The sequence below is a fragment of the Stenotrophomonas sp. FR010 genome, from assembly GCF_047520755.2.
Taxonomy (GTDB): Bacteria; Pseudomonadota; Gammaproteobacteria; order Xanthomonadales; family Xanthomonadaceae; genus Stenotrophomonas; species Stenotrophomonas sepilia.
Genome location: NZ_JAXBQT020000012.1, coordinates 91,303 through 146,872 on the forward strand (window position 1 = coordinate 91,303; position 55,570 = coordinate 146,872).

The 55,570-nt window shown below is 66.2% G+C and carries 55 protein-coding genes and 3 pseudogenes (2 of these 58 running past the window's edge); 37 read left to right on the forward strand and 21 right to left on the reverse strand.

Annotated elements, in window-relative coordinates:
• The 3 genes from ACM0PK_RS12555 to ACM0PK_RS12565 all read right to left on the reverse strand — a co-directional run.
• A protein-coding gene (locus ACM0PK_RS12555; protein ID WP_414607236.1) for a DUF6622 family protein crosses the window boundary here: on the reverse strand, positions 1-238 show its 5' portion. Its footprint begins 290 nt before the window's first position; only the first 238 of its 528 coding nucleotides appear in the window; the start codon lies at positions 236-238; the stop codon falls past the left edge of the window.
• 88 nt (positions 239-326) lie between these two features.
• Complete coding sequence (locus ACM0PK_RS12560) at positions 327-1,211, reverse strand: methylenetetrahydrofolate reductase (protein ID WP_414607235.1); 885 nt, start codon at positions 1,209-1,211, stop codon at positions 327-329.
• Entirely contained in the window at positions 1,211-2,125 is a 915-nt protein-coding gene (locus ACM0PK_RS12565; protein WP_072167094.1) for a LysR family transcriptional regulator, read from the reverse strand. Before ACM0PK_RS12565 ends, ACM0PK_RS12560 begins: the two co-directional genes overlap by 1 nt.
• A gap of 75 nt (positions 2,126-2,200) precedes the next feature.
• Here ACM0PK_RS12565 and msuE point away from each other — a divergent pair, with 75 nt between their 5' ends.
• The 3 genes from msuE to ACM0PK_RS12580 are packed head-to-tail and all read left to right on the forward strand — an operon-like array spanning position 2,201 to position 4,902.
• Entirely contained in the window at positions 2,201-2,794 is a 594-nt protein-coding gene (msuE, locus tag ACM0PK_RS12570) for an FMN reductase (protein ID WP_414607234.1), read from the forward strand.
• A gap of 56 nt (positions 2,795-2,850) precedes the next feature.
• Positions 2,851-3,828: a DUF1852 domain-containing protein gene (locus tag ACM0PK_RS12575; RefSeq protein ID WP_414607233.1), complete on the forward strand. Its 978-nt coding sequence runs from the start codon at positions 2,851-2,853 to the stop codon at positions 3,826-3,828.
• 39 nt (positions 3,829-3,867) lie between these two features.
• The gene (locus ACM0PK_RS12580; RefSeq protein WP_072167097.1) at positions 3,868-4,902 is read left to right on the forward strand and encodes a methionine synthase; all 1,035 of its coding nucleotides are present in this window, start codon (positions 3,868-3,870) and stop codon (positions 4,900-4,902) included.
• Here ACM0PK_RS12580 and ACM0PK_RS12585 read toward each other — a convergent pair.
• A complete protein-coding gene (locus ACM0PK_RS12585) occupies positions 4,859-5,416 on the reverse strand; it encodes a hypothetical protein (RefSeq protein WP_414607232.1) in 558 nt (185 codons plus the stop codon). The two genes, ACM0PK_RS12580 and ACM0PK_RS12585, sit on opposite strands and share 44 nt — an antisense overlap.
• A gap of 106 nt (positions 5,417-5,522) precedes the next feature.
• On the reverse strand, positions 5,523-5,678 hold the full coding sequence (locus ACM0PK_RS12590; RefSeq protein ID WP_414607231.1) for a hypothetical protein: 156 nt from the start codon (positions 5,676-5,678) through the stop codon (positions 5,523-5,525).
• A gap of 122 nt (positions 5,679-5,800) precedes the next feature.
• On the opposite strand from ACM0PK_RS12590, the pseudogene ACM0PK_RS12595 reads away from it, so the two are divergent.
• Positions 5,801-6,127 (forward strand): annotated as a pseudogene (locus ACM0PK_RS12595) (arsenic transporter); the annotation flags it as partial.
• Positions 6,066-6,400 (forward strand): annotated as a pseudogene (locus tag ACM0PK_RS12600) (LysR substrate-binding domain-containing protein); the annotation flags it as partial. The pseudogenes ACM0PK_RS12595 and ACM0PK_RS12600, both read left to right, overlap by 62 nt.
• 65 nt (positions 6,401-6,465) lie before the next feature.
• On the opposite strand, the gene ACM0PK_RS12605 reads toward ACM0PK_RS12600, so the two are convergent.
• The gene (locus ACM0PK_RS12605; RefSeq protein WP_070489134.1) at positions 6,466-7,680 is read right to left on the reverse strand and encodes a chymotrypsin family serine protease; all 1,215 of its coding nucleotides are present in this window, start codon (positions 7,678-7,680) and stop codon (positions 6,466-6,468) included.
• Between the two features lie 185 nt (positions 7,681-7,865).
• Between ACM0PK_RS12605 and ACM0PK_RS12610 the strand changes: the two are divergent.
• Both ACM0PK_RS12610 and ACM0PK_RS12615 read left to right on the forward strand, forming a co-directional pair.
• Positions 7,866-8,162 (forward strand): annotated as a pseudogene (locus tag ACM0PK_RS12610) (PfkB family carbohydrate kinase); the annotation flags it as partial.
• Between the two features lie 60 nt (positions 8,163-8,222).
• The gene (locus ACM0PK_RS12615; RefSeq protein WP_414607230.1) at positions 8,223-9,152 is read left to right on the forward strand and encodes a DUF6708 domain-containing protein; all 930 of its coding nucleotides are present in this window, start codon (positions 8,223-8,225) and stop codon (positions 9,150-9,152) included.
• A gap of 4 nt (positions 9,153-9,156) precedes the next feature.
• Here the strand turns inward: ACM0PK_RS12615 and ACM0PK_RS12620 are convergent, their stop codons facing one another.
• Positions 9,157-10,731 carry a S15 peptidase family protein gene (locus tag ACM0PK_RS12620; RefSeq protein WP_414607229.1) on the reverse strand — a complete coding sequence of 525 codons (1,575 nt, stop codon included), beginning with the start codon at positions 10,729-10,731 and terminating at the stop codon, positions 9,157-9,159.
• Positions 10,732-10,755: 24 nt separating this feature from the next.
• On the opposite strand from ACM0PK_RS12620, the gene ACM0PK_RS12625 reads away from it, so the two are divergent.
• From ACM0PK_RS12625 to ACM0PK_RS12635, 3 genes are all read left to right on the forward strand, one after another.
• The gene (locus tag ACM0PK_RS12625) at positions 10,756-11,904 is read left to right on the forward strand and encodes a hypothetical protein (protein ID WP_414607228.1); all 1,149 of its coding nucleotides are present in this window, start codon (positions 10,756-10,758) and stop codon (positions 11,902-11,904) included.
• A gap of 311 nt (positions 11,905-12,215) precedes the next feature.
• Positions 12,216-12,956 (forward strand): DNA/RNA non-specific endonuclease, encoded by a 741-nt coding sequence (locus tag ACM0PK_RS12630; RefSeq protein WP_414607227.1) that lies wholly within the window; start codon positions 12,216-12,218, stop codon positions 12,954-12,956.
• A gap of 338 nt (positions 12,957-13,294) precedes the next feature.
• Positions 13,295-13,990, forward strand: coding sequence for an HAD family hydrolase (locus ACM0PK_RS12635; protein ID WP_414607226.1), 696 nt, complete (start codon positions 13,295-13,297; stop codon positions 13,988-13,990).
• 7 nt (positions 13,991-13,997) lie between these two features.
• On the opposite strand, the gene ACM0PK_RS12640 is transcribed toward ACM0PK_RS12635, so the two are convergent.
• The 4 genes from ACM0PK_RS12640 to ACM0PK_RS12655 are packed head-to-tail and all read right to left on the reverse strand — an operon-like array spanning position 13,998 to position 16,045.
• Positions 13,998-14,228 carry a hypothetical protein gene (locus ACM0PK_RS12640; RefSeq protein WP_065186427.1) on the reverse strand — a complete coding sequence of 77 codons (231 nt, stop codon included), beginning with the start codon at positions 14,226-14,228 and terminating at the stop codon, positions 13,998-14,000.
• Positions 14,225-14,650, reverse strand: a complete 426-nt coding sequence (locus tag ACM0PK_RS12645; protein WP_005416636.1) for a VOC family protein — start codon at positions 14,648-14,650, stop codon at positions 14,225-14,227. Before ACM0PK_RS12645 ends, ACM0PK_RS12640 begins: the two co-directional genes overlap by 4 nt.
• A 10-nt stretch (positions 14,651-14,660) precedes the next feature.
• On the reverse strand, positions 14,661-15,122 hold the full coding sequence (locus ACM0PK_RS12650) for a helix-turn-helix domain-containing protein (RefSeq protein ID WP_414607225.1): 462 nt from the start codon (positions 15,120-15,122) through the stop codon (positions 14,661-14,663).
• Complete coding sequence (locus ACM0PK_RS12655; protein WP_414607224.1) at positions 15,119-16,045, reverse strand: LysR substrate-binding domain-containing protein; 927 nt, start codon at positions 16,043-16,045, stop codon at positions 15,119-15,121. Before ACM0PK_RS12655 ends, ACM0PK_RS12650 begins: the two co-directional genes overlap by 4 nt.
• Before the next feature lie 91 nt (positions 16,046-16,136).
• On the opposite strand from ACM0PK_RS12655, the gene ACM0PK_RS12660 reads away from it, so the two are divergent.
• Positions 16,137-17,177, forward strand: coding sequence for a hypothetical protein (locus ACM0PK_RS12660; RefSeq protein WP_414607223.1), 1,041 nt, complete (start codon positions 16,137-16,139; stop codon positions 17,175-17,177).
• Complete coding sequence (locus tag ACM0PK_RS12665; protein ID WP_414607222.1) at positions 17,174-18,055, forward strand: TolB family protein; 882 nt, start codon at positions 17,174-17,176, stop codon at positions 18,053-18,055. The genes ACM0PK_RS12660 and ACM0PK_RS12665 overlap by 4 nt, the downstream gene beginning before the upstream one ends.
• A gap of 7 nt (positions 18,056-18,062) precedes the next feature.
• On the opposite strand, the gene ACM0PK_RS12670 is transcribed toward ACM0PK_RS12665, so the two are convergent.
• Positions 18,063-19,418: a sigma-54 interaction domain-containing protein gene (locus tag ACM0PK_RS12670; RefSeq protein WP_414607221.1), complete on the reverse strand. Its 1,356-nt coding sequence runs from the start codon at positions 19,416-19,418 to the stop codon at positions 18,063-18,065.
• Between the two features lie 397 nt (positions 19,419-19,815).
• Between ACM0PK_RS12670 and ACM0PK_RS12675 the strand changes: the two genes are divergently transcribed.
• The 15 genes from ACM0PK_RS12675 (at position 19,816) to ACM0PK_RS12745 (ending at position 32,711) form a co-directional block, all read left to right on the forward strand.
• Entirely contained in the window at positions 19,816-20,346 is a 531-nt protein-coding gene (locus tag ACM0PK_RS12675) for a FapA family amyloid fibril periplasmic chaperone (RefSeq protein WP_414607220.1), read from the forward strand.
• A complete protein-coding gene (locus tag ACM0PK_RS12680) occupies positions 20,343-20,960 on the forward strand; it encodes a FapB/FapC family functional amyloid domain-containing protein (RefSeq protein ID WP_414607219.1) in 618 nt (205 codons plus the stop codon). Before ACM0PK_RS12675 ends, ACM0PK_RS12680 begins: the two co-directional genes overlap by 4 nt.
• A 43-nt stretch (positions 20,961-21,003) precedes the next feature.
• On the forward strand, positions 21,004-22,320 hold the full coding sequence (locus ACM0PK_RS12685; RefSeq protein WP_414607218.1) for a FapB/FapC family functional amyloid domain-containing protein: 1,317 nt from the start codon (positions 21,004-21,006) through the stop codon (positions 22,318-22,320).
• Positions 22,321-22,419: 99 nt separating this feature from the next.
• Entirely contained in the window at positions 22,420-23,124 is a 705-nt protein-coding gene (locus ACM0PK_RS12690) for a C39 family peptidase (protein WP_134970826.1), read from the forward strand.
• A gap of 13 nt (positions 23,125-23,137) precedes the next feature.
• Positions 23,138-23,887, forward strand: a complete 750-nt coding sequence (locus ACM0PK_RS12695) for a hypothetical protein (protein WP_414607217.1) — start codon at positions 23,138-23,140, stop codon at positions 23,885-23,887.
• Between the two features lie 49 nt (positions 23,888-23,936).
• A complete protein-coding gene (locus tag ACM0PK_RS12700; protein ID WP_329845318.1) occupies positions 23,937-25,241 on the forward strand; it encodes a transporter in 1,305 nt (434 codons plus the stop codon).
• 138 nt (positions 25,242-25,379) lie between these two features.
• The gene (locus tag ACM0PK_RS12705; RefSeq protein ID WP_061478323.1) at positions 25,380-26,519 is read left to right on the forward strand and encodes an SPFH domain-containing protein; all 1,140 of its coding nucleotides are present in this window, start codon (positions 25,380-25,382) and stop codon (positions 26,517-26,519) included.
• A gap of 20 nt (positions 26,520-26,539) precedes the next feature.
• The gene (locus ACM0PK_RS12710; RefSeq protein ID WP_414607866.1) at positions 26,540-27,892 is read left to right on the forward strand and encodes a TFIIB-type zinc ribbon-containing protein; all 1,353 of its coding nucleotides are present in this window, start codon (positions 26,540-26,542) and stop codon (positions 27,890-27,892) included.
• Positions 27,889-28,146, forward strand: coding sequence for a hypothetical protein (locus tag ACM0PK_RS12715; protein WP_005416661.1), 258 nt, complete (start codon positions 27,889-27,891; stop codon positions 28,144-28,146). Before ACM0PK_RS12710 ends, ACM0PK_RS12715 begins: the two co-directional genes overlap by 4 nt.
• A 210-nt stretch (positions 28,147-28,356) precedes the next feature.
• Positions 28,357-28,548 carry a hypothetical protein gene (locus ACM0PK_RS12720; protein WP_227836744.1) on the forward strand — a complete coding sequence of 64 codons (192 nt, stop codon included), beginning with the start codon at positions 28,357-28,359 and terminating at the stop codon, positions 28,546-28,548.
• A gap of 33 nt (positions 28,549-28,581) precedes the next feature.
• Positions 28,582-28,941 carry an AprI/Inh family metalloprotease inhibitor gene (locus ACM0PK_RS12725; protein ID WP_414607865.1) on the forward strand — a complete coding sequence of 120 codons (360 nt, stop codon included), beginning with the start codon at positions 28,582-28,584 and terminating at the stop codon, positions 28,939-28,941.
• 69 nt (positions 28,942-29,010) lie between these two features.
• Positions 29,011-29,970, forward strand: a complete 960-nt coding sequence (locus tag ACM0PK_RS12730; RefSeq protein ID WP_072167118.1) for a cation diffusion facilitator family transporter — start codon at positions 29,011-29,013, stop codon at positions 29,968-29,970.
• A gap of 72 nt (positions 29,971-30,042) precedes the next feature.
• Entirely contained in the window at positions 30,043-30,678 is a 636-nt protein-coding gene (locus tag ACM0PK_RS12735; RefSeq protein ID WP_414607864.1) for a DNA-3-methyladenine glycosylase, read from the forward strand.
• Positions 30,678-30,872, forward strand: coding sequence for a hypothetical protein (locus ACM0PK_RS12740; protein ID WP_111200977.1), 195 nt, complete (start codon positions 30,678-30,680; stop codon positions 30,870-30,872). Before ACM0PK_RS12735 ends, ACM0PK_RS12740 begins: the two co-directional genes overlap by 1 nt.
• A 120-nt stretch (positions 30,873-30,992) precedes the next feature.
• Entirely contained in the window at positions 30,993-32,711 is a 1,719-nt protein-coding gene (locus tag ACM0PK_RS12745) for a sensor domain-containing diguanylate cyclase (RefSeq protein WP_414607863.1), read from the forward strand.
• On the opposite strand, the gene xth is transcribed toward ACM0PK_RS12745, so the two are convergent.
• Positions 32,712-33,503, reverse strand: a complete 792-nt coding sequence (xth, locus tag ACM0PK_RS12750) for an exodeoxyribonuclease III (protein WP_414607862.1) — start codon at positions 33,501-33,503, stop codon at positions 32,712-32,714. It lies immediately after the preceding gene.
• A gap of 160 nt (positions 33,504-33,663) precedes the next feature.
• On the opposite strand from xth, the gene ACM0PK_RS12755 reads away from it, so the two are divergent.
• A complete protein-coding gene (locus ACM0PK_RS12755; protein ID WP_414607861.1) occupies positions 33,664-35,250 on the forward strand; it encodes an alpha-amylase family glycosyl hydrolase in 1,587 nt (528 codons plus the stop codon).
• Here ACM0PK_RS12755 and ACM0PK_RS12760 read toward each other — a convergent pair.
• Positions 35,220-36,233 carry a TIGR03885 family FMN-dependent LLM class oxidoreductase gene (locus tag ACM0PK_RS12760; RefSeq protein WP_414607860.1) on the reverse strand — a complete coding sequence of 338 codons (1,014 nt, stop codon included), beginning with the start codon at positions 36,231-36,233 and terminating at the stop codon, positions 35,220-35,222. The two genes, ACM0PK_RS12755 and ACM0PK_RS12760, sit on opposite strands and share 31 nt — an antisense overlap.
• Before the next feature lie 32 nt (positions 36,234-36,265).
• Here ACM0PK_RS12760 and ACM0PK_RS12765 point away from each other — a divergent pair, with 32 nt between their 5' ends.
• From ACM0PK_RS12765 to ACM0PK_RS12775, 3 genes are all read left to right on the forward strand, one after another.
• Complete coding sequence (locus ACM0PK_RS12765) at positions 36,266-36,625, forward strand: sensory rhodopsin transducer (RefSeq protein ID WP_414607859.1); 360 nt, start codon at positions 36,266-36,268, stop codon at positions 36,623-36,625.
• A gap of 123 nt (positions 36,626-36,748) precedes the next feature.
• Entirely contained in the window at positions 36,749-37,615 is an 867-nt protein-coding gene (locus tag ACM0PK_RS12770; RefSeq protein ID WP_111200973.1) for a glucose 1-dehydrogenase, read from the forward strand.
• 6 nt (positions 37,616-37,621) lie between these two features.
• Positions 37,622-38,215, forward strand: a complete 594-nt coding sequence (locus ACM0PK_RS12775; protein ID WP_111200972.1) for a mechanosensitive ion channel family protein — start codon at positions 37,622-37,624, stop codon at positions 38,213-38,215.
• 116 nt (positions 38,216-38,331) lie between these two features.
• Here the strand turns inward: ACM0PK_RS12775 and ACM0PK_RS12780 are convergent, their stop codons facing one another.
• Genes ACM0PK_RS12780 through ACM0PK_RS12790 form a run of 3 tightly spaced genes read right to left on the reverse strand, consistent with a single transcriptional unit; the run spans position 38,332 to position 40,195 of the window.
• Positions 38,332-38,454: a hypothetical protein gene (locus ACM0PK_RS12780; RefSeq protein WP_258392205.1), complete on the reverse strand. Its 123-nt coding sequence runs from the start codon at positions 38,452-38,454 to the stop codon at positions 38,332-38,334.
• Positions 38,455-38,467: 13 nt separating this feature from the next.
• Entirely contained in the window at positions 38,468-39,556 is a 1,089-nt protein-coding gene (locus ACM0PK_RS12785) for a DNA glycosylase AlkZ-like family protein (protein ID WP_111201049.1), read from the reverse strand.
• A 36-nt stretch (positions 39,557-39,592) separates the two neighbouring features.
• On the reverse strand, positions 39,593-40,195 hold the full coding sequence (locus tag ACM0PK_RS12790; protein WP_414607858.1) for a TetR/AcrR family transcriptional regulator: 603 nt from the start codon (positions 40,193-40,195) through the stop codon (positions 39,593-39,595).
• A 238-nt stretch (positions 40,196-40,433) separates the two neighbouring features.
• On the opposite strand from ACM0PK_RS12790, the gene ACM0PK_RS12795 reads away from it, so the two are divergent.
• Positions 40,434-42,629 (forward strand): TonB-dependent receptor, encoded by a 2,196-nt coding sequence (locus ACM0PK_RS12795; protein ID WP_414607857.1) that lies wholly within the window; start codon positions 40,434-40,436, stop codon positions 42,627-42,629.
• A gap of 121 nt (positions 42,630-42,750) precedes the next feature.
• Here ACM0PK_RS12795 and ACM0PK_RS12800 read toward each other — a convergent pair whose 3' ends face one another.
• Both ACM0PK_RS12800 and ACM0PK_RS12805 read right to left on the reverse strand, forming a co-directional pair.
• Positions 42,751-46,254 carry an autotransporter outer membrane beta-barrel domain-containing protein gene (locus tag ACM0PK_RS12800; protein ID WP_414607856.1) on the reverse strand — a complete coding sequence of 1,168 codons (3,504 nt, stop codon included), beginning with the start codon at positions 46,252-46,254 and terminating at the stop codon, positions 42,751-42,753.
• Positions 46,255-46,444: 190 nt separating this feature from the next.
• Positions 46,445-49,105 carry an autotransporter family protein gene (locus tag ACM0PK_RS12805; protein ID WP_414607855.1) on the reverse strand — a complete coding sequence of 887 codons (2,661 nt, stop codon included), beginning with the start codon at positions 49,103-49,105 and terminating at the stop codon, positions 46,445-46,447.
• Positions 49,106-49,478: 373 nt separating this feature from the next.
• On the opposite strand from ACM0PK_RS12805, the gene ACM0PK_RS12810 reads away from it, so the two are divergent.
• A complete protein-coding gene (locus tag ACM0PK_RS12810; protein WP_414607854.1) occupies positions 49,479-50,867 on the forward strand; it encodes a phosphatase PAP2 family protein in 1,389 nt (462 codons plus the stop codon).
• A gap of 79 nt (positions 50,868-50,946) precedes the next feature.
• Here the strand turns inward: ACM0PK_RS12810 and ACM0PK_RS12815 are convergent, their stop codons facing one another.
• On the reverse strand, positions 50,947-51,318 hold the full coding sequence (locus ACM0PK_RS12815; RefSeq protein ID WP_069138447.1) for a hypothetical protein: 372 nt from the start codon (positions 51,316-51,318) through the stop codon (positions 50,947-50,949).
• A gap of 460 nt (positions 51,319-51,778) precedes the next feature.
• A complete protein-coding gene (locus ACM0PK_RS12820) occupies positions 51,779-52,444 on the reverse strand; it encodes a TraX family protein (RefSeq protein ID WP_139727156.1) in 666 nt (221 codons plus the stop codon).
• A gap of 114 nt (positions 52,445-52,558) precedes the next feature.
• Here ACM0PK_RS12820 and pip point away from each other — a divergent pair, with 114 nt between their 5' ends.
• The 4 genes from pip to mgtA all read left to right on the forward strand — a co-directional run.
• Positions 52,559-53,506 (forward strand): prolyl aminopeptidase, encoded by a 948-nt coding sequence (pip, locus tag ACM0PK_RS12825; protein WP_065177733.1) that lies wholly within the window; start codon positions 52,559-52,561, stop codon positions 53,504-53,506.
• Between the two features lie 206 nt (positions 53,507-53,712).
• Positions 53,713-54,012, forward strand: a complete 300-nt coding sequence (locus tag ACM0PK_RS12830; RefSeq protein ID WP_065177732.1) for an EF-hand domain-containing protein — start codon at positions 53,713-53,715, stop codon at positions 54,010-54,012.
• A gap of 293 nt (positions 54,013-54,305) precedes the next feature.
• Positions 54,306-54,605, forward strand: coding sequence for a hypothetical protein (locus ACM0PK_RS12835; RefSeq protein ID WP_005416698.1), 300 nt, complete (start codon positions 54,306-54,308; stop codon positions 54,603-54,605).
• Positions 54,606-54,668: 63 nt separating this feature from the next.
• Positions 54,669-55,570, forward strand: partial view of a magnesium-translocating P-type ATPase gene (gene mgtA / locus ACM0PK_RS12840; RefSeq protein ID WP_414607853.1) — the start only. The gene runs 1,858 nt beyond the window's last position; only the first 902 of its 2,760 coding nucleotides appear in the window; its start codon is at positions 54,669-54,671; its stop codon lies off the right edge, out of view.

Genomic DNA, 55,570 nt, shown 5'->3' on the forward strand with positions numbered 1-55,570 from the left:
CAAGCGTCGCGCCCGTGGCGATGCCGGCCAGCCATTCGCTCCAGGCGCTCAGCGACGCGCCGAAGCGATGACTGACCGACCACGCACCCCAGACGGCGAACAAGGCGGGTACGATCGCCAGCTTCTGCAGCGAGGTCTCGGCCGGCTTCATGGCGGCGATGCCACGGGTGACCAGGAAGGCCAGCAGCAGCCAGACCCAGATCGGCGTCTGCGAGGCGAGATGCTGGAGCATGTTCATGAGCGGTCCCCTTGGTGGGTGGTGGCGAGGTGCGCTCGCCTTGGCGCTCACTATTCGCTTCCGCCCGGGTTGCAGCCAGTGAGAGCTGTCAGCCTTCGGGGATTACGCTGCGGGCACTGGAAATGCGCCGCCGGTACTGCGCCATCCACTCCAGCGACGGCGCAACACCGCCGAACGGGAAGAAATGCGGGCTGACCGGGCCATGGGCACTGGTCAACCCCTTCACCAGGCGATCGACGAACATTTCCGGCCCCGCCGTGCCGAGCAGCCGGCCGATCGAGATGCCATACCGGGCCAACATCGATGCACTGGCGCCCACGCCGCACATTGCGGCATAGCGCATCAGCCGGGGGATGCTGGCTGGGCCCGGCACACCGACCAGCACCGGAACGCTGATGCCACGGGCGCGCAGTCCATCCAGCCAAGCCAGCACGGTATCGGCATCGAACGCGAACTGGGTGACGACCAAGGGGGCCATGCCGCGTGCCTCGATGGCCTGGCACTTACGTTCAAGCGCCCGCCAGCGTTGATCGCTGCTCATCACCGGATGCCCTTCCGGGTGCCCGCCGATACCAACGACCTTGATGCCGGATTGCTCCAGAAGACCGGTCTGGATGATCGAAGCACTGTCGGCAAACGGTCCGGTGGGCGTGGCCAGGTCGCCCGCGATCAGCAGGCAACGCGCGACCCCGGCTTCGCCGGCGGCACGCTCCAGGAAGCGCTCAAGCGCTGCGCGTGACCCGATGCGCCGGGCAGAGAGATGCGGCATCGGCTCGAAGCCGAGCTCGCGCACCGTGCGCGCGGCGGCCAGTCGGGCGTCGTCATCCTCGCTGGCCAGCCAGGGAATGGAGATGATCGTGCCGCGCGGTATGCGGTCAGCCTCGGCGCGCAGCGCGGGCATGGCCTTCGCGCTGACCTCCAATGAAAAGGTGTTGATGAAGGCTTCCGCCCGCAGTGATCCAGGTACGGGCATCAACGGGCTCCGTCTGCGTTGCCGGCAAGCGGCGAGCTGTTGCGGGCCAGCTCGATGAAGGCCTGCAGGTAATCGATGCTGGTATCGGCCTCGCGCGCACCCAGATAGATCTGCTTGGGGATGCCCTTGGCACCCAGGCGTACGGGCACCACGTCCATGCGCGCGGCGTACTCCTCCACCAGCCAGCGCGGCATGGCGGCCACGCCGCGGCCGCTGGCCACCATTTGCATCATGATGTCGGTGGTTTCAATGGCCTTGTGGCGCCGCGGGGTGATGCCGGCCGGCAGCAGGAACTGGTTGTAGATGTCCAAGCGCTCGAACGGCACCGGGTAGCTGATCAGCACTTCCTGGCTGAGCTGGCGCGGCTTTACGTGGTCCACCTTGGCCAGGGCGTGGTTGCTGGCCACCACCAGCACCTGCTCGTAGTCGAACACCGGGATGAACTTCAGGCCTGGCTTCAGCAGCGGGTCGGGGGTGACCAGCAGGTCGATCTCGTAGCCGAACAAGGCGCCGATACCGCCGAACTGGAATTTCTGCTTGACGTCCACATCCACATCCGGCCACGCGGCCAGATACGGCGAGACGATCTTCAGCAGCCACTGGTAGCAGGGGTGGCATTCCATGCCGATGCGCAGCGCGCCGCGCTCGCCCTGGGCAAACTGGCGCAGGCGCTCCTCGGCCAGGTCCAGCTGCGGCAGCACCCGGTTGGCGACTGCCAGCAGATATTGCCCGGCCTGGGTCAGCCGCAGGCTGCGGCCTTCGCGCAGCCAGACATCGGTACCCAGCTGCTGCTCCAGCTTCTTCATGCTGTGGCTGAGCGCTGACTGGGTCAGGTTGAGCACGCCGGCCGCTGCGGTGAGCGAGCCCTGCTGCTCGACCTGCTGCACGATGCTGAGGTGGATCCGCTCCAACATAAAGATGAATCTCACTCATGGATAGGTGAAGTAATACCATTTTACGTCATGGAAAGGCATGGCTAGGATCGGGTCATGCCTTCATCCCAACGCCCCCTCCGTATCGTCGCCGTTTCCGGTGGACTGCAGCGCCCCTCCCGGGCCGCCACCCTCGCCGAGCACCTGCTGGGCCTGATCGGCGACAACATGCGCAGCGAACAACAGCTGATCGAACTCGGCGAACTGGCGCCGCAGCTGGCCGGTGCGCTGTGGCGTTCGCAGCTCCCGGAGGTTGTCGAGCGCCAGCTGGCGGCCGTCGAACGGGCCGATGTGCTCGTGGTGAGCACGCCGGTCTATCGAGGCTCCTACACAGGGCTGTTCAAGCACTTCTTCGACTTCATCGACCAGGACGCGCTGGTCGATACCCCCATCCTGCTGGCCGCGACCGGCGGCAGTGACCGCCATGCACTGGTGATCGATCACCAGCTGCGGCCGCTCTTCAGCTTCTTCCAGGCCCGCACCCTGCCCCTGGGCGTGTATGCCACCGACCGCGATTTCGCCGAGGGGCGCGTGCACAACGAAGCGCTGATCCAGCGCGCACGACTGGCGGTGCAGCGCGCAATGCCGCTGCTTGCGCTGTCCAATCGCCGCGCGCCAGTCGCCGCCGCTGAGGCCATCGAAGCCCTTTGAATGCCAGATGCCGCCGACCAGCATCTGGATGTCACCCTGCAAACGGAACGCCGCCCATGACGAACGACGCTTTCACCTTCAGCATCACGCGCATCCCCTTCAACGAGGACTACCAGCCGGCCGAAGGCACGCGCATCACCACCAACTTCGCCAACCTGGCGCGCGGCGCGTCCCGGCAGGAAAACCTGCGCAACACCATCCGCATGATCAACAACCGCTTCAATGATCTGGCGCATTGGGACAACCCAAGCGCCGATCGCTACGCGGTCGAGCTGGACATCATCTCGGTGGAGATGCACATCGATGGCAACGCGGGCAGCGACCCCTTTCCCTTGATAGAAGTGCTGCGCCCGACCGTCGTCGACACGCACACCGGCGCACGCACCGAAGGCATCGTCGGCAACAACTTCTCGTCCTATGTCCGTGACTACGACTTCAACGTGGTGCTTCCGGCCAGCAACGAAGGCAAGGACACCTTCGGCATTCCGGAGGGCTTTGGCGACCTGCATGGCAAGCTGTTCCAGCACTTCCTGCGCTCGGACGCCTACCGCGCCAACTTCAGCAAGGGGCCGGTGATCTGCATCAGTGTTTCCAGCAGCAGGACCTACCACCGCACCGAGAACCACCATCCGATCCTGGGCGTGGAATACCGCCAGGGCGAGTCCTCCCCCACTGACCAGTATTTCGACAAGATGGGCCTGCAGGTGCGCTACTTCATGCCACCGGGCAGCGTGGCGCCGCTTGCCTTCTACTTCCAGGGCGACCTGCTGGGGGACTACTCGAACCTGGAGCTGATCGGCACCATCAGCACGATGGAGGCCTTCCAGAAGATCTACCGGCCGGAGATCTACAACGCCAATTCCGTGGCCGGCAAGGTCTACCAGCCCAGCCTGAAGCACCAGGATTACTCCTCCACCCGCATCGTCTACGACCGCGAAGAGCGCAGCCAGCTGGCCGTCAAGCAGGGCCGGTTCACCGAAGAACACTTCATCAAGCCGTACCGCGCCGTGCTTGAGCAGTGGGCCGCCCGCTGATCCATCGATTTCCCATTCGCCCCCAGGACACACCACACGATGCCGACGAAGACGCTGCTCCCCACCTCCACCGCAGGCAGCCTGCCCAAACCCTCCTGGCTGGCCGAGCCCGAGAAGCTCTGGTCACCCTGGAAGCTGCAGGACGAAAGCCTGATCGAGGGCAAGCAGGACGCCCTGCGCCTGTCCCTGCAGGAACAGCAGCATGCCGGCATTGATATCGTCAGTGACGGCGAGCAGACCCGGCAGCACTTCGTCACCACCTTCATCGAGCATCTCAGCGGCGTCGACTTCGAGAAGCGCGAAACCGTGCGCATCCGCAACCGCTACGATGCCAGCGTGCCGACCGTGGTCGGCGCAGTGAGCCGTCCGAAGCCGGTGTTCGTGGAGGATGCGAAGTTCCTGCGCCGGCAGACCACGCAGCCGATCAAGTGGGCGCTGCCCGGCCCGATGACGATGATCGACACGCTGTACGACGCGCACTACAAGAGCCGCGAAAAGCTGGCCTGGGAGTTCGCGAAGATCCTCAACGAGGAAGCGAAGGAGCTGGAGGCCGCCGGCGTTGACATCATCCAGTTCGATGAGCCGGCCTTCAATGTGTTCTTCGACGAAGTGAACGACTGGGGCGTGGCCGCGCTGGAGCGTGCGATCGAAGGGCTGAAGTGCGAGACCGCCGTGCACATCTGCTACGGCTACGGCATCAAGGCCAACACCGACTGGAAGCAGACGCTGGGATCGGAATGGCGACAGTATGAAGAGTCGTTCCCCAAGCTGCAGACCTCCAACCTCGACATCATCTCGCTGGAATGCCACAACTCGCACGTACCGATCGACCTGATCGAGCTGGTGCGTGGCAAGAAAGTGATGGTGGGCGCCATCGACGTGGCCTCCAACACGGTGGAATCGGCGGAGGATGTGGCCAACACGCTGCGCAGGGCGCTGCAGTTCGTGGACGCCGACAAGCTCTACCCGAGCACCAACTGTGGCATGGCGCCGTTAGCGCGCGACGTGGCCAGGGGCAAGCTGCGCGCACTCAGCGCGGGGGCGAGGATCGTACGTGAGGAGCTTTCGGCGTAGCCCTGGCTGGGGATGTGTTCCCGTTTCGGCGCGGGGAGGATGGAACCTGGCCGGGTACAGACCAGGCTCCACCTCGCCCCTGCACCTCGGGCCTGGCGGCCGTCATGCGCGGCCGTGGCGCCAGCGCTTCCTTGATCCGCCCCATCTCCCCTGCCCCGGCTTCGGCCAGGCGCCGGGCCTGCTGCCGCTGTTCCCGCGTGAGCGCCGGAGGCGGTGGAGTACCGGCATCCACCAATCGCGCCACCGCATCGCGCAGAGGCAACTGCGGGCAGAGCCGTGCAGCACACCAGCGCTCGGCGTAGCGCTTGGCCTGACGGGTGCTGGTGGCGGACACGACCTTGACCTGTGACATCTTGCGTGCGTCCAGGTACAGACGGAACCCGAGCGCGGCATGCGACACGATACTGGCCACCGAACGGCCGTTCCACCACAGATCCCAGCGCTCGCCGCTCTGCACCCAGCCCGAGGGCCGGCGGGCTATCATGAAATCGGGAGCGCTGGAGGGCGAATGCATGGCCGTAAGAATACGGTCGGCCGTCGCATGGACTGAGATTGCGGAGTGGCGCTGGCAACCTCACAACGCTTCTGCCGCAGTGAAGCCCTCTTTTCCACTCCCCTCTTTACCACTCTGGGCCGAGCAGTTTCTCCACCTCGGTTTCGAGCCTCTTGGCGGCTTCCTCCTGCGAGGCCACCTTGATGCACAGCCCGGACTGGGCGGGCCCGAGGGTCAACCGGTAACGGTTGATGGTGCCGCCGCCGTCGCCATCCAGTTCCACCCGGGCCACCCGGGTTCGGCCATTGGCGTTGAAGGTCCGCCCTGGTAGTCGAACATCGTTGAGTCCACCGCAACGCCCTGAATTGCTCCCACCTTATGCGGGGAGGTGCGACACCCCGCCCGATGCTCGCTTCCTGTTCCTCTTTCCTCTTCTGGGCGGCCGTGACCGTGGCGACCCTCGGCCTGCTGTTCCGGCCATTCCGCATTCCGGAGTACGTGTGGGCACTGGGGGCTGCTCTTCTGCTTCCACTGCTGGGAACGGTGCCGTTCGGCACGACCTTGCACGCGGTGGCCGAGGGCCGCGATGTCTATCTGTTCCTGATCGGCATGATGATGCTGGCCGGGCTGGCCGGGCTGGCCCGGCGCGAAGGCCTGTTCGACCCGGCACAATCATTCCCTGGCACGCAAGCGCAAGGTGGAATGGGCGGATCTGGCCAAGCGCCAGTTGATCACCGTGCACCGCACAAGCGGCAACCGCACGCTGCTGAATGGTGCGTTGGCGCGTGAGAGCCTCAAGCTCAGCTGGCACTACGAAGTGGCCCACCTATCGACTCATTGGGCATGGTCGAGGCCGGCATCGGCGTGTCAGCGCTGCCGAAGATGGCCACGCCGGACGGGGATCACCCCACCCTGGTGACACGCGCGATCGGCAACCCGGTAGTGTCGCGCACGATCGGCATAGTCCGCCGCCGTGGTGCCCTGCTCTCGCCCACGGCAGAGCGCGCCACCTCTCCTGTCCGCAGCAATTCCCTGCGGCGCCTACTGAAGGCTTCCTCGGTCCCGGTGCCTCATACCGGGTCGAGATTCAGATCGGCAACCTTGCCGAAGGGCATGACGGTCAACGCCTTGCAGCTTCCCTTCTCGATTGAATCACTGGGATTCTCAGCGGATTTTACGATCCCGTAGCCTGAGCCGCTCTTGTTGAAGACGGCGGCGCCGCTGTCACCGGACGCGCATGCAAGTTCGGAGCCTTCCACTCTTCCCCAAGTGGGTGCACAGACTGCAGCGCCACATACGCCCAACGGGGCGTGCTGCACCGATGTGACGGTTCCGCAACTGAAGCCGGTGCGAGCCCCTCGGAAGCAAAGGAGGCCATGCAGTGGAAGGTCCGCATGGATCAGTATCAATGCCTTCGTCTGGTACTCACCCTTCAATTCTGCGAACACTTCCTGGAGCGGTGTATTTCCAGCAGGAAGCGAGTGCCATTGAACATCGTGACTACCGTCGAAGAGCGCGTCCTGGAATGTCAGTGGCATCATGACCTGCGGGCCACCAACCTCATGACCGTAATTGCTGTAAAGCAACTGATCATCGCAGTGCGCTGCCGTAAGGAGCCCTTTTACCTTGGTCAGCTTGTGCCGAACCGCAAGGCCGCTTGTGCACATCCTGCCATTGGCAGTCAGGATCGCCCCACCGGCGGTGTACGCCGAATTGCGGAAGGGATCCCTCCCAAGGATGATGTTGACCTTCAGCTTCGCAGCCTCTTCAATCTTGCGCTTGGCCGCTTCATACGATTTTGCATCGGCTCCACGAACCGAAACGTCAATCATGCCCAGCTCGGGGCGGCCGTCCACACTCACTGCATCAGGTATGAGTTCGACCACAAGTGGAACGACTCTATGCATGGTTTCGGAGAACTCCTTCTCCGTGTACGGATACCCCTCCTCGAACTCGACCCTGATGGATGAGTCGCTCACTCTGAAGTGCCGGACCGCCTCCATCATGTTTCCCTTCAGTCCAACAACGAGGTGTTGATCGGGCATGTTTTCGATCGAAACAAATGCGAGCCGATCACTGTATCGCCGTTTCAGTTCGGCGATGACCGAAGGTAGCTCGGATTCAACTTCCAGCCTGCGCTTGGCGGTGTCGAGTGACACGCCGTTCGCACTCATGTAGGCCTTGGCAGCGATATCCGATTCCTTCTCCGAAAATGCCTGGCCTGCCGGCATGACCGCGAGACTCTGAGCTGACGCGAGAACAAGCAGAACTGATGCTAGCGACATCTAGGTTTCCTCCATGGAATGAGTTCAGGAGCCAGTGCCGGCTCCACGGCCGAAGGTAGCAGGAAACCTCTTTGCGCTCGGCGGGGCAGGAGGGCCATTCACCGTTTCGTGATGCATTGCGCGCTTCAACGCAGGTGTGCGTCGCGCGAGATCAAGCTTAGCGCTGGTAGTTCTTCAGAAACAGCCAGGTAATCAGCGCCGACCATCACGTGCTCGGTGCGCTGCTGCTGGGACGCGATGGAACCCGCGCGCAGGCTCCTCCGAGGCCGCTGCCCGGCATCGTTGATCGCATCGGCGGTGGCGATGCCTTTGCCGCCGGCATCGTGCACGGATTGCTGTCCGGGCTGGACGCAGAAAGCACCGTGCGCTTCGGACTGGCCGCGGGCGCGTTGAAGCACGCCATTCCCGGCGACTTCAGCCCTGCCCGCGAAGCTGAAGTCCGGGCGCTGATGGAGAGCGATCAGTTCGACGTTCGTCGCTGATCTCCCCCAGGATAATCCCGCTAGAATCCAACGGGCGCTGGAATCGCGCAGGGATCGCCCATGGATTACACCGGATACACGCGCAAATTTCCCAACAACCGCCCGCTGAATGCGTTTGATCGTGAGCACCGCCTGCTGCGGAAGAAGCGACTGGATGTCGCGCCGCTGGCGCAGCTGTGCGTGGTGAAGATGAATTCGAACTGCCTGGTTTCGGTGGATCGCTGGTTCGCCGCACGTGGCTTTGCAGCCCTGCTGGGCGCGATCGGCATTGCCTTCGGGCTGGGCGGCATGCTGATGCTGCTCTGGTTGCTGGTCGTGAACAGGCTACCGAACCAAAATGGCCTGTGGGAGGCGATATTCATAGGCATGGCGATGCTGGCCGTCTTCACTGCAGCGAGCATATGGGTAGCTTGCCTCGAGCTGTTCCGTTGGACCTACTATCCGATCGCGCTTGATCGCAAGCATCGGCAGATACACGTGTTCCGGCTGGATGGCACCACCCTCAGCGCGCCCTGGGACCGGGTGTATTTCACGCTTGGCCGCGGAACCGGAACCTTCGCATGGTACAACTGGGATGTCCGCGGACTGATCCTGGACGCGGATGGCGTGACAGTACGGGAGACGTTCGCGTTCTGCATCGCGACCTCCCGCATCGAGAACGCGCATGCCCACTGGGAGTTCCTGCGGCGCTACATGGAAGAAGGACCGGCAGCCGTCGTGGACGCGGTGCACTACTGCATGCCGCTGGACGGCAAGCGCGAAAGCTTCGCGTCCGGCAAGGAGCGCATCTTCGCCGAAGACGCGCAGCTCCCGGGTTTCATGTGGCTCACGATGCTGCCACTCAACTACCTGCACACGATCATGCGCTGGGTGGTGATGCAGACCAGCAGGATTCCGCGGTTTCCACCGGACATCGAGGCGTGCCTGACACCGGACGCCTGTGATCCCTGTGTCCCCGACGCTTCGATGAATCCACCGGACCTGCGCTGACCCATCAATGCAAAGGCACCTTCAGCACCGAAGGCGCGTTGGCTGGCGAGCTGAAGGTCACCGCACCGCCCAGCTGGCTGATGCCCGCATAGCGCAGGTCCGCGGTATCGACCACCAGGGTCAGCCGGCTGCCGGTCGGGAGGTTCCAGCTGCTGGCTTCCAGGCGAAGATCGATGGTTCTCGGCTGGCCGGGCGTGGCACCGCGCAGGGTGTACGGCTTGTGGCTGATCAGCTGGCCGTTGCCCAGCATATCCTCGGCATACAGGTAGGCATACAGCGTGGTGTCGGCGCGCGTGGGCGTCACCGTCAACCGCACTTCCGGTGCGCCATCCAGGCGGCGTGCACTCCAGTAGATCGGGCCTTGCCAGACGCCTGCGGCGTTGCGGCCAACGAACGGCACATAGGCGCCGGGCGGCAGGTTGAACATCTGCAGCGCGCCGGACGCCATCACCACGCCGGAGTTGGCGGCGGTCAGCAGGCCGCTGCCGATCCGGTAGTTCCAACCGGTGCCGCCACCGCTCTCGGCCAGCCCTCCGGTGGGCAGCAGAAACCCGGTCGGCGCGGTCAGCCCGTAGCTTACGGCGCCGGTAGAGGTGGCCTGCCAGTCCGGATAACGGCTCCAGCTGCCCTTCTGCGACTTCAACTGCACCGCCGGCTGGCGGTCGATGCCATTGGCCACGCCCTTGAGGTAGTGGTCGAACCAGTCGCCCACCGCGGCATAGACTTCATTGGGAATGCCGAGCGCACCGAAGGCTTCGTTGAGGGCGTGGTCGCCATGGCGCAGCTGCAACTGCTTGGGTCCCTTCAGGCGGGTAAAGAAGTCGACCAGCTGGCCCGGCGGGAACAGGCTGTCGTTGAAGGCGTTGGCGAGGAATACCGCGGGTTGGTTGGCATTGATCTCATCAAGGCTGCTGGCCGGGCTGCGCTGTGCCGCTACCGGCAGCAGCGAGTCCACCGCCCCCTGGTAGTTGCCGACCAGCACATTGCCGTTGATGGTGGCCAGCTCCGCCCCGGGGCGGCCAGTGGCCCGGCCGGCTGCCACCAGCAGGGCGATGCCCTGTGCGCTGGGCGTGTCGTGGCTGTAGAGCGACGCCTGCAGGTCGGCCCAGCCGCTCAGCGCGGCAACGGCCTTGATGCGCGGATCGCGTGCCGCCGCCAGCAGGCTGGTGCCGGCCCCGTAGGAGATGCCAGAGACACCAATGCTGGCCGGATCGGCCCGGGTGTTGGCCAGCGCCCAGTCGATCAGGGCACTGACATCTTCGACCGTGGCGGGCCCGGCGATGTCGATGCTGCCGCCGGACTCCCAGAAGCCGCGCGAGCTGTAGCTGATGACCACATAGCCGCGCTGCGCCAGCGACTGTGCCGCGGCCACGTACTCCACGCTGGGCACTGCCCAGCTGCTGGGCATCACCAGCAGCGGATAGCGGCCACTGCCGGCATCCTGGGGTTCGATGACGAAGGCCCCGAGGGGCGTGCCATCCCAGCTGGGGATGGTGCGATGGGTGGTCTTGACCGTGGCCGCCAGGGCCGTGGGCGCCAGCCCGGTCAGCAGGATCAACAGCAGCAGAACCTTGCGCATCGTTGTCTCTCCCCGTCGGTGGTGGTGCAACGGATCGGACCGTACCAGTGCGAATGGTGGCTGGCACCTTGCGACGCAACATGCCGCAAAGCGCGCCTTGCTGTGCTTCAAGGCACTGCGGGCCCTCCGCAGTCTCACATCAAAGCAAGGATGCCCCCGATGCACAGGATGCTCGTCGCAGGCACGCTCTCCAGCGTTGCCTGCCTGTTCGCCCCTTCAGTGTTGGCAGAAGATGCCCCCGAACCCGCCAACGACTGCGCGGAGATTGCGCGGCTGATGGCCAACGACGACTTTGCGGCACTCGACGCGATGGCCGCGCGTTTCCGCAAGGGCGAGCTCAACGCCGCCGGCCAATCCCGGCTCGGCCGTTTCTACATCTGCATGTCGCGTGCAATCGGCACGTCGCGGCAGCACGTTCAAGCCCGGAACGACTGGTCTGCATGGGCGGCGCGCTGGGTTCAGCACGCGCCGAAGTCTGCGGCGGCCCACCTGATCACCGCACGGATTCCACTCAACCTGGCCTGGAGCTACCGCGGCAACGGTTACGCCAACACCGTCAACGCCGAAGACTGGGCACAGTTCCATGAGTACAACGCGGTTTCGCGGGCCTACCTGCAATCGCATGAGGATGTTGCCGGCGGCGACCCGTTCTGGCACGAGATGAACGTGCTGATCGCGCTGCGCGAAAGCGCGGACGACGACGAAATGCTCGCGCTCGTTGATCGCGCAGCGAAGGCCTTCCCCGACTACGAACCACTGCACCTCATTGCCATGGAGTACTTCACGCCGGCCTGGGGTGGCAGCGCGCAGAAGATGGAAGCCTTCGCGCGGCACTCGATGGCCAGTGCACCCAGGAAGAAGCGGGCCATGCGCTACGCACGGCTGTACTGGTCGGCCACCGAATATTCGCCCGATCACTTCCGCGCGGCGAAGCCCGATTGGCCGCTGATGCGCCAGGGACTGGACGAAATCGCTCAGCAGTACCCGACCATCGACAACCTGGAATCGATCGTCCGCTATGCCTGCCTGGCACGCGACGGCGACGCACTGGTCCGCTGGAATCGTTTGTGGTTGAGCCGCGCCGGTTTCGACGAGGCGGCCATTGCGCACTCGACCGAGCAAAGCAAGGCCGCATGCCTGGCGCCGGACGAAGAACAGGAAACATTCCTGTAGCGCCCGCCGCCGCAGGCCCAGGGGCGCAGCTGGCAGGCCTGCCAGGCGCCTAGCACGCGCGCGTGTCATCCACGCGCCGCGTGATCTGACATATCACCAGTGCTTGCGCATGATCACAGCTTCGCCCTTTCGTCATTGACCACAAGGCGCCAGCTTGTGACGCTTATGACACCGCAGGGCTGATGGCCCAACAACGCGGCCAGGCTCCACCGCAATCCGCAGCATCCGTCTCCGCAGCATCTCCGCATGTCCTCGCCCCGGCCAGGTCGTGACGGGCGGCTGCGCCCTGAATCTTCTGCTGGAGAATCGAAATGCGCCTTGCAAGCTTTGTCTTTGCCTTCGTACTCAGTGCTTTTGCCGGTGCTGCACAGGCCCAGGTGGTCACCCTCAACAAGGGCGGCTTCGTGCTGACCTACGACTGCAGCATCCACAGCGCCACCCGCTACGAGTACACGCTTACCGCCGATACCGGTTCGGCCGCACGGCCGTCCAGCTTCTACAAGGACCCGGACCTGCCGGCCGGTTGCCTGGGCCAGTCCAGCACCGCGTCCTACGCCAGCATCAGATCCGGCTATGACCGTGGCCATCTGGTCACGTCCAACCACATGGACTACGACGCGACCTACATCCGCCGCGCCAACTACATGACCAACATCGTCCCGCAGGTGTCCAGCTTCAACCAGGGCATCTGGGTGAAGGCCGAAAACGTGGCCGAGTGCTACCGCGATATCGCGCCGGTGGACGTCTACGGTGGCGTGGTCTACGGCGACGCCGCCAACGATTACTTCCTGGCCAGCCATGGCATCCCGACCCCGGAGTTCTTCTGGAAGACGATCATCACCCGTGACCCGAACACCGGAACCGCCAAGGCGATCAGCTGGATCATTCCCAACGAGGCCAACCTGGGCAGCCTGGACAACTACCTGGTGACGATTGCCGATCTGGAGGAGCTGCTGGGCGCCAGCTATGTGGCGATCAACGCACCGGCCTCGCTGAAGAACATGCTGCCGGCCAGCACCTGGCCGCAGCCTGCAGGGTGTGACCTGGGCTGATCGGCGGGCAGAGGAACGTCACGATGCCTGTACGCGCAGCCATCGTGACGCCAGCACTCTGGCAACCAGGAACTACACTGCGGCGCCGACGACGGTGGCAACGACAAGCAGGACGGGGAGCAGGCAGCTGCCGGCCAGCGTCACTGCGCCGGCGATGCTGGCACTGATGAGGCGATGGTGCCGGGCCTGGGATCGCACTCGGTTCAAGGGGTATTCCCGTGCAAGCGCTGGGTGGGGTGGCCCGGCAGTCTAGCGTTCCTGTGGCCAGCGTGCCCTGCCCGTCCCGCTATGGGAAAATGGCGGGCGCCTCGCCCCTTAGGCTGTTCCCGGAGTAGTTGATGTCCCGTTTCCCCTTCGATGCCGTGCTGTTCGACTGCGACGGCGTACTGGTCGATTCCGAGCCGCTGGTGGCCCGCGTGCTCTCGGAAATGCTGACCGCACGCGGCTGGCCGCTGACCCCGGCGCAGGCCGGCGAGGTCTTCCTCGGCCAATCCGTGGCCCATCTGGCCGGGCTGATCGCAGAGCGCACCGGCAAGCCGTTCACCGAGGAATGGCTGGAGGAGTTCCGCCAGCAGCGCAACCGGGCGCTGGAACGGGAACTGGAGCCGATCCGGGGGGCGCCCGAGGCCGTGCGTGCGATCGCCGCAGCGACCGATGGCCGCATTGCCTGCGCGTCCGGTGCCGACCTGATCAAGGTGAAACTGCAGCTGGGCAAGGTCGGCATCCTCGATGCATTCGGCGACCACGTCTACAGCGGCCAGGACATGCCGAACACCAAGCCGCACCCGGACGTCTACCTGGCGGCCGCTGCCGCGCTGGGTGTGGATCCGAAGCGCTGCGCGGTCATTGAAGACACCGTGACCGGCGCGACCGCCGGCGTCGCGGCGGGTGCAACCGTGTTTGGCTTCAGCGAGGGCGGCCCGCACCACAGCACGCCGGAGGCCCTGCGCGCTGCGGGTGCGAAGGTGATCTTCCAGCGCATGGACCAGCTGCCGGCATTGCTGGCGGCCTACGCCGCCGACGCTGCAGCCTGAGGCGGCCTCAGCCTGCAGCGCCCAGCGTGGCGCTGCGGCGTTTCCCGGTGTAATGCAGCACGAACAGGTACAGGCCAGTGAACAGCTGCAGGAACAGCGGCGGCAGTGGCGAATAGGTGATCCACGCTGCCGGCTCGCCCTGCCCCAGCCCGCGAACGGCGAAATTGGCGATCACCGCCAGGGTGAAGACGATCGAGGTCCAGCGATGCACGGGCCGCGCCCAGCCACCCCGGCTCATTGACGGCGCCTCGCTTCGGATCGGGCTTCGATCATCTTCCAGCCATTGCCGGACGGGTCACGGAATCCGGCATCGATGGCGCCATAGCGTTCGACCGGCTCCTGGGTGAACTCGACGCCCCGTGCCAGCCATTGCGTATAGCGTGCCCGGCAGTCATCGACGGCCAGCACCAGCGGAGGCATTGCGCCTTTCGCCACCAGCTGCTGCAGTGCCTGCGCGGTGGCCGCGTCGTGTGTGGGCGGGCCCGGAACGAACAGCCCCAGCTGGAATCCGTCCTGGCCGGGGCTGCGTACCGTCAGCCAACGGTAGCTGCCATTGCGCACATCGGTGTGCACTTCGAAACCGAGCATGCCGACGTAGAACGCGAGCGCTTCATCCTGGTCGCGCACATAGAGGCCGACCGTGTTCACAGTGTTTGTCATGGGACCTCCCTCACGTGGGATCCACGTTAGCAACCGCCGCGCGCCGGCGCCTCTCCAAAACTGCCATGTTCAGGTCCGGTCGCTGCGCGGCACGTGCGTGGCACTCCGGCACGCAGGCCGGCGTCGCCTGGCCGGCCCGCTCACGCTCGCGCACGTTGCCCGGGCTGTCGCCGGTGATGTCACGGAAGATGCGGCCGAAGGTGCCCAGGCTGCTCCAGCCGGTCTGCGCGGCGATCTCGGTGACCGGCAGATCGGTGTCACGCAACATCGCCACGGCCCGTTCAATCCGTCGGCTCAGCAGGTAGCGATGCGGTGGCAGCCCGAAGGCCTGCTTGAACGAACGCGCGAAATGCGCCGCGGATACGGCACTCACTTCGGCCAGGCGGGCCACCGGCCAGTCCTCGTGGCTGGCATGGTCCATCCGGTCCTTGGCACGCAGCAGGCGTCGCAGCAGTTCAGGGCTCTGGTTCATGCCGCCACCGTGCGCGCCAGATGATGTCGCGCCGCATGCCTGGCCTGCGCGGCCTGCTCGCCCAACCAGTCACCGAATGCAATGACCTTCGCGCTCCGGCTGCGCGCCGTCGGTGCCACGAACCAGAAACCACGCCCGTCGCTGGCCACACCGGGATGTGCCTGCACCAGGCGCCCGCTGTCCAGTTCGGCCTGGAACAGGATTGGCGAAGCAATGGCGATGCCCTGCCCGGCAATGGCCGCGCCGACGTCCAGATGCTCTACCGCAAAGGGGCTGACCAGGCTCTCCTCGGCCGGCGGCGGAACCGCGCCATGTGCGGAAAACCACAGTGCCCACCAGTCGGGCCTGCCGAGCAGCGGAACCTCCAAGGCCCGGCGCCCGAGCCCGTCAGCCGCCGGCAGCAGCGCTGGCGCGCACAACGGGGTGAAAATGCTGGGGAACAGGGGCGTGGCCTGCAGCCCGGGCCACTCGCCATGCCCATTGCGGATGGCAGCATCAAAATGCCCGGCGGCCAGGTCCTGCGGCTCTGCCGACAGGTCCAGTTCCAGCACGATGCTCCGATGGCGGCCGCGGAAACTGCCCAGCCGCGGTGTCAACCAGCTGGTGCCCAGCGTGGGCAATACGGACAGGCGCAGTCGCGCCGCATCCATGTCAGCGGCGCGCATGAAACTGGCACGAAGCGCGTCGAAGGCCCGGGTGGCCTCCTGCGCGACGCTGGCACCCGCTGCCGTCAGCTCCACATGCTGTGGATGGCGCAGGAACAGGCAGGTGCCGGTCTGGGCCTCCAGCCGGCGCACGTGGTAACTCACCGATGCCGCGCTGGTGTCGAGCTCTTCGGCGGCACGGGCAAAACTGCCCAGCCGCGCCGCCGCTTCGAAGGCGCGGATGGCGGCAAGCGATGGAAGCTGGCGTTGGGTCACCATAAGTGTGGCTTAGCCTGAGCCCGGATATCTGCGTGGTCAATCCCCCTCGCATCCGCAACGATGGAGGCACTTCCGGCAAGGGGTCACGCACATGGATCGACGGCAGTTCCTGGCCACCTTGGCCGCAGTGGCAGCCTCAAGCGCCCTACCCTCGGGGCGGCCCCTGTCCAGCCACAGCGACGACTGGAAATGGTTGCAGGGCAACTGGCAGGTCCGGCACCAACGCCTGAAGGAGCGCCTGGTGGGCGACACCCGCTGGGAAGCCTTCACCGGCGCCAGCGCGGTCTGGCTCACCCTGGGCGGGCTCGGCACCATCGATGACAACGTCATGGCGCTGCCTTCGGGCCCGTATAGAGGCCTGGGCGTGCGTGCCTTTGATCCTGTGTCTTCCACGTGGTCGATCTGGTGGACCGATGGGCGCAACCCTGCCCATATCGAAGCGCCCGTGCGCGGCGCCTTCGAAGGCGATGGCGGCAGCTTCCGTGGTCGTGACCACTTCAAGGGACGCCCCATCGACGTCTGGTTCCGCTGGCATGACATCCATGGCGAGGAGCCGTGGTGGGAGCAGGCGTTCTCCGACGATGCCGGCGCGCACTGGGAAGTGAACTGGCGCAACTGGTTCCGCCGCACTGCGGCGGTCCCCTCACCGCTTCCGAAGCTGCCGGATGCACCGCGCGATTTTGATTTCCTGGTGGGCCATTGGAACGTGCGCCATCGTCGCCTGCGCGCTCGGCTGGCAGGCAGTGATGCGTGGGACGCGTTCAACGGCACCCTGCACAACTGGCCGGTACTGGGAGGATTCGGCAACGTGGGCGACAACCTGATGGACGTGCCGGGAGCACCGCTGCGCGGCATGGGTATCCGCGCCTGGAGTGCGGCTGAGCGGCACTGGCTGAGCTGGTGGCTGGATGGCCGGGAGCCGACCCGGATCGGCGCGCCGCTGCGCGGTGGTTTCGAGGCCGGCGTCGGGCGCTTCTTCGGCGATGACCAGCACGACGGACGGGCGATCCAGACGCGGGTGATCTGGTCACGCATTACCCCGCGCTCGGCGCGCTGGGAACAGGCGGCTTCGACCGATGGGGGACGCAGCTGGGAAACCAACTGGGTCAGCGACTTCGAGCGGCAGGCATGAAAGCGCTGCTGGCCGTGATGCTGCTGGTTTCTGCGTCGCCCCCCGCGACTCCCTCAAGGGTGCTGCAGATCGTCGGCCCCGCCGAACGCTTTGCGCCGGGCGTTGCATCCACGCATTACGACGAGATTCGACTGACCCTGAGCCCGGACGGAAACACCGCACTGTGGTTCAGCCGCAACCGTCCCGGCGGTCCGGGCGGGTATGACATCTGGGTCTCCCGCCACGATGGGCAGCGCTGGCGGCCGGCGACGCCGGTCTCGTTCAACACGCCGGGACGAGACTTCGATCCCGCCTTTTCTGCCGATGGCCGCACGGTGTATTTCTGTTCGGATCGAGCAGATGGCCAGGGCGGTGACGATCTGTATCGGGTCAGCATTGGACGCGACGGTCGATTCGGCGAACCGGAGAATCTGGGTCCCGCGGTGAACAGCGCGGCCGACGAGTTCGCGCCGATGCTCTCGCCGGACGGTCGTACGCTGTTGTTCTCCAGCGATCGCGCGGGCGGTGCCGGCGGCCATGACCTCTACAGCGCCACGATGATGGGCGGCGTGGCGCAGCTGGCGCGGCCGCTGGCAGGCGGCATCAATACCGCCGCACAGGAGTTCGATGCCACGTTCCTCGGCAACGGCCAAACGGTGGTGTTTGCCCGCGCCCTGGACTTCGCCACTGCACCGGTCCGCCAGTTCATTGCCTACGAGCGTGGAGGCCGTTATGACGCGGGCCATGCATTGCCCTCCCCGGTGAACGAAGCCTTCGGCGACAGCTACGGTGCGATGCTGGATGGCTCGCAACCTGACACTTTGACCTATTCGGCGCGGCGCGCAGACGGTGCGGGGTTGGACCTGTACCGCATCCGCTACCGTTCAGGCGAACCATGATCCGCACTCAACGCTGCGCCGGCAGTTCCAGACGATGCTTGCGGCACAGCCGATACACGGTCACCCGCGAAATCTGCATCTGCCGTGCGCACTCGGAGACGTTGTAGCCGGTCTGGCGCAGGGTCTGCAGCAGCACATCGCGCTCGGCCTGGCCGCGGGCATCGTGCAGCATCGCCCCCGGCGGCGCATGCTCGCCCCCCCCCAGTTCGAGGTCACGCTCGCTGATCAGTTCACCTTCGGCCATGATCGCCGCCCGCTGCACCCGGTTGAGCAGTTCACGCACGTTGCCGGGCCAACCGAAGCGCCGCATCGCCTGCAGCGCAGCGAGCGCAAAGCCACGTGCACGCACGCTGTGGCGCAGTCGGAAGCAGCGCAGGAAGTGCTCGGCCAGCAGTTGCACATCGGCGCCACGCTCGCGCAAGGGCGGCATCAGCAGGCGCAGCACATTGAGCCGATAGTAGAGATCACTGCGGAACCGACCCTGCGCCACCGCGTGTTCCAGCTCCACGTGGGTGGCGGCGAGTACCCGCACATCCGCACGCAGCGGCTGGCTGCTGCCGACACGCTCGAATGTGCCTTCCTGCAGCACGCGCAGCAGGCTGGTCTGCGCCTCCGCTGGCAGGTCGCCGACCTCGTCGAGGAACACGGTGCCGCCGTGTGCGGCTTCGAATACGCCTATCTGGCGCTTGTCGGCGCCGGTGAACGAGCCGCGCTCGTGGCCGAACAGCTCCGACTGCACCAGGTTGGCCGGAATGGCACCGCAGTTGACCGCGATGAACGGCTTGTCCGCACGGCCGGACAACGCATGCAGCGCGTGAGCCGCCAGCTCCTTGCCGGTACCGGTTTCGCCGGTGACCAGCACCGGCAGTTCGACCGGCGCGAACTTGTGCAGCACGGTGCGCACCGCATGCAATGCAGGACTCTCGCCGATCAGTGTGCGCGGCCCCTGGCCGCCGCACACCTCGCTGGCAGAAGGATCATCCGCGTCGAACTGCTGGCGCATTGCAGCCACCAGGTCCTGCAGGCCGAAAGGCAGCGTGAACCGCGAGATGCAACGCTGCAGCAAGGGCAGCCACGCTGCGGGCGTGGGCCCCGCGCCGGGTGGCAGCACCGCAAGCCAGGGCAGATGCACGTGCTGTTCGATCCATGGCGCCAGCAACTGCAGCGCGGGCGTATCCAGATGGCGAAGATCCAGCACAGCGAGCAGCCGGTCACGCCCGCGCAGCCCGATCGCCATCGCCGGGTCGGGATGGATGCGGCGCACGTACCAGCCTGCGGCCGCCAGCGCGCTGCGCTCGTTCGCCAGCGGCTCGCCGAACCAGAGCACGCAACGTGATGTAGAAGCCTCCGGGACCGCCGCCATGCTTCCCCCAGCATCCGGACACCGTCGGCGGACTGTCTGGCAATCACCGGCGTGCCGCCCTCCGCCGGGACCCTCTACGGCCACCGCAGTGGCCTTTGATGGGCGGATCCTAGCGCTGCGCTAAACCGCGGCGCAATGAGCGCCGCGTCAAGAGAGCACCGGCTGAAGCGGCATCGTTACAGTCCGCGACGGCACCTGTAACGCCGGTGTGACAGTCGGGCGCCCGCCTTGCCCTGCGGCGCTTGGTGCGGCGCAATCCCAACATTCTTCCGACGCCGCTGTAACAGCGCGGCAGCAGCACCCTACGCTCGCCAGCGCCTGGCGCCATGGTAGCCAAGCCTTGCAGGGTTGGCACGGTTGATGCGTGGTTCCGCCGCACCCACCACGGGAGATCGGCATGGACGGCATCACCCCCATTCGCGGCCTGCTGGCAACGCTGGCCGTGGCCCTGCTGTCGGTTGCCGCGAGCGCCTCTGCCTCCGGTGCACGCCAGGGCGTGAAGGCTCAACCGGGCGAAATCGTCCTGTTGCGTGATGTGTCCGCACGCCCGGCCTATCGCATGGCACCGCCCGGCATGGCGCTGATCGCCGACCCGAAACCCCAGCGCGAGATCGGGGCGGCCCTCGGTGCGAGTTCCCCTGCAAACGGGATGGACGAGCTGAGCGATGAGGACTACGCAGGCATGGGGGCAGGTCACGCAGCCACAACCACCACACCCGCAGGCACCACGGTCGAACGTGTGACGCAGCAGGCATTGGGCGGTACGCTCGGCCGCAGCGGTGACGGCATGGTCGGCAGCAGCCTCGGTGGCGCCATGAGCGGGCCGCTCGGTGCGGTCGGCAACAGTACCCGCGGCATCGGCGATACCGTGCGCGGCGCGCTCGGCCAGTTCCCACTGCAGGGCATGGCCCCGGCAGGTGGAAAGTGAGGCGGGCGCACTGGCTGCTGCTGATCCTGCCTGCCACGCCGTTGATCGCGCAGGCCGATGACTACAGCGGCATGCTCGCCTACCTCGACGTTGCCCGCATCGACGGCCATGCACTGGCCGGCGCGAACGGCGCCATCGCGGTCAACCAGGCGGCCGGCGACCTCAATCTGCAGGCCAACCTGCGCGGCATCGCCACGGGCGAACATGCCGACGTCTCGATCGGCAACCGACAACTGCGCGGTGGCAACCGCGTGCCGGGTGCCCCGCTGCACGCCACCGCCGTCATCGATGGCGAGGCGCTGGCCGGTGCCAGCGGCATCGCATCCATCAACCAGGCCAGCGGCATCGCCAACACGACGCTCAACGTCGTCAGCGCGACGCTGGCCCGACAGGGCATACGCGAAACCGACGATACGGCCTTGGCCGCCGAGGGTTCCGCGTTGGCAGGGGGGCGGGACGACGCCGGTCGCGGCGTCGCGGCGGGCACCCGCAGCGCCGGTGTCACCAGCACCGCGCTGCGGGGATTCGACGGGGTCCTGCAACTCAATCAGATCGCGGGCAGCGGCAATGACACGGCCAATGTGCTGGGCCTGGTCGTGCAGGACCGCCCGTGACAACCACCCAACCGATGCACCACCTGATGAGAGAGAGGGCACCATGAAAGCGACCGTCAAACGGACCATGCTCGCAATGGCGATTGCCACTGCCTCGACCGCCGCTGCGGCCAATGGCTGGGACAACCAGAACGCCAACGCGAACATCAACCACACCCACACCGTCAGCGAAACCCGCAACGAGACGCACAACCACACCGACAACGACGTGCGCAACCGCACCGTCAACGTCAATGTGCAGAAGCACAGCACCATCCAGGCCGACGAACGCAAGGAAAAGAACAACCACGGCGTCGACGTGAACCTGGAGAAGGACCTGCGACTGAGCACCGACATCAATTTCTCCGGCGACCCGAACATCACCGGCGACATCGACCTCGACTCGGCGGCCATCGCCGTGATCGACAACCGCCAGTCGATCAGCAACAACGCCACCAGCAACAGCCTGGTCACCAACAGTGCCTCCATCGGTGACAGCGTGGGCGCAGGTGCCTCCGGCAACCTCGGCTTCAACGTGGTATCGGGCGACAACAACGCCCAGGACAATGCCGCGTCATTGTCCGCCGCCGACGCGTCCTTCAGCTTCGGCATGGCCGACGCCGAGGTGTTCGTCAACCAGGCCGGCTTCGGCAACGCGACCATGAACTCCGGCGTCACCAATGCCGCAGGTCTCGGTGGCAATGCCTTCGGCGGTGCATCCGGCAACATCGGTGTCAACATTGCGTCGGGCAACAACAACGAGCAGAAGAACGCGCTGGCGGCGTCGGTCGCGACCACCGCGGTGGCGCAGTCGAGCATCAGCTCCAACCAGGTCTCCACCGGCAACACGGTCAGCAACGCCGGCTTCGTGCGGTCCTACACCGATACCGTGCAGGTCGGCATGCGTGGCGGCGTCAGCGGCCTGACCCTGGCCTATGGCGCCGGCACCTACCGCGGTACCGGCAACGCCTACCAGATGGCCAACTACTATCTAGATACCTGGAGTGGCGAGCTGCCACACCCGGGTGGCAGCAGCACCGGCCACATCGACCTGGACGACGAAATCCAGAACGCCACGATGAACCCCAACCGGCCGGGGGTGGGTGGCCTGGGCTTCGATACGCGTGAGAGTGGCACCAGCCAGTTCGTCGAGCTGGGCGTGGCCGACCTGTATGCCAGCCTCAGCGGCACGGTCAGCACCACGCGCTGGGTGAACGTCAACGCGACCAACACCTCGGCCTTGTCGGGCAGCGCCTTCTCCGGCGCCTCGGGCAACATCGGCGTGAACGTGGCCGCGGGCACCGGCAACCTGCAGGCCAACAGCCTGGCCCTGGCAGTCGCCCAGCCCAGCACCGGCGGCGGTGGTGGCAGCGGCGAGTAAGCGCAACACCCCGGCCGTCCGCCAACGGCCGGGTTCCCGGGAGCTCCTGTTCCTCCTCCCCCTTGGGACAGGAGCTCCCCCTTGCTGCCGGAGAATGCGATGTTCGGCCACCGTCTCTCGATACGCCTGCTGGCCTGCCTGCTGTTGCTGGGCGGCGCGTCCGCGCGGGCGGGCGACGTCGGCTTCGCCGGCGTACTGCCCAATGGCGCGCTGCTGCAGCAGAAGGTGGAGAGCATGCAGGAACGGCGCTACCGCAACGTGGTACGCCAGCACACCGATTACAGCTGCGGAGCGGCCGCACTGGCGACCGTCCTGCGCCATGCCTACCACCTGGACACCGACGAGGCGACGGTGATCGAAGGGATGATGGGGGTGTCAGATCCGGCGCTGGTGGCCGAGCGCGGTTTTTCACTGCTCGACATCAAGCGCTATGTGGAATCGCTGGGCATGCGTGGGCGCGGCTATCGCATCGATGAGGCACGCCTGCGCACGCTTCGCGTTCCCGGTCTTGTCCTGATGGACGTGCGCGGATTCCGCCACTTCGTGGTGCTCAAGCAGGTACGCGACGGCGTGGTCGAGGTGGCCGATCCCATCCTTGGCAACCGCAGCCTGGCGCTGCCTGAATTTCTCGCTGCCTGGCCATCGCGCGCCGTATTCGTGGTGATCGGCAGCGATTTCGATCGCAACACAGTCCTGCTGCAACCCAGCGAACGACCCAGTGCCCGCGCGCTCTACGCGCGACAGGGGCCGATCACCGATGCCGAACTGGTCGACTTCGGCTTCAGCCACGCCGACCTGTTCTGAAGGAGGCTCCGCCATGTTCCGCCACCGACTGTTGATGGCCCTGCTGCTGGCCTGCCCCGCCCTGCCCCTGCAGGCAGCGGACGCGGCGCCCGGGCGTGGCCTGAAGGAAATTCCGGATCCCGAACTGAACCTGATGCGCGGCCGCTACACCGTAGGTGGCAATACCGTGGCCTGGTTCGGAGTGACGATGGTCTCGCAGTGGCAGGCCAGCAACGGAAGCGTGCTGCAGGGTGCGTTGACCCTGGGCATGGACTTCCGCGGCGGCGGCAGCCCGAAATTGAGCTTCCAGCCCAGCGTGCACGTGACTGCTGCAGATGCGCCGCTGCCGGACACGCAGGGCCGCCATATCGACAGCAGCGGCCTGGCCAACGCCAATGGCCTGGTGCAGAGCGTGCAGGTGGCCGGCGATGGCAACGTTGCCCGCAATTCGACCACGCTGGTGGTGCGCAACGGCACGGTGCCGGGCCTTTCGGATGACGGTGCTCATTCGCTCAGTGCGCAGGGTGCAGGCGTCTCGGCCTCCGCAGTGCTGGACGGCAACCAGGCGCGCCTGCAGCTGCAGGTGGAGGGCCAGGGCATGGTCCAGCAATGGATACGTAACGGCAGCGTCGGCCAGGGCATCGCCCTGGCCGGTGACGGCCAGATCGCCAGCAACCAGCTGCGGCTGGAACTGGTGCGGGATACCGCGGGCGGCAACCTGCCGTTGAGCCAGAACGTGGCCCAGGCGATTGCGATGAACCGCGGCATGGGGCCGGGCCGCTAGCACCACGGCACGGCGTTGGGGGAAGTGTTCCACAACGCAGGACACGAACATGCACACCTTGATGAGGATCACCCCGTTGGCGCTGGCGGCGCTGGCGGGCACCGCCTTCGCCGCGCCGCCAGCGGCGGACGATGGCGCCGACGTGCAGGCACTGGCCAGCCAGCTGGAGCAGCTCAAATCCAACTATGCACAGGAAGTGCGGCGGCTGCGCGAACTGGACATGCAGGTGCAGGCGATGCAGGCGCGATTGAGTGGACGCACCGGGCCCACCGGGCCGGCAACGGCGGCGGCAACGGGCGCCGCAGTCGAGCATGGCTCGACGTTACAGACGTCGCAGGGTAGCGAGAGCTACGCCAGTACGGCGGCCGAGGCACAGCAGGCGAAGCAGGAATCGCGGCGCAGCGTGGATGATGTGAAACAACAGCAGTCGGCGCTGTTCTCGCGCCGCTTCACCGTCGAGAACAGCCTCACCTACGCCCGCTACGACCGCAAGCAGCTCACCCTCAATGGTTTCCTGGCGCTGGACGCGATCTTCCTCGGCAACATCGCCATCGAGAACGTTGAATCCGATTCGCTCACCTACAACCTGGCCGCACGTTGGGGTGTCAGCCCGAACCTGACGCTCAACCTGGACGTGCCTTACCTGGCGCGGCGCACCGTCTACCAGAAGGGCGGCGCGGGCGGTGCGGCGGCCGCGATCGCGCAGGAAGAAACCAATGGCAACGGGCTGGGCGATATCGGCTTGAGTGCGAACTACCGCTTGTTCGGCGAACGCGGCTGGCGCCCGGAAACGGTGCTCACCGCCGGAGTCACCGCCCCTACCGGGCGCGCACCCTACGGTCTGGACTGGAAGGTGATCGAGCGCGACGACGATGACTACATCCGCTTCGCCGTACCCAGGGAACAGCCCACCGGCAATGGCGTGTGGCAGGCCAATGTGGGCCTGTCGATGGTCAAGGCCGCCGATCCGGCAATCCTGTTCGCCAACGTTGGCTATGTGCATTCGTTCCCGCGTGGTTTCAGTGATATCGACAGCAACCCCGACACGGTCAACCCGGGTGACGTGAAGCTCGGCGGCGCGGTCTACTTCGGCGCTGGCGTGGCCTTTGCGTTCAACGAGCGCACCAGCCTCAGCCTGTCCTTCAGCGACCGCATCAGCGCCCGCGCTTCCACCCGTTTCCAAGGCGGGAAGTGGATGAAAGTGATCGGCAGCGACGCCAACGCGGCATCACTGAATCTGGGCGTGACCTACGCGCTCAACCAGCACACCACACTGGTGACCCTGCTCGGCATCGGGCTGACCCCGGATGCACCGGACTTCACTCTCGCCTTCAAGATCCCGTACATGTTGTAGAGACAGCGCCAGGCACGGCTCTGCGCCCCGGGCAGGGCCTGGATTCATCTTCCGGCACCACAGCGGTCCCTGCCCGCTGCTATATTCAGCCCAGCTCGGCAGGCATGGTGCCTGCCCTCGAATCACAGGGAGTTGGACATGGGTCTGGTACAGGCGGTGAAGGGTGCGGTCGGTGGTGTGCTGGCCGACCAGTGGAAGGACTTCTACACCGTGCCCACGGGCCTGCCCTCGACGGCGGCCCTGTTCGCGGCGGTGCCGCGCGGCACCAACGCCGGCCGCGGCTCCAACACCAGCGGCTCGTCCAACATCATCAGCAACGGCTCGAAGATCATCGTGCCGGAGGGCTACGGCCTGCTGCTGTTCCAGGACGGCGCGATCACCGCGTTCGTCGCCGAACCGGGCGGCTACGAGTGGCGTTCGGATGACCTGAACTCGCAGTCGATCTTCGCCGGCGACGGTCTGGTCAGCACCTTCATCAAGCAGAGCTGGGAACGCTTCAAGTTCGGCGGCCAGCCCGGTTCGCAGCAGGCGGCTTATTTCGTCTCGCTGAAGGAGCTGCCGGACAACCGCTTCGGGACCCAGTCGGAAATCTACTGGGACGACGGCTTCCTCAATACCCAGGTGGGTGCAGTCACGCGTGGCTCGTACACGCTGAAGATCGTCGATCCGATCCTGTTCGTGAAGAACTTCGTGCCGGCCAGTTACCTGCAGCCGGGCCAGGTGTTCGACTTCACCGACCTGGACAACGCCGCCGCCAGCCAGCTGTTCAATGAAGTGGTCGGTTCGCTGGCGCCGGCTTTCAGCCTGTACACGAACGATCCGGGCAAGGGCAACCGCATCACCAGGCTGCAGCAGGACTCGCTGGGCTTTGCACAGAGCCTGTCGGCCGCCGTCGAGCAGGGCTACCAGTGGAAGTCGGATCGCGGCCTGGCCATCGTCAAGACCGCCATTGTCTCGATCGAGTACGACGCCAACACCCGCGAGCTGCTGAAGACCGTGCAGCGCGCAGATGCACTGTCTGGCTCGCGCGGTAATTCCAACCTGCAGGCGAGCGTCGCCCAGGGCATCCAGTCGGCCGGCGAGAACGGCGGTGCGGCTGGCCTGGTCGGTGTCGGCATGGCCTCGGGCATGTTCGGTGTCGGCGGCATGCAGCAGCCGGTCACGCCGGCTGCCGACGATCCGGTGGCCAAGCTGAAGAAGGCCAAGGAAATGCTGGACCTGGGCCTGATCACCCAGGGCGACTATGACGCCCTGAAAGCCAAGGCGCTGGGCCTGTAACAGCAGGACGCACAACCCACATGTCCGATCCCAGAAACGGCCCACCGCCGCTGCCCGGATCCGTGCCCGCGACGCCGCCGCCCTTGCCGGCGGCGTCGTTGGATGGGCCCGGTTCGCCGCAGGACGTCCCTCCCCTGCCCGGCAGCTTCCCGCTGGACACCTCGAAACTGCCACAGGCCATCCGCGATGAAGTGGAAGCCCCCGATCCTGTGGCCATCGATACCTCGGCCAGCGAGCTGAAGGACGGCCTCAACCGCTGCCCGAAGTGCGGCGCCACCGACATCCGGCCCAAGGCCGGCACCGACATTCTCGTCTGCCTGTACTGCCGTCACGAATGGCATGGCGCGCGGGTCGAGGAGGAATTCGGGCTGGGCGAGGCCATCGACCAGCTGCGCGGCACGGTCATCGCTTCCGGCGCGCGTGACATCGACGCCGACACCTCGGCACTGATGACGTTCAAATGCACCGGGTGCGGCGCTGAAGTCACGGTCAATACCGAGAGTACGATGACGGCGCGCTGCCACTGGTGCCGCCACGTCTTCGGCGTCAACGAACAGATCAGCAATGGTGCGGTGCCCGACGCGGTGCTGCCCTTCCACATCAAGAAGGACGATGCGGTCGCGCGCATCCGCCAGTTCGTCGACAAGCGCCGCATGTTCGCGCTGAACGCGTTCAAGGAGCAGTTCACCCCGGAAAACGTGGTGGGCGTGTTCCTGCCCTACATGATCGTGGACAGCAACGTCAGCGCGGCCGTGGCCGGCAAGGGCGAGATCCAGACCCGGCAATACACGGTCGGCACCGAGAAGAACAAGCGCACCCTGTACGACGCCGATGTCTACCAGGTCGAACGCCAGGTGGATTTCACGGTTGATGACCTGCCCCTTGAATCCTCGGCCGAGCGCGGGAATCTCGATAGCCGCGCCAACACCAACAACATCATCAACACCATCCTGCCGTTCGATACCAAGAACGCGGTGAAATGGAACGCCTCATACCTGGCTGGCTTCACCTCTGAGAAGCGCAACCTCGACGTGGAGAAGCTGCGGCCGCGGCTGGAAGACCAGCTGCTGTCGATCGCCCGCGCGCAGGTGGAAGGTTCCGTGAGGCGCTACAACCGTGGCGTGCGTTGGGAACAGGAGCAGCTGGAGGTGCATGGAACGCGCTGGGTGTCGATGTACCTGCCGGTGTGGTTGTACTCGTATCACCAGCCCGGAAAGAACGGCGGCATGTTGCACTACATCGCAGTGAACGGCCGTACCGGCGAAACCATGGGCAGTGTGCCCGTGCAGCAATGGAAGATGCTGCTGGCGGCCCTGGCCACCGGCACCGTCATTGAAGCCCTCGCAATTGCCTTCCTGGTGGCATCGACATGAGCGACGACAGTGGCCTCTGGCTGTTGGCGGCAGGTCCGGCCGGCGCAACCGCGCTGTACTGGGCGCTGTACCGCTATTACCGCAACACCGACAAATCGCACTCCTTCGAACACGAGACCGAGATCGAGGCCAAACCGGTCACCGGCTCGGACCAGCAGGTCGGCCGGATCACCGGCACCGAGGACAAGCGTATCCGCGGTGACAACGTGTATGAGTACCGGAAACGGGTGGCAAGGGTGAAGCCGGATCAGTAGCGCCAGGCCATGCCTGGCTGCGGGTCATGCCGGCCGCGGGCCGGCATTCCTTCGGTCTCTGGGCGTCAAAGGGGAGCCGGCCAGCGGCCGGCACGACCCTTCAGCGGACAGCACCTGTTCTTGGCTGGCTTGCCTCAGGGCGCGCCCTCACACCGTCTCCCGCCCCACCGGTTCGGTACTCGCGCGATCCACCCTTCCGAGGATCGTGCGATGGCCGCCGTTCCTGCCCGTGCCTGCCTGTCCGTCCCGTGCTTCCTGACCCTGCCCGCCCTTGCCCAGGACGCGTCGTTCGGCTTCGGTGAACAGGCCACCCGTACCGAGCAGACCACGCAATCCAGCAGTACCCAGACCCAGAGCAGTGGCGCGGTGACCACGCAGACCACCACCAGCGGCAGCTCGTAGTCCGAGTCGCGCAGTGAAAGCAAGGGGCTGGACGTGGACTTCGGCTTCCACGACAACAACGATGACTGGGACCACGACCGCCAGCGCGGCGGCCGCGGCGTGCGCGAAGGCGATCTGTTCCGCAGCTGGACACTGGGCCAGGAGAACGGCAGCACCTGCACCATCGAGCTGAAGAACATCGAGTGGTTCGGCGGCTACAGTGCCTATGTGCCTGCCGGCTGCCCGGATGGCTTCTTCTCGGCCAACCGCTGGGTGCTGTCGGGCAACCAGCTGCTGCTGACTGACACCAGCAACACCGTATTCGGGCGCTTCCGCGCGTCGGGCGGCGGACGCTGGACGGGGTACCGTGAATCGGATGGTGCGCGCTTGTATCTCAATCCCAAGGGGCGCTGATCGCACCGTGCACGCAGTGGGCACGCGCTGATCGGGAAGATCAGGCATCCGCCCCACCCCGCCACCGAAATGTCCGCTCCCACCGGCTCCCGTCTCGTCATCTATGCGGCCCTTGCAGGCAATCTGGCCATTGCCGTGGCCAAGTTCATCGCAGCCGGCATCTCCGGCAGCTCGGCCATGCTCAGCGAAGGCGTGCATTCGCTGGTCGACACATTGAATGAACTTCTGCTGCTGTACGGGCTGCGCCGTGCCAGCAAGGCGCCGGATTCCCTGCATCCGTTCGGCTATGGCCGCGAACTGTACTTCTGGAGCTTCATCGTCGCCCTGCTGGTGTTCGCTGCCGGCGCCGGCGTTTCGGCCTACGAAGGTATCCAGCACATCCGCCAGCCGGAGCCGGCCACCAACCACGCGTTGAGCTACAGCGTGCTGGGCATCTCCATCCTGTTCGAGGGGGCTTCCTGGTGGGTGGCGCTGCGTGAGTTCCGGCGCACCAAGGGCAGACTTGGCTACTTCGAAGCGTTCCGCCGCAGCAAGGATCCTTCCACCTTTACCGTGCTGCTGGAGGATAGCGCGGCCCTGCTGGGCCTGGGCTTCGCACTGATCGGCCTGGTGGCCGCGCAGGTGCTGGACATGCCGGTGCTTGATGGCGTTGCGTCGCTGTGCATCGCTGGCGTGCTGGCCGCCACCGCCTTCCTCCTGGCCCGTGAGACCAAGGGCCTGCTGGTCGGAGAGCCTGCCCATCCCGCAGTGGCCGAGCGGATCATGGCGGTGGCCGAAACCGATCCGGATCTGCGCCGCGCCAACGGGGTGACCACCATGCAGATGGGCCCGGAACAGGTGGTGGCCATGCTCAGCGCCGAGTTCGAGGATGACCGGCGGACCCCGCAGATCGAAGCCTGCATCACCCGCATCGAAACGGCGGTGAAGCGCGAGTATCCGGAGCTGGTGGCACTGTTCATCAAGCCGCAGACGCCGGAGGTGTATGCCGCCCGGCGCGCTGCATTGGCCGCACCGCCTGCGCCGGAATGACGCGGCGTCTGCGCCCGTTTCACCTGATCGATGCCACAGTGCCACGGTCTTTCTCCCGAGCCTGCCACCACCGTGCCGGATTGGTTGCCCGCCTCCCTGCACATCCTGCCGCGCCGCTTCTACCGGCGTCCATCGACCGACGTTGCGCCGGAGCTGCTCAACAAGCTGCTGGTGCGCGACGATGGTCGCGCTGGCCGCATCGTCGAGGTTGAAGCCTATGCCGGCAGCGACGATCCCGCCGCGCACTCCTATCGCGGGCCAACGCCGCGCACGGCCAGCATGTTCGGTGAGGCCGGCCACCTCTATGTCTACTTCACGTACGGCATGCACTGGGGCAGCAACGTTGTCTGCGGAGAGGTCGGTGAAGGCGTGGCGGTGCTGCTGCGGGCCGTCGAGCCGCTGGCGGGCCTGGAGCGTATGCACGAGCTGCGCCCCGCCGCGCGCCGGGACCACGATCTGGCCAGCGGCCCCGGCAAGCTCTCGCAGGCCTTCGGGCTGGACCGCAGCTTCGACGGCGCCGATCTGGTAACAGGCAGCCATGGCATCGTGATCGCCAGCGATGGCACCCCGCCTCCGTCCGACCCGGAAGTTGGTCCACGGATCGGCATCACGCGCGCCGTCGATTTCCCCTGGCGATGGCACGTCCGTGACCACCGTCACGTATCGGTGCGGCGACGCCGCATCTCCGCCCCCGCAAGGAGACGTTGATGACACCTCTCGACAAGCCGTTGCGACGCGAACTGGAGATCGATGGCCAGCCCTACACCCTGACTGTGGACCCTGAAGGCCTGAAGCTGGTTGAGAAGGGACGACGCAAGGGCATTGCGCTGCGTTGGCAGGATCTGGTGTCCGGAGACGCGGCGCTGGCGACCGCATTGCAGGCATCGCTGCGCGAGCACTGAACCGACGCACCCACCTCACGCCGGCATCACCCCGTCACAGCGATACATAACACTGTACCGACTACCGTAGTCCCAGACAGCCGCCGCAAGCGCCCTCGCCACCCTGCCCTGAAAAGCACCATGGACGAAGCCGAACGACTGCTTGAGATCGAACGACTGCACCTGTTGGATACGCCCCCGGAGCCGGTGTTCGATGCCATCGTCGCCGCCGCCCGCGCCGCAACCGGCATGACCATGGGCCTGATCAGCGTGGTGGCCGAAGACCGCCAGTGGTTCAAGGCCAACATCGGCCTTGAAAGCGTCAGCGAAACGGCCCGCGAAATTTCCTTCTGCACCCATGCCATACGCCAGGACGAGCTGTTCGAGATACCCGATGCGCGCCAGGACCCACGTTTCTCCACCAATCCCCTGGTGACGGGTGGGCCGCGTATCCGCCACTACGCTGGCATCCCTCTGGGCTCGGCGCACGGCGCACGTATCGGCACGCTGTGCCTGCTCGACCCGATGCCCGGTGTGCTGTCCCCCTCCCAGCGCGAACTGATGGTGCATCTGGCGCGGGTCACCACCCAGGTGCTGGAACAGCGCAGCACCCTGATGGCGCAGGTGGGCCAGGCCAAGGCGCTGCATCGCGAGCTGAAACGCAGCGAGGACTTCCTGGAGCGTACCAACCGTGCCGCACGGGTAGGCGGCTGGGAGATGGACCTGCTGACCAACGAGGTGCGCTGGACACGGGAAACCAAGCAGTTGCATGGCGTACGCAGCAACTTCGAGCCTACGTTGGAGACCGCACTCTCGTTCTATCGCGAAGACAGCCGCAACATCATCCGGGCAGCAGTGCAGCGTTGCATCGACGAAGGCACGTCCTGGGAGGTGCAGCTGCCAATGACCACCGCCGACGGGCGCGCGATCTGGACCCGGGTGGTCGGCAGCCGGCAACAGGTCGACGGCCATCCGCGCCTGGTCGGGGCGATCCAGGACATCACGGACGAGCGAGCCGCGCTCGACGCGCTGGAAGCGAGCGAAACCCGCTACCGGCGACTGTTCCACTATAGCCTGGGCCTGATCTGCACCCACACGCTGGACGGCACATTGACCTCGGTGAATCCCGCGGCGGTGCAGTCGCTGGGCTTCGAGGAAAGCCAGATGATCGGGCGCAGCCTGTGTGACCTGATGCCGCCGGAAAAACGCGAGGGCTTCAAGGCCTACCTCGCTCGGATCCGGGCAAATCACACCGACGCTGGCGTGATCGAGCTGATTGCCGCGGACGGTACGCGCCACTACTGGGCGTACCACAACGTGCTCGACAGCGAGGCCAGCCCGCCCTACGTGCTGGGACATGCACAGGACGTCACCGCGCTGCGGATGCAGGAGCAGCAGCTGCGCGAAATGTCCTTCAAGGATCCGCTCACCCAGTGCTACAACCGGCGCTACCTGCACCGGCTGGATGAACTGATTGACGAGCGCTGGGCCTGCGTGATGTTCGACCTGGACCACTTCAAGCACATCAACGACACCCAAGGCCACCGGCGTGGCGACGCCGTCCTGGTCGAGTTCGCCACCTTCCTGCGCTCACCGCTGGGCAAGGATGAGACAGTGGTGCGACTGGGCGGCGACGAATTCATGGTGGTACTGGTCGCGCCTGCGGACGGCCGGTTGAGCGAACTGGAGCATTGGTACCAGGACCACGCCGCGCTCTCGCCCAGCGCGTTCTCGATGGGTGCGGCCATCAACACGCCCGGCGAGCCGGTGGCCGACACCATCCAGAAAGCGGACAGCCGCCTGTATCGCACCCGCGCACGGGTACGCCGCGAGCGACGCGAGGACCCAGCCGCCCGTTGATCACGCGCTTACCGTCACCCAGGCCGGCGCGTGGTCGCTGGCCTTTTCCTGCAGGCGTACCCAGCGGTCGACGCCAGCGTCCTTCAGTCGCGACGCCAGTACGGGGTTCAACAGCAGATGATCGATGCGCAACCCACGGTCGCGCTCGGCATGCTGGCGGAAATAATCCCAGAAGGTATAGATCGTGGCGTCGCCGTGCACCTTCCGCACCGCATCGGTCCAGCCCTGCGCCAGCAGTCGTTCGAAGGCCTCGCGCACCTCCGGCTGGAACAGCGCATCGCGGCGCCAGGCCTTGGGGTCGTAGACGTCGGCTTCGGTGGGAATCACGTTGAAATCACCCAGCAGCAGCGCCGGATGCGGCAGCTCGACCAGGCTGCGCGCATGCCGGATCAGGCGCTCCATCCAGCGCAGCTTGTAGTCGAACCTGGGCCCGGGCTGCGGGTTGCCGTTGGGCAGGTAGAGGGCACCCACGATGACCCCGTGCGCCGCCGCCTCCAGGTAGCGGCTCTGGGTGTCCTTGGGCTCGCCCGGCAATCGGCGGCGGCTCTCAACCGGCGTGGTCCCTCGTGCCAGCAGCGCCACGCCGTTCCACCGCGCCTCGCCCTGCCAGAGCGCGCCGTAGCCCGCCTCTTCCAGCGCCGCAGCCGGAAACGCGGCGTCGGTCGCCTTCAGTTCCTGCAGGGCAACCACATCCGGCGATTCCCTGTGCAGCCAGTCCAACAGCTGCGGCAGGCGTGTGCCGATGCCGTTGACGTTGAACGTGGCAATGCGAAGCGTCTTGCGTCGGGCCATGCAGGAAGCCTCCTCGGCGCCGGGAATGAGCATTCACTGTGCCCGCCCGCGCATGCAGAGTCCGTGGATGCCATGTCATGACAGGGTGCCATCCGTTTCACCAACCGCTGCCACGGGCGACAGCAGGCTGGTCACCCGTGGCCAGTGACGGAGAAGCCCCATGGCGGTGCGCCCGCTGCGCGCGATCTACCAGGTCGACCCCTACCTGTTCCGCGACAGCAATGGGCGCGGCTGGGGCACGCTGGATGGCATCACCGAAAAGCTGGACTACCTGCAGTGGCTCGGTGTCAGCCACCTGTGGCTGCTGCCGTTCTACTGCAACGCCGGCCGTGACGGTGGCTACGATGTCACCGATCACTACCGCATCGATCCACGCCTGGGCGACCAGACCGCGTTCCAGCGCCTGGTCGATGCTGCCGACGCACGCGGTATCGGTATCATCGTCGAACTGGTGATGCAGCACACGGCCAGCGCCCACCCGTGGTTCGTCGCCGCGCAGCGGGGCGACCCGGTATGGCGCCGCTGGTACCTGTGGAGCGACCACGTGCCCGACGACGGCCTGCAGCCGATGTTCCCGCCGATCGAGGCGTCTGCCTGGACATGGGACGCCGAGGCCGGCGCGTTCAACCGGCACATGTTCTACCGGCACGAGCCAGACCTGGAGCTGGCCCATGCGCCAGTACGCGACGAACTGCTGCGGGTGATGACGTTCTGGATGCAGCGCGGCGTGGCCGGCTTCCGCGTGGATGCGGTCCCGTACATGGTCGAGCGCGCCCGCCACGCGGACCCGCGCGACGACGGGCTGTGGCTGCTGGAGGAAATGCGCGCCACGGCAGACGCACAGCAGCCAGGGCTTCCGTTGATCGGCGAAGCGGATGTCCGCGCGTCCCGCTACGGTGACTTCCTGTGCCAGGGGCGGCGGCTTTCGCACCTGCTCGACTTCCATCTGAACAATCATTTCTTCCTGGCCCTGGCGCGCGGCGATGCCAGCGAAGTGGCCCGGGTCATGGCCGAGTACGGATCGCAGGCGCCGCCGCACACCCGCATCGCCTGGCTGCGCAACAATGATGAGCTTGACCTGGAGCAGCTGCGGCCCGACGAACGCGAAGCGGTGATGGAGCGCTTCGCGCCCGAACCTGGCATGCGCATCTATGGCCGCGGCATCCGCCGCCGGCTGGCGCCCATGCTGGACGGCGACACCGCGTGGCAGGCCATGGCCTGGGCCGCACTGCTGTCGCTGGGTCAGGTGCCGGTGATCCGGTATGGCGAGGAAATCGGCCTCGGTGACTGCCTGGAACTGCCCGAGCGCAACGCCGTGCGGATGCCGATGCACTGGCACGACCGCCCAGGAGCGGGGTTTACCGATCAGCCACGGCATGCGTGGCGCGCGCCTCCGGCAGACGGCGCTTACGGTTACCGGACAGTGAATGTCGAGGCGCAACGCGCGACGCCCGGCTCGCTGCTGCGGCGTGTGCGCGAGCTGCTGCAGCAACGCAATGCCCATCCCGTGCTGCAGCAGGGGCCACACACGCTCGACCCACCTTCACCTGCGCTGCTGATGCTCCGCTACGGCGAGGCCCCCCACCAGGCGCTTGCACTGATCAACTTCGGCGACAACCCGGTTGAGGTAGAGGTGCCACTGCACGGCTCGCTGCGTATGCTGGTGGGCCACGGCACCACCATGCAGAATAACCGCTGCATCCTGCAGTGCCACGGCTACGCGTGGCTGGCCGCCGAGGGTGCCTGAGTGCGCAGCGCGGGCAGCACGTGTTCGGCGAAATCATCGATGAAGCGGTCCTGCTCGCGGTTCACGTTGTGCAGGTAGATGCGATCGAAGCCCAGTGACTGCAGTTCCTGCAGCCAGGCCCGGTGCTGGCCAAGATCCGCCGAGACATGCACGTGCTGGCGCAGCTCCTCGGCACTGACCGACCGGGCCTGTGCCTCGAACTGCTCGGGCTGGTCCAGGCCTTCGGCCAGTTCCGGTGGCAGCACATTGGCGCTCCACTGCTCCATCGCGCCTTCCAGTGCCGCCTGTTCGGCACGCGCGTAGGAGAGCTTGGCCTGCAGGTACATCGGCTTGCCCCTGCCACCGCCGTCCTCGAACGCCGCTACCACACGCCGCAACTGCGCAAGTGGTTGGCTGATGGTGATCAGGCCATCGGCCCAGCCCCCCATCCAGCGTGCGGTTTCCTCAGTGACGGCCGCCCCCAGTAGCGGCAAGGGCAGCGCCGGGCGACTGTAGAGCCGTGCCTGGCGCACCTGGAAGCCACAGTCGTGGTCGACCTGCTCGCCGCCCCACAGCCGCCGCATCACCTCGGCCGCAGCGCGCAGTGCCTTCTGCCGCTCGCGCTTGGCTGGCCACGGCTGGCCGGTGATGCACTCGTTCAGGGCCTCGCCAGTACCCAGCGCCAGCCAGATCCGGCCCGGCGCCAGCTGCTCCAGCGTCGCCGCTGCCTGTGCCACCAAGGCCGGGTGCTGGCGCAGCATCGGGCAGGTCACCATGCCCAGGGTCAACGCGCTCTGCACCGCCAGCGCGCCGGCCCACACCCAGCTGTGGCCCGACTGCCCTTGTGCGGTCGTCCACGGGTGGAAATGGTCCGAGCACATCAGGGCCTCGAATCCCGCTTGTTCGGCGCGCAGCGCCAGGCCCAGCAAGGTGGCGGGCGGGAACTGCTCATGCGATGCGTGGTAGCCGATGGTCATCACCGATTCCGTGCGGGGACTGGACACGATGGCAACATCCCTCCAGCTAAAACGGCGTCATGGAAACGAACACTCCCTGCATCGGGCATCGACGCTGGGCTATCGCCGAGGGCTACATTCCAGCCTGGAGCAACGGCCCGTCACCGGAGATGCAGAGTCACGAAACCTGCTGTGTCCTCAATGCCGGCAGCGAGGACGCGCATGTCACGCTGACCCTCTACTTCGAGGACCGCGATCCGGTGGGTCCCTACCGGATCACGGTGCCGGCGCAGCGCACCTGCCATCTGCGCTTCAACGATCTGCAGGATCCGGCACCTGTGCCGCGCGGCACGGGCTTCGCCACCCTCGTCGAATCCGACCAGCCGATCATCGTGCAGCACACGCGGCTGGATTCACGCAACCGGCCAACAGCATCATGACCACCATCGCGCATCCAGTGTGAAGCCGCGCGCGCAGGCGTCCACGCTGCAACGACACCGCGCCGTCCAGCCGTTTACCCGCTTGGAGGGAGACTGGCGCCGGTTTCCTTTCGGAGAGTGACGATGGCCCTGCCCGACTATCCACGCCCGCCCTTCCCGGCCCAGCAGCAATCCTTCCCCGGCAAGACTGCGCAGATGCAGCCCCGGCCGGACCACGGCGAGGACAGTTATCGCGGGCATGGCCTGCTGCAGGGCAAGAAGGCACTGATCACCGGCGGTGACAGCGGTATCGGCGCGGCGGTGGCGATCGCTTTCGCGCGCGAAGGCGCCGACGTTGCCATCGCATTCCTCGATGGCGAGCAGGACGACGCCCGCCATGTGCAGCAGCAGATCGAACAGGCCGGGCGCAAAGCCGTGCTGGTACCCTGCGACATCAGTGACCCGTCACAGGCGCGATCGCTCGTAGACCGCGTGGCCAGCGAACTGGACGGTCTCGATATCCTGGTCAACAACGCGGCCTACCAGCGCTACTACGAGCACTTCGACGACATCACCCTGGATGACTGGAAGCGGACGTTCGATACCAACGTGCATGCCGTGTTCAATCTGACCCGGCTGTGCGTCCCGCACCTGCGCGGTGGCGGTGCGATCATCAACACCGCATCGGTCAACTCCAAGCGGCCGACGCCGAACATCCTTCCCTATTCTGCAACCAAAGGTGCCGTCGCCAACCTGACGCTGGGGCTGGCCGGCCTGCTGGCCGAGCATCAGATCCGCGTCAATGCCGTGCTGCCCGGCCCGATCTGGACGCCGTTCATTCCCGCAGGCATGGCCGCCCAAGAGGTCGAACAGTTCGGCGCACAGACGCCGTTCGGCCGCCCCGGACAGCCGGCCGAGCTGGCCTCGGCCTATGTGATGCTGGCTTCGGACAGCGCCAGCTACACCTCCGGGGCGCTGCTGACCATCTCCGGCGGCGCGGCAACACTGTGACCCCTCATGGCCGGACTGCCCGCCTGGATCGAGGACTGGCTGACCGTGGTTGTACCGGTGGCCGAGGTGCTGGCCATCCTCGGCATCGCATGGTTGATGGTGCGTGCCCTGGCGTGGTTGCTGGTGCAGGCCCGGCAGCGCGGCAGGCTGGCTCCAGAGCTTCATGTGGGCCTGCGCCGCGGCGGTGCCTTGCTGCTGTATCTGGCGGCTGCGCTGCTGATACTGGAGCGACTGGGCGTGTCGCGCTCGGTGCTGTGGACCGCGCTGACCGGGTTCATGGCGGTCGGTGCGGTGGCGTTCTTTGCCGCATGGAGCGTGTTGTCCAACCTGTTCTGTTCGTTCCTGATCGTCGCCACGCGCCCTTTCCGCATCAATGACACCATTGAGGTGCTGGAAAGCGTGGACAAGCCGGGCCTGTGCGGTGAGGTGGTGGACATCAACCTGATCTACACCACGCTGAGTGATCGGGGCGAAGGCGCGCGCGGTTGCCTGCTGCGCGTGCCCAACTCCTTGTTCTTCCAGCGCATCACCCGGCACTGGGGTGACGGCGGCTATTCCCAGCTACCGGGAAGCGTACCAATCAAAGGCAAGGTGCGCTGAGCAGCTGTGGAGCCGAGCGCATGCTCGGCTTGCTGCGCGCAGCGCTCGGTGCGCGCGACTTGAACGGAGTGCAGCCGAGCGCGGGCTCGGCTCTACAGGTGCCATAGCGGGCGGCCCTATTCCGCCGCCAGTGCCTGGATAGGGTCCAGCTGTGCAGCACTGCGTGCCGGGAAGCAGCCGACGCCCAGCCCGATCACAGACGAACACACCAACGCGGCCAGCACCAGATAGGTACCCATGCGCCGCTTGACGCTACAGGAACTCCGCCATGCGCTGCAGCTCGTCGTCCAGCGCACCACCAAACATCTTGTCGCGGGCCAGCGACTTGCCGGCATAACCCACGTTCGACACCAACTCACCCTCGCGTGCGCTGAGATTGGCCCAGCCCACCACTTGGTCGTGCCACAACACCGGCAGCGCGTAGTAGCCGTACTGGCGTTTCGGCGCAGGCGTGTACGCTTCGAACTTGTAGACCCAATTCCACAATAGCTCAAAACGGCGGCGGTCCCACACCACCGGGTCGAACGGCGCCAGCAGGCGCACCTGCTCGTCTGGCGCGTGCCTGCGCGAGCGTGGATTCTCGTCTGCCGGCCAGTGCCAGGTGGTGCCCTCCAGCGAGCAGCTGGCCAGCTGCTGCTTGGCCAGCGCCAATGCCTTGCGGGTCTGCTCGGCCAGATGCGGTGCACCATAGCCCAGCAGGCGCACCAGGTAGGTCAGGCTGGCCGATGGCAGCGGCGCGTACTTGCGCACCACCAGATCAATCAGGGCGGCCGCGCGTTCGACCTGCGACTGCTCGCTGGCATCCGCCTCGGCATGCTCGGCCACGGCGTAGATACGGGTGCCGTTGTCACGCCGCGCCACGCGCAGCATTCCGCGGTAGTGCATGCCATCGAGCAGGTGGGTGCTGGCATTGCTGGTGCCGCCCCAGTAGTTGGTCACCCGCCCATGCGCAAACGCCTGGTCGACCTCGCGGGGGTGCACGCTGCCGCGCTCGCGCACGAACGCCAGCACCTCGGCCGCGCGGCGATGGGTCTCGGCGTCCCACTCGCGCTTGGACACGCGCGGGTGCATCAGCGCCAGATGCTCGCGCGGCAGGAAGCCGTAGTTCACCAGGCAGTCCTCTTCCACCGGCAAGCGCGCATAACGACGTTCAAGATCACCCGCGCGGTAGTCTTTCACCCGGTGCCGCAGGGTCAGATCCTGCGCGCGTGCCGGTGCCCGGATCGGGTCGGCCTGCACGAAGCCCAGCTTCCGGATCGCGGTCAGCAGCGTGGTCGGCTTGAACAGGGTGCGCGCCACCGCATAGCGGCGCAGATCTTCAAGGGTGGGCGTGGCTGGCATGGCCTCATTGTAGATCCACCCCATGCGTGGATGGCATCACGGTGATCCGTCCGCGTCCTCCGCATCCAACAACTGCAACGACCCGATCACCAGCGCCCGCATGCCCTGCTTGAACTCGGTGATCACCTGGCCTTCTTCGTCGTCCGCAATCGCGTAGATGGTGTCGGCACCGGCGATGCAATAGAACGCGATCGTGGCCAGCAGCCAGCGTGCCTTGTCCATCGGCAGGCCGAACACTTCGGCCACGTGCGCCTGGTGCGAGGCAATCTTTTCCAGCATCGGCGCGGTCGCCACCGTGCGCCGCAGCAGGTATGGCGGCAACCCGGGATGCGCCTTCACCACCTCGCACAACGATTCCACGAACACCATCAGATAGCCCTGCAGGCCGCCTGCCGCATCGGCCGACGCGCGCGGGATCTGCCAGCGCCGGAACACTGCCTCCGCCACCAGCCGCTTCAACGCCTCCAAATTGGCCACGCGCTTGTACAGCGCGGCCTGGGTCACCGCCAGTTCGGCGGCCACGTTGGCCATGGTCAGGTTGGGCAGACCCATGCGGATGCCGATGTCGGCCAGGCGCTCGGGGGTGATGGTCGGTGGACGGCCGCGAGGCGGCACCGTGGTTTCGCGTTGCGTGTTCATACCCTGCCGAGGGTGCCAGCAAAGGGACCCTCTTGTCCGCTTTGGTCTCTTTAGTTTAATTTACTCAACTAATTCGGAATGCGTCTGGTTGGCAATCATGGCGCCCTCCGGATCGAGCCCGTGGCTCACTTCCCGCCAGGTCCCCACCCAGCCGACAACCCCGCGATGCGCCCTCCCCCGTGCTTGCCGATGGCCGCGCGCCAGGCGCGCTCGCCCTCGCGATTCACAGGACCCTGGTATGACCGCATCCCCCTTCTCCTCTTCACAGAACCAAGCTGCCGCCGTGTCCTGCAGCCAGCCACTTCCACACGGCCTGGCCCGGCGCTACCGCGCATCGGCGCTCGCGCTTGGCCTGATGGCATCGTGTGCCGCGCTGGCCGAAACCGCGCCGTCCACCCTGCCCTCGGTGCAGGTACAGGAACAGCGCCGCGTGACCGGCGACTATGCCGGCGGCCAGGTGGCCGCCGGCGGCCGTATCGGCCTGCTCGGCGACAAGGACTTCATGGATACGCCGTTCAGTACGGTCAGCTACACCGAGTCCTTCATCCGCGACCGCCAGGCCAAGGCCCTGACCGACGTCATCGCCGCCACCGACCCCACGGTGTTCAGCAACGGCGTCACCGGTTCCTGGAGCGAGAACTACGCAATCCGCGGCTTCGCCTCCAGCACCAGCGACACCACCTTCAACGGGCTGAGTGGCATGGCGCCCTACTACCGCACCTCGCCGGAAATGTTCGAACGCATCGAGGTACTGAAGGGCCCCTCCGCGCTGCTCAATGGCATGCCGCCGGGTGGTTCGGTCGGTGGCAGCGTCAACCTCGTGCCCAAGCGCGCCGGCCAGCAGCCGCTGTTGCGGGTCAGCGCCAACTTCGCCTCCGACGCGCAGTTCGGCACCCATGTGGACATAGGCCGTCGGCTCGGCGCGGACAAGCAGTTCGGCATCCGCTTCAACGGCGCGTACCGTGATGGCGATGGCGCCGTGGGCAAGCAGCGCAAGAAGGTCCAGCTCGGTTCGCTGGCACTGGACTGGCGCGGCGAACGTGCGCGGCTGTCGGCCGATCTGTACAGCGCCGATGACCGTGTTGACGGCCCCGCACGTGGCGTCGGCCTGGCACCCGGCGTCGCCATTCCGCGGCCGCCGCGTGGCGATACGCTGATCAACCCGGACTGGGCCTACGTGGACAGCCAGGACAAGGGCGCGATGCTGCGCGGCGAACTGGATATCAACGACACCCTGATGGCCTACCTGGCCTACGGCACCAGCAGGACCGACTACCGCTACAACGGTTCGATCAGCGCACAGATCCTCAATACGGCCGGCGACTTCACCACGGTGATCGGCCAGCTCGCCTTCGACATCAGGAAGCAGTCCGGCGATGCCGGCCTGCGCGGTTCGTTCCACACCGGCAGCGTCGGCCACCAATGGGCCGCCAACGTAACCCACTACCAGCACACCCAGAACGACTACGGCCGCCGCAGCGTGCCGGGCTGGGACTGGACCACCAACCTCTACAACCCGGTTTGGGGACCGGCCGCGCCGTTCGTAGCGCCGCACATCTCGCATACCGAACTGCGTCTGGACAGCCTCGGCGTTGCCGATACCCTGTCCTTCGCCGATGAGCGCGTGCAGTTGACCCTGGGCGTGCGCCGCCAGCAGGTGGTCAGCGAGACCTTCAACGTCGCCACGGGTGCACGCACCTCACGCTACGACGAGAGCGCCACCACGGCAGCAGCGGCGCTGCTGGTGAAAGCCACCGACACGATCTCCCTCTACACCAACTACATCGAGGGCCTCAGCCAGGGCGCCACCGCGCCGATGACCGCCGCCAATGCCGGCGATGTATTCGCGCCGTTCCGCACCAAGCAGAAGGAGCTGGGCCTGAAGCTGGACCTGGGCCGCTTCGCGCACACCTTCAGCCTGTATGAAATCAAGCGGCCCAGCAGCTACACCGACCCGGTCACGAATATCTTCTCGTTCGGCGGCGAACAGCGGAACCGCGGTGTGGAATGGGGCTTCTTCGGTGCGCCGCTGGACGGCGTGCGCCTGCTGGGCGGCGTGGCCTACGTGCAGCCGAAGCTGACCCGCACGGCGGGCGGCGTGAATGAAGGCCGCATGGCCACGGCAATTGCGCAGCGGCAGGCCAAGCTGGGCGTGGAATGGGATGTGCCCGCGCTGGAAGGCCTGACCCTGACCGGCAATGCCACGGCGATGTCGAAGCAGTACATCAGTGCCGACAACCGCCTGTCGGTGCCTGGGAGGACGTTGTTCGATGTCGGGGCGCGCTACAGCACGATGCTGGCCGGTAGGCCGCTGGCGCTGCGGGCCACCGTCAACAACGTGACCAACAAGGCGTACTGGGGCATGCCGTTGTTGTCGAGCCTGGCGCTGGGTGCGCCAAGGGCGGTGCTGCTCTCGGCAACCATCGATTTCTGAGAAGCCATCCACGCATGGCATCGATCTACTGCGGAGCCGAGCATAAGCTCGGCTCCACAGCAGAAGTTGGGGCCGGATTCCGTTGCCGAGCCAAGAGGATGAGACCCCGATGCAGGCTCACCTACCAGGCCATGCGCAAGCCCACTTGGCCACCCATATTGCGATAGCCACGGTCGCCGCGCTGCACGCTCACGCCGCCCCACGCACCCCAGCGCTGGCCCAGCTTCAGCTCGGCACCGGCCTGCACCTCATAGCGGTTGCGCGGCATGTCCGCACCCAGCGTCTCACCGTTGAACTGCAACGCGCTGGTGCCGCTGCCACGCAGCCAGTTTACGCCGAGGTACGGCTGCACCGTGTTGCCGGCTGCAGTGGCATGACCAAACACGCGCACGCCCAGGCGCCCGCTCAGGCCACCGGCATCGGCGTGGTCCATCACCGTGCCATTGCTCTCCACGTGGCGATCGGCGCGGAAGTCGACATGACTCAGCTGCAGCTGCGGCTGCACGTACAATTCGCTGGCGGCACGCTGCCACACGTTGAAGGTGTAGCCGGTCTCCAGCGACGCACTGACCAGGCGTGAGTCGTAGCGCTCCGACGCCAGGCCGATGCCCTGCACCCGGTTGTCGAATCGGCCGTACTGCAGGGTCGCATCCACATACGCGCCTCGCGTGCCATCGGCCTCCTGCAACCAGGTGCCGTACACGCCCACCGCGCTGCCACGCACCCGGCCCTTGGCACTGTAGCCCGTCAGATCGGACACTGCGCTGCTGTCGGCGCGCCCCGTGCCCAACATCACGCCGAATGCAGCATTGCCTCGGCGAGCCAGGTCAGTGCCGATCTGCAGCACCGAGGTGTTGCTGTCTACCGACAGCTGGCCACCCACCGCGGTGAAGTCGGCCCGACCATGTCCGACCCGCGCCCAGGCGTTGCGTGTATCACCTGCACCCGCGCTACCCTGGCGATCGTTGAGTCGATGACCAAACATGCCCACCGCGGCAGCTTGGTTGGCCAAGTACGCACCGGCTTCCGGGCGCAGCAGCCGAGGCGGAGTGATGGGGTCAACCGGATCGATCGGGTCAATCGGCGCACAGCCCGGCAGCGACGGATCGACCTGGCACGGGTCGGGCGTCGTCGGCAGTTCGGAACGCAGGTACCAGTTGCCCTCGCCACCAGCCACACCACCCTTGTGCAGGAAGTACTCATACGTACCGGCCACGGCACGTCCGGCCAGCGTGTAGCGGGCCAGCGACGCGCCATCAACCCGGATCAGTTCGATCCCGTCCAGCGTTTGCGCACCGAGGCCACCGACGTTGTTTACCACCACCTGCGCATCGCCCCGCGCGTCGCCATGCACGTAAAGGCGGTCGATGGCCGAATCGTCCCCCTGCAATGCACCGTTGAACAGGAACGTCGCAGCGGTCGTATCCAGATCACCGGCCACGGTCAACGTGTTGAAACCGCGCCCGTCGGACAGTGCAAGGCCACTGCCGTTGACCTGCAGCGATTCGACCGCAGTATCACCGGTCAACGTCCATTGGCTGCCACTGTCCAGCGAGACGCCGTGCAACCGATCCGAGCGGCCCACCCACAGCGAGCCCTCCGTCAAGTGCACGTGCAGTTCCGACTGCGGCACCCGGCCCGCCGCCAGATCGTCGGGATTAATGACGATGTCGCCCTGCATCCGCGCGCCCTCCGCCAAGGCCACGTCGAAGCGACCGGCCACGGCCGCATCCAGCTGCACGGCGATGCCGTTGCCACCGTACAGCACCGCGCCCTTGCCCAGCGCCAGTCCGGCATCACGCGTGGAACGGATCCAGGCGCCGCCGTGCTGCTGGCTTACCAGCGATCCGCCATCGATCTGCAGGCGGCCGCCATCGTTGACCACTGTCGCCCACGAGCCCTCGCCTTCGGTCAATACGTGGGTGTCGTGCAGCACAACGTCGCCGGTGCCACCGGCCATCACGCCGGTCGCGTCTGTACCGGTGGTACGCACCACCGAGCCGTCCAAACGGATAGTACCGCCCTGTCGCGCAACCACCGCCGAAGCCTGGTCGCCCTCGGTCGTGATCCAGGAACCCACCATGTCTACCGTGGGAGGCGTTGCGCCGACACGGCTGCCATCAGCCAGGAGGGCCGTTGCTCCGTGGCCCGATGCCTGCAACGCACTCTCGTGGACCGTGGCCTTGCCACCTTCCAACCACAGGGCCACACCGGAATCGGCCAGCGCGCTGAGGCTGGAACCGCGCACCTCCAGCGCGTTGTTGCCCGACGAGCGAATACCGTTCCCGCCACTGATGAAACTCGATTCAACCTTGGCCGTATTGCGCTCTCCGGTGATGGAGAGGCCTGTGCCGGATCTGGCGCCTTCTACGCCTGCAGCAGCCTCAAGCCGGCTCTCGCCGACCAGGACGGTATGGTCACTACCCGTTATTGATACTGCATTGCTCCCGCTGGAAGAAACAATGCTGTTTCCAAGGGTGAGCTGGCTTCCGTCGCCGCGGACGTCGACCGCTATGTAGGTAGCGCTCAGCTGGCTGCCGGATACCGTGCCCATGCCACTGTTCAGGTCCAACGCGATGACCCCGCTCAGCTCGCTGCCGGCGATATCCAGCTGCCCCTTGTAGATACGTGCCGCCACGCCGCCTCCAGCATGAATCCGGCTGGCGTAGACCTGTGCCATCCCTCCGTCGGCCAGCGACAGGCCCGCCGGACTGAAGAATTTCTCCTGGTCACTCAAGACGATCTCAACGCCATGCAGCGCCAGCCGCGCACTTTCGCGCACAACAATGCCCCGGGGTTCGAAGAACGACCCCGGTGCAGCCGGTTTTTCAACGATGCGGACATTCCGCAGCACGACCTCCGATGTACCCGTGGCCAGGATGCCGGTGCCCGAATTCCCCTGCAGGTCCACCTGCACGCCCTCCAGCAGCGACGTTCCACCGGTCGCTACGAAGGCCGTGTCGCTGTTCGAGGTGATCTTCCCGCCCCGCATCTGCAGGCTGCCGTCCTGTACCGAGATACCAGCGCCACTGCTTTCGGCCGTCGTGATACCGACGTTCTCGAGGATAACGTCCCCTCCGTCCACCGAAACTCCGGTGCTTCGCAAACCTCCTACCGAAATGTCCATGTTCGAGACATGCACCGATGCCGCTGACCTCGCGGAAATGCCGTGTGCATCGCTGCCGTTGGTCTGGATGCTGCCGCCCTCGATCACGATCCGGCTCCCTTCACCATCGACCGCCACGGCCTTCGAAGAGCGGGTTTCCAGATGCACGCCAGAAAGACGCGCGTATCCTCCCGTGCCAACAGAGATGCCGGGCGCGCCGCTCCCCCCAGAGAAGATACTGCCCCCTTCCAGCGCGACGCGGCTTCCCGAGCCTTCGACCCGGACGGCTGGAACGTCGTCGCCCCACTGGTAGAGATTCACCGCTCCTAGGGGAATGATCGAACCGCCGTTGAGCGCGTGGAATACCGGCGCAGCGTCACTGCTGTAGGCCCGATAGTCACCGGCTGCAGGCGTCTGCTCATTGCCATCGGCGATGACCTGCTGCGCCAGCACCGGGAAGCCGGCGAGCACGCCAGCAAGCAGTCCCAAAGAGGGGACGACACGATGATTGCGACACATGAAAGCGCTCCAACGAAAGGTAATGTCGCAAATGGTCCTTTCTGTCGCAGAGCTCATCCATGCAACTTGTTGCAATCAGGCAGTACAGGGGTCGGTGAGTTCATCTGGCGTTGCGCGGCCCGCATTGCAGACCCGCGCTGGCGGCCAGGAACGCCGCCGGGCGTAGGCCCGGCGCTACATCGATGCTGTACTACCAGCGCCGTGCCACGCCCAGCTGTGCGCTCGTCTGGCGGTAGCCGTGATCACCACGCGAGACGTTGAGGCCGCCCCAGGCGGACAGGCCGCTCCGGAACTGGATGCGTACCCCACCTCCCATTTCGTAGCGGCTGCGCGGTGCAATACCGGGGATTGTCTCGTTGCCGAAACCGAGCTCGGATCGGCCAGTATCGCGATACCCGTGGACGGCCAGCCATGGATTGACCACTGCGCCCTGTCCTCCGGCACCCTGCCCCTCCAGGCGCAACCCCAGACGCCGTGACCACGCGGTACGGGTTGGATGTGCGATCGAGGTGCCGGTTGTCTCCACGTGCAGGTTGCCGCGATCGCGGAACTGGACGATCTGTACATCCGGTTGCAAGGTCAACGCGGTGCCGCCAAGCGTGCCCAGCGGCAGGCGGTAGCCGGCCTGAAGCGATGCCTGGCGTGCGCGCGACCGGTAGTGCTCTGGCGCCAGCGCATCACCCTGCACGCGATTGCGGAAGCGGGCATGCACAACTGCAGCATCCACATAAGCGGCCTCACCCTGCCAACCGGCGTACACGCCGAGGGCATTGGACTGCACCCGGCCGCGGGCGGCATAGCCGGTCAGGGACGAGCGCGACTGCGCATCGGCACGCCCGGACGACAGCAGCACGCCAGCGCGGCCACGCCCGGCGTCGAACACGCCCAGGTCGGCGCCCAGCTGCAGGCTGTTCCACTGCGCGGACTGCTGCAGCTGATCGACCAGTCCTGGCAGCTGTGCCTGGCCGCTCTCGACATGGGTCCACCCGCGTACGCCCTGCGTTCCCTCATTCGTGGCCAGAGGCTGGCGTGGCTGCAGCAGCGCCTGTCGCACCCACCGGTTGGCCAGATAGGCACCCGCTTCCGGTCGCAGCACGCCTGCCGGGTCAGGCAGTGATGGAACTTCCGGGGTTGGATCAGGGCCCGGCTCCGGTGCCGGGTCGGGGTCGGGATCGGGAACTGGATCCGCACCGCAGCCGGGTAGCGTCGGATCGTCATCGCATGGGTCAACGGCGGACAACTGCGAGCGCAGGTACCAGTCACCATCGGCGCCATCGTGATGCAGGAAGTACTCATACATGCCGCCGACCGCACGACCGGACAGGGCCAGCGTCGCCAGCGACTGCCCGCCCACGGTGATCAAAGGGATTCCCTTGTCGGTTGCGGCCCCGTCGCCAACGCCGACCACCGAGACCGTGCCGTTGCCCAGGAAATCGCCCTGGACGTCGAAGCGATCACTGGCCGCGGCGTCACCGCCAAGCACCGTATCCAGGCGCAGGTGACCGTCATCAAGAAGCAGATCGCCGCGCACGACGAAGCGATCACCTGCATGGCCGTTGGCCAGCGACACCTCGCTGCGCTGCACACTCAACTGATCGACCATGGCGTTGCCGTCCACCTGCCAGACGCTGCGCTCGCGCAATGCGACATCGAGCCGGCCAACATCCGCGACGCGGGCGCCCCCCCGCATCAGGCTGCCCTGCAGCTGGACATCGGCCGCGGCGAAGCGGCCGATATCGAACAGTGCACCGCGCTCGTTCGCAAGTACGCTGCCCGCCTGCGCGCGCAGCTGCACCCGGGTATCGGGTGCCTCCAGGACGATCGCCGCAGCCCCTCCGCCAAGCAGCTTGGATGCGTGCAGGTTCACCCGCACCTGACCATGCCCAACCGCCATGCGCAGCGCCGCGTCGCTGCCCTCTGCCACGCTGTTGACCATCTCCAATCGATTGGCATCGCCATCGAGGAAGCGCACTGCATCGCCCTGCAGCGCCTGTACCTGGCTGTCCTGCAGCATCAGTTCGGCGCCCATGCCTGCACGGCCCGCGTCAGCGCCGCGATAGCCTGCAACGATGCCATTGCTACCATTGCCCTCAACGCGAACCTGCACACCGTACAGCTGGGCACGACCCACGTAGGCGTACGACGGGCCTCCGAAACCAATGTGACCCGACTCGACGTAGAGCCCCGTACTGTCTTCCCCCGCTGTGCGAATGCTGCCGCCCTGCATGGCCACATCCGATCGATAGTTCCAGAGGCCGAACGCCCTGTCACCCTGGGTCGCGATGTCCACGTTGCGCAGCTGCAGCCACGCACTGGGATTGAGCGCGACGCCCGCACTATCTTGGCCCTGCGTGAAGATCGAGCTGTCGATCACGGTGGTCGTATTCGCCTTGGCGATGAATCCTGACGCGTCCGGCGAAATATTGCCTACGTACAGCCCCGTCGAAGCCTCGCCGGAGGTCCGCAGGTGCGACCGGCTGATCCTTGCGCCGTCCACATGGTTGCTGGTCATCACCAAGGCGTCGGACATCGTCCCTGCAGTCTCGACCAGGCTGTCTTCCATCACCAGATAACCACGCTGATTGATATCCATCTCCACGCCTGGCCAGCGATCGCGACTGCCGATCACGGTGGCGTCGTAGACCTCCAGCGACCGATCGAACCAGAGATCGTGGGCGGCGATTTCAACGCCACACAGGTAGGACACCTCTACAGCAGGATCACCCGGATCAGCCGGGCGCGGAATGCTCGGGCAGGGCACGCCGGGAGGAGCGGCGGCAACCGATGCTGCGGGTAGAACCAGGGCCAGCATCAATGCTGCCGCCAGAGGCTGTCGGGTGAGGTTGTTCATGGCGTCCAGGAATCGAAAGGTGGTATAGGCAGGAACTTTCGCCCCGTACGCCACCGAATGCCATGCAACTTGTTGCAAATCCATCCGCAGTACGAAAGCTGCAACCAGCCAAACAAGACATGCGCCATCGCGATTGTCTTTTCTCGCAGTACGCCCGCACAGCGCTGTTCCTGTAGCGCTGAGCCATGCAAGGTTCCGTCTGGTCCGAGGAGCCGAGCGCGGGCACGGCTCTACGGATCGTCAGGCAATCCGCGATCGGCATCCACGCAGGGCGTAGATCTACAAAAGCGCACTGTCGGGTTCGTACGAATCCGATAGTGTCCTTCCCGGCCGGACTCCACCATCGGCGTGACCCTCCTCACGCGGTGGTGCCATGCGCCTTCCAGCCTTTCCTTCGTTCACCACGTCGTTGCGACATGTGCTGCTCGCAACACTCCTTCTCGTACCCTCGCTGGCAACCGCCGCCTCGATCTGTGTCATGCGCTCGGGTGAGCGCCTGCTGCTGGTGCAGGATGTCACCTCGCGCTGGCAGCTGCCTGGCGGAACGGCAGAACACGGTGAATTGCCGCAACAGACCGCTGCCCGCGAAGCGCTGGAAGAAACCGGGCTTGCCGTCGCCACCACCGACCTGCTGGACGACAAGTTGGGTGTGCATGTATTCGCCTGCCGTGCCCTCGAACCCGTCCAGGTGCACGGCAATGCGGTGAATGTGCTGGATGCGCCGCACCTCGGGCGGGAGATCATCCAGGCGCGCTGGGTCAGCCGCGACGAGGTGCGTACACTGCGCACGCGTTTCCCGCAGCAGTTGGAGCGCGCGTATCAGCGGCTGCACGCAGTAGCCGAGAGTGAAGTACGCCCCGTCGCGCGCTTCGGGGCCGCCTCGGCCTTCCGCCAAGCGGAACTGGATTGCGTGCAGCGCACCCAGCAGTGGCCGGTGCGCGGGCTGGCGATGATTGGCAACGTCCTGGGCGAATTCTGGTTCTATCTGCTGGCAATGCCCGTGTTGTGGGTTGCGTTCGGCGCGCAGGCATCCCGCCTGATGCTGATGGCGTTGATGGTGGTCACGCTGGCCGTGCAGAGCATCAAGGTCTTCGCACCGGTGCCACGCCCCTTCAGCTTCGACGCCACGCTCAGCCTGGCCGGTGCCGCCGGCCCTTCCCTGCCCAGCGGACACACCACCAGCGCCACCTGCTTCTTCGTGCTGGTCGCGCTGTGGTTGTTGGCACGCCAACACATCACCGGAAGGTTCAAACGCTCGGCAGTGCTGGGTATCGCGCTGCTGGCCGGGGTGATCGCTGGAATGGCCCGGGTCTGGCTGGGGGTTCACTATTGGAGCGATGTTGCTGCAGGGTTGCTGTTGGGTAGTGCGATCGCGGCGGGAATCCATGCGCTGGGGACATCGCTGGCACGCCACGAACACCCGGCGGTGCGCGAGCGGATCTGCTGGGCTGCCATTGCCTGCGTCAGCCTGGCCGTGGGTGTGGCCTGGCAGGCCCTGCCGCTGCTATTGCCGTTCTGCGTAGCAGCCGCCTGCGCGGTGCTGCCGCGTGCAACCCGGGAGCGAGCGTCGATGGGCTCGGCAGCATGGCTGCTGGCCGGCCTGCTGGTGCTGGGTGGCGTATGCCTGCCGATGGCACAGCGCGCCGAACCGTTCGTGCCTGCGGCCGGCCTGCAGGCGCTGGACTACGTGGGGCTGGGCGCGTGGGTGGCGTGGGGTGCCAGTGCGGCTGCCGCGTGGTGGCCGCTGAGGTACCCGCGGTAGCGTCCACGCATGGCGCCGAGCCATGCTCGGCTGCGTTTTGTCCGGCTCTATATGAACAGCATCCGCGCATGGCGTGGATCTACTCGGGGTGCAGCCGGAAGATGGCGTGGTTGGTCAGCGCCAGCGCGGCCAGCTTCAGCCCTTCCATCACGCGGTCGCCCACGTAGTGCTCCGGGCCGCCGTTCTGGCGGGCGCGCTCGGCGGCCAGCAGGATCTCGTTGATGATGCGCAGGCCGGCCAGGGCGCCATCGCTGTCGGCCAGCGCCAGGCAACGGCCCGGCAGCTGGTGACGCTCGGGCCAAGGCTGGCCGTCCGCGGCCACGCCGCGGCCGATCTGGTGCAGCAGCGCGATCAGGTTGTTGGGGTCGGGCGTTGCGCTCGCTTCCTCGCCTTCATCGGCGTTGGCCGGGGCGTACTGGGTGCGCAGAGGGGGAATGTCCGAAGGGTTCATGGCAAGTCTCCGTACAAGGCTACGGTGCCACCGCCCTTAACAAAGGCGGCGGACGGTACGTGGCTGGAAATCCGGCGGTCGCGTAAGCACTAACCGGCAGGTGGGCTATCGCCCACCTCCACGCACCGCCCGCCATAAAGCACGGGCGAATTGCCAGCCGGCACCGCACAAAGCGGCGCCGGCTGGCGTGCGCAAACTACACGCGACCAACGGGGTTTCCAGGCCCCGGCCACCCTTTTCCGGCGGCACCCCATCATGTGCACAACGGGGTGGCAGGCGCCAACAACCCACGTGCAAAGACAGCAACGTTCACGCAGTGGCAGCATTGTCGCATATCGACAATCGAGCCGAAATTCAACAACTTGCACCATGCCGATGGCGCCTGGCTTCACCTGCATCGGCACCATGCGTTCCTTGACCGCATCCGGCTTTCAAGACGCGCGACACGCCAGTTCCGACATTACGCAAGCAGATGTGCAATCAACGCCAGCACCGCCAGATGTCCCACGTAGTACCCGTAGAACACCCACCGCCAGCGCGGCAGTGGCCATGTCACCCGCGCGGCCAGCAGCACCACCGGTACGGCCAGCAATGCCCAGCCGTTGTGGTTCGCCCAGCACACCGCTGCGAGCCCGACCAGCAGCAGCCACCACGCGCGATGCCGGAACGCGATCCATCCCAGCAGCACGCAGCCGACACCCGCCCACTGGTAATCCACGAACATCGGCAGCACGCCGGCAGCCAGCAACAGCTGAACGGGCCGATGGTTCGCCAGCGCATGAACGGCCACCGCAGCCAGGGCAAAGGTCAGCAGGATGTTGAGCGGCAGCCAGGAACCAAACGCGAATGCGTGCACTGGCTGCGCGATCAGCCCCCACAGCGCGAGCCGACGCATCGACTTGCGCAGGTCGGCCCCGGGCTGGGCCAGGTTGCAGGCCATCACCAGCGCGAACAGCGGGAAGGCAATGCGCCCCAGTTCGCTGACCACCGGTACGTAGCCGCCAAAGACCACCTTGGCCACGTGATCACCGGTCATGGCCAGCAGTGCGATCCACTTCAGCAGCTCGCGCGCGCCGCTGCCAAGGGTGAAGTTGAAGGTTGACGTCCCGGTCGTGGTCGCTTGCATCGCGGAAGCTTATGCGCATCGGCCAACCCATTTCCAGCGCCGCGCAGGAGTGCGTCGCTGCAGCCCGCAGGTGGCGGCGCTATGCTGGCCGCCCCAGCTTGTGAGACACCTGCCATGCGTACCCTGTACCCCGCCATCGAACCCTACCGCGAGTTCACCCTGCCGGTGAGCGATCTGCACACGCTGCATGTCGAAGAGTGCGGCACACCGGACGGCATTCCGGTGGTGTACCTGCACGGCGGCCCAGGCGCGGGCATTTCACCCACCCATCGCCGTTTCTTCGATCCGGCACGCTACCGCATTGTGTTGATCGACCAGCGTGGCAGCGGCCGCTCCACCCCGTTCGGCGAGCTGCGCGACAACACCACGCAGGACCTGGTGGCCGACATCGAGAAGGTGCGTGAGCACCTGGGCATCGAGCGTTGGCTGGTCTATGGCGGCTCCTGGGGGTCGACCCTGTCACTGGCCTACGCACAGGCACATCCCGAGCGCGCCACCGGCCTGATCGTGCGCGGCGTATTCCTCGGCCGCGAAATGGAAAACCGCTGGTTCGCCGAAGCCAACGGCGGTGCGCGCTGGATCTTCCCGGAGCGCTGGGACCGCTATGAGGCCTACATTCCGGAAGCCGAGCGCGGCGACATGATCGCAGCCTACTGGAGCCGCATGGACAGCCCGGATGTGGCGATCCGGATCGAAGCCGCGCAGGCCTGGCTGGGCTGGGAGGACAACGCGGCCACCCTGCAGCACGACGTGGATGCGCAATCCACCGACGACCCGCTGGACACATTGGCAAAGGCCCGCATTGAAGCGCATTACTTCCGCAACAGCATCTTCCTGGAGCCGGACCAGCTGCTGCGCGATATCGATCACATCCGCCACCTGCCCTGCGTGATCGTGCAGGGGCGCTACGACATCATCTGCCCGCCGCGCAGTGCGTGGGATCTGGCCAAGGCCTGGCCGGAAGCCCGGCTGGAGATGGTGACCTCCGGCCACAGCGCGAACGAGCCGGCCACGGTGGATGCGCTGGTGCGGGCCACGGACGCCTTTGCCGACCGTTTCTGAGCAGATGGTAGTGCCGGCCGCTGGCCGGCATCCCACCGTTCGAGGGTAGCTTCGACTCCGCGCAATCGCTGCTGCGCGGCCAGGTGAATGGCGACCCACCGGCAACGGTCCACGGCCCCATTCTTCGCAGCCCGCTTACAGCTCCGCGCAGAAGATCCGGCGGTGACCACCGCACCGGTGGTTCGCCCTTTCCCCAGGAGCACGCCATGACCGGTTATCGCTGCCTTCCCATCGCTCTCTCGCTATCTGCGGGCCTGCTGCTGGGCGCCTGTTCCAATCCCCAGGAGGCCAGCAAGGCCACCGCCGCCGAGGACGTGACAGAAGTAAGGCTCATCCCTGCCTACGAATCGCTGGACAAGGACAAGGACGGCATCGTCACCCTGGCGGAAGTCGATGCGGTAGCACCGGACTGGGCCGAACGGCTGCATGCCTGCGATACCGACCGTGACAAGACGTTGACCCGTGGCGAGTACGACGTGTGCAAGCAGACCAGCGCTTCGCATTGATCCATCACTGAACCCTCGATTGGCGCTGTGCATGCCCGGCTATACCAAGGTATAGCCGGGCTAACCCACGAGTCTCTAGGCCTGTCCCATTCAGGGGCGGACAATAGCACCACTGGCCAGGGCAACCCTGGCTGCCAACTTCCCCTCATGGAGACGCAGATGGACCCCGACCCTGCCGGGTGCGCCGCACCCCGGATCACCGCCTGTTGCCTGTTCCTGGCACCTGCCCGCCGGTCCCTGCCTGCCTGAGTGACGGGGGACCGCCAGGCGCCGCCTGCCTGGAGATCGCCCCCATGTCCTACAAGATCCTCTACATCACCCTGCGCCGCCTGATCGGCGAGCGCGATGTTGCCGCCCTGCGCAGCCAGCTGCTGCAATACGGCCCGGTCATGTTTGCCCGTTCGCTGTCGCTCGGTTCGCCGCGCGTGGTGGCCGACGCCTTGTCGCTGCTGCCGATCAGCGAGCGCATCACTGTGCTGCGTCATCTGCCCTATCCCCTGCGCGATGCGATGAAGCCGCTGTGCATCGGTGGCAGCCAGCGGCTGCACATGCAGCCATGGTCACCGGCGGTGCTGGCGATGCGCCACGCCTGATCTGTGTCACCCATTCCGTTCGTGTTCCGGCTGCGGCCGGCTCTGACATTCGAGGAGCGTCCCATGAGCCTGCTCAACGCCTGGTTCAACGCCTTCCTGCGCAGCCGTCGCGCAGGCAACCTGTTCCGCCGCCGCGCGATGCCCGAAGTCGGGTTTGGTCCGGGCAGCGCCGAAGCGGCGCCGTTCGCGCTCACCACCGGCCTGGTCACGCTCGCCCAGCAGGACGAAGCCGAGCTGCTGGCCACGCTGGGCTCGCATGCCGATGGCCTCAGTCCCCATGAGGCCGAGGAGCGACTGTCCACGCTCGGCCCCAATGAGGTGGATCACGAGAAGCCGCTGCCGTGGTGGCGCCACCTGTGGCAGTGCTACCGCAATCCGTTCAACCTGCTGCTGACCGTGCTGGCGGCGGTGTCCTGGCTGACCGAGGACATCAAGGCGACGATCGTCATCGGTGCGATGGTGCTGCTGTCCACGCTGATCCGCTTCGTGCAGGAGGGTCGTTCGAACCGAGCGGCCGAGCGGCTGAAGGCACTGGTCGGCAACACTGCGCGCGTGCTGCGCCGCAATCCCGGCACCGAGGCTGCGGATGTGGCAGACCAGTACTTCGGCGCGCGCCTGCACAGCCGTCGCCCTGCACGCCTGCTGGACCTGCCGATCCGTGAACTGGTGCCCGGCGACCACATCGTGCTGTCGGCAGGCGACATGATTCCGGCCGATTGCCGCGTGCTGAACGCCAAGGACCTGTTCGTGGCGCAGGCGGCGATGACCGGCGAGTCGCTGCCGGTGGAGAAATTCGCGCACCCGGGCGATGGCCTGGCCGGCCTGCTGGAACAGCACAACCTGCTGTTCATGGGTACCAACGTGGTGTCCGGTACGGCCACCGCCATTGTGCTGGCCACCGGTAACCGCACCTACTTCGGCACCCTGGCCCAGCGCAGCACCGCCACCGACCGTGCGCCCACCGC

Bases quoted from the DNA above. Each gene is read 5' to 3' on its own strand.
- ACM0PK_RS12605 (WP_070489134.1), bottom strand. From the start codon at position 7,680: ATGTCGCTAGCATCAGTTCTGCTTGTTCTCGCGTCAGCTCAGAGTCTC.
- ACM0PK_RS12560 (WP_414607235.1), bottom strand. From the start codon at position 1,211: ATGCCCGTACCTGGATCACTGCGGGCGGAAGCCTTCATCAACACCTTT.
- ACM0PK_RS12685 (WP_414607218.1), top strand. From the start codon at position 21,004: ATGAAAGCGACCGTCAAACGGACCATGCTCGCAATGGCGATTGCCACT.
- ACM0PK_RS12620 (WP_414607229.1), bottom strand. From the start codon at position 10,731: ATGCGCAAGGTTCTGCTGCTGTTGATCCTGCTGACCGGGCTGGCGCCC.
- ACM0PK_RS12615 (WP_414607230.1), top strand. From the start codon at position 8,223: ATGGATTACACCGGATACACGCGCAAATTTCCCAACAACCGCCCGCTG.
- ACM0PK_RS12635 (WP_414607226.1), top strand. From the start codon at position 13,295: ATGTCCCGTTTCCCCTTCGATGCCGTGCTGTTCGACTGCGACGGCGTA.
- ACM0PK_RS12790 (WP_414607858.1), bottom strand. From the start codon at position 40,195: ATGAACACGCAACGCGAAACCACGGTGCCGCCTCGCGGCCGTCCACCG.
- ACM0PK_RS12670 (WP_414607221.1), bottom strand. From the start codon at position 19,418: ATGGCGGCGGTCCCGGAGGCTTCTACATCACGTTGCGTGCTCTGGTTC.
- ACM0PK_RS12745 (WP_414607863.1), top strand. From the start codon at position 30,993: ATGGACGAAGCCGAACGACTGCTTGAGATCGAACGACTGCACCTGTTG.
- pip (WP_065177733.1), top strand. From the start codon at position 52,559: ATGCGTACCCTGTACCCCGCCATCGAACCCTACCGCGAGTTCACCCTG.
- ACM0PK_RS12820 (WP_139727156.1), bottom strand. From the start codon at position 52,444: ATGCAAGCGACCACGACCGGGACGTCAACCTTCAACTTCACCCTTGGC.
- ACM0PK_RS12785 (WP_111201049.1), bottom strand. From the start codon at position 39,556: ATGCCAGCCACGCCCACCCTTGAAGATCTGCGCCGCTATGCGGTGGCG.
- ACM0PK_RS12830 (WP_065177732.1), top strand. From the start codon at position 53,713: ATGACCGGTTATCGCTGCCTTCCCATCGCTCTCTCGCTATCTGCGGGC.
- ACM0PK_RS12580 (WP_072167097.1), top strand. From the start codon at position 3,868: ATGCCGACGAAGACGCTGCTCCCCACCTCCACCGCAGGCAGCCTGCCC.
- msuE (WP_414607234.1), top strand. From the start codon at position 2,201: ATGCCTTCATCCCAACGCCCCCTCCGTATCGTCGCCGTTTCCGGTGGA.
- ACM0PK_RS12630 (WP_414607227.1), top strand. From the start codon at position 12,216: ATGCGCCTTGCAAGCTTTGTCTTTGCCTTCGTACTCAGTGCTTTTGCC.
- ACM0PK_RS12565 (WP_072167094.1), bottom strand. From the start codon at position 2,125: ATGTTGGAGCGGATCCACCTCAGCATCGTGCAGCAGGTCGAGCAGCAG.
- ACM0PK_RS12815 (WP_069138447.1), bottom strand. From the start codon at position 51,318: ATGAACCCTTCGGACATTCCCCCTCTGCGCACCCAGTACGCCCCGGCC.
- ACM0PK_RS12765 (WP_414607859.1), top strand. From the start codon at position 36,266: ATGGAAACGAACACTCCCTGCATCGGGCATCGACGCTGGGCTATCGCC.
- ACM0PK_RS12730 (WP_072167118.1), top strand. From the start codon at position 29,011: ATGTCCGCTCCCACCGGCTCCCGTCTCGTCATCTATGCGGCCCTTGCA.
- ACM0PK_RS12775 (WP_111200972.1), top strand. From the start codon at position 37,622: ATGGCCGGACTGCCCGCCTGGATCGAGGACTGGCTGACCGTGGTTGTA.
- ACM0PK_RS12690 (WP_134970826.1), top strand. From the start codon at position 22,420: ATGTTCGGCCACCGTCTCTCGATACGCCTGCTGGCCTGCCTGCTGTTG.
- ACM0PK_RS12715 (WP_005416661.1), top strand. From the start codon at position 27,889: ATGAGCGACGACAGTGGCCTCTGGCTGTTGGCGGCAGGTCCGGCCGGC.
- ACM0PK_RS12660 (WP_414607223.1), top strand. From the start codon at position 16,137: ATGGATCGACGGCAGTTCCTGGCCACCTTGGCCGCAGTGGCAGCCTCA.
- ACM0PK_RS12710 (WP_414607866.1), top strand. From the start codon at position 26,540: ATGTCCGATCCCAGAAACGGCCCACCGCCGCTGCCCGGATCCGTGCCC.
- ACM0PK_RS12805 (WP_414607855.1), bottom strand. From the start codon at position 49,105: ATGAACAACCTCACCCGACAGCCTCTGGCGGCAGCATTGATGCTGGCC.
- ACM0PK_RS12770 (WP_111200973.1), top strand. From the start codon at position 36,749: ATGGCCCTGCCCGACTATCCACGCCCGCCCTTCCCGGCCCAGCAGCAA.
- ACM0PK_RS12645 (WP_005416636.1), bottom strand. From the start codon at position 14,650: ATGACAAACACTGTGAACACGGTCGGCCTCTATGTGCGCGACCAGGAT.
- ACM0PK_RS12585 (WP_414607232.1), bottom strand. From the start codon at position 5,416: ATGCATTCGCCCTCCAGCGCTCCCGATTTCATGATAGCCCGCCGGCCC.
- ACM0PK_RS12810 (WP_414607854.1), top strand. From the start codon at position 49,479: ATGCGCCTTCCAGCCTTTCCTTCGTTCACCACGTCGTTGCGACATGTG.
- ACM0PK_RS12800 (WP_414607856.1), bottom strand. From the start codon at position 46,254: ATGTGTCGCAATCATCGTGTCGTCCCCTCTTTGGGACTGCTTGCTGGC.
- ACM0PK_RS12695 (WP_414607217.1), top strand. From the start codon at position 23,138: ATGTTCCGCCACCGACTGTTGATGGCCCTGCTGCTGGCCTGCCCCGCC.
- ACM0PK_RS12795 (WP_414607857.1), top strand. From the start codon at position 40,434: ATGACCGCATCCCCCTTCTCCTCTTCACAGAACCAAGCTGCCGCCGTG.
- ACM0PK_RS12835 (WP_005416698.1), top strand. From the start codon at position 54,306: ATGTCCTACAAGATCCTCTACATCACCCTGCGCCGCCTGATCGGCGAG.
- ACM0PK_RS12665 (WP_414607222.1), top strand. From the start codon at position 17,174: ATGAAAGCGCTGCTGGCCGTGATGCTGCTGGTTTCTGCGTCGCCCCCC.
- ACM0PK_RS12675 (WP_414607220.1), top strand. From the start codon at position 19,816: ATGGACGGCATCACCCCCATTCGCGGCCTGCTGGCAACGCTGGCCGTG.
- ACM0PK_RS12655 (WP_414607224.1), bottom strand. From the start codon at position 16,045: ATGGTGACCCAACGCCAGCTTCCATCGCTTGCCGCCATCCGCGCCTTC.
- ACM0PK_RS12740 (WP_111200977.1), top strand. From the start codon at position 30,678: ATGACACCTCTCGACAAGCCGTTGCGACGCGAACTGGAGATCGATGGC.
- ACM0PK_RS12575 (WP_414607233.1), top strand. From the start codon at position 2,851: ATGACGAACGACGCTTTCACCTTCAGCATCACGCGCATCCCCTTCAAC.
- ACM0PK_RS12700 (WP_329845318.1), top strand. From the start codon at position 23,937: ATGCACACCTTGATGAGGATCACCCCGTTGGCGCTGGCGGCGCTGGCG.
- ACM0PK_RS12780 (WP_258392205.1), bottom strand. From the start codon at position 38,454: ATGGGTACCTATCTGGTGCTGGCCGCGTTGGTGTGTTCGTCTGTGATC.
- ACM0PK_RS12720 (WP_227836744.1), top strand. From the start codon at position 28,357: ATGGCCGCCGTTCCTGCCCGTGCCTGCCTGTCCGTCCCGTGCTTCCTG.
- ACM0PK_RS12755 (WP_414607861.1), top strand. From the start codon at position 33,664: ATGGCGGTGCGCCCGCTGCGCGCGATCTACCAGGTCGACCCCTACCTG.
- ACM0PK_RS12650 (WP_414607225.1), bottom strand. From the start codon at position 15,122: ATGAACCAGAGCCCTGAACTGCTGCGACGCCTGCTGCGTGCCAAGGAC.
- xth (WP_414607862.1), bottom strand. From the start codon at position 33,503: ATGGCCCGACGCAAGACGCTTCGCATTGCCACGTTCAACGTCAACGGC.
- ACM0PK_RS12640 (WP_065186427.1), bottom strand. From the start codon at position 14,228: ATGAGCCGGGGTGGCTGGGCGCGGCCCGTGCATCGCTGGACCTCGATC.
- ACM0PK_RS12705 (WP_061478323.1), top strand. From the start codon at position 25,380: ATGGGTCTGGTACAGGCGGTGAAGGGTGCGGTCGGTGGTGTGCTGGCC.